Here is a 44,773-nt window from a genome sequence, read left to right on the forward strand (position 1 = left end):
GCTGCCGTATGCCGGAGGCCGAGCCGCTGCTCCAGGCGGAGGCCGGCCTGGCTGTCGTACGCCGGATACCGGCCCGGTTGCCGCAGGGCGGAGGCTGGCCTGGCTGCCGTACGGCGGAGGTCGGCCCGGCTGCCGTACGGCCGGGGCTGGCCCGGCTGCCGTATGCCGGAGGCCGAGCCGCTGCTCCAGGCGGAGGCCGGCCTGGCTGTCGTACGCCGGATACCGGCCCGGTTGCCGCAGGGCGGAGGCCGGCCCGGCTGCTCCAAGGCGGAGGCCCGGCCCGGCTGAGGCACGGCGGAGGCCGACCGGGCTGGAGGCTGGCCCGACTGCCGTAGGGCGGGGGGCTGGCCCGGCTGCCGTATGCCGGAGGCCGAGCCGGTGCTCCAGGCGGAGGCCGGCCTGGCTGTCGTACGCCGGATACCGGCCCGGTTGCCGCAGGGCGGAGGCCGGCCCGGCTGCCGTACGGCGGAGGTCGGCCCGGCTGCCGTACGGCGGGTGCCGGGCCGGCTGTCATATGCCGGGGGCTGACCAGACTGCCGTATGCCGGACACCGGCCCGGTTGCCGCAGGGCGGAGGCCGGCCCGGCTGCCGTACGCCGGACACCGGCCCGGCTGCCGTACGGCGGGGGCTGACCAGACTGTCGTATGCCGGAGGCCGAGCCGGTGCTCCGGGCGGAGGCTGGCCCGGCTGCCGCAGGGCGGAGGCCGGCCTGGCTGCCGTACGTCGGAGGCCGAGCCGGTGCTTCACGGCGACGGGCGGCGCCATGCCGTCCGCCGCGCCCGGCCCGCCGGTCGTCACGCCATGCCGGAGGCCGGCCCCGCGAGCGTGCGGGGCCGGCCTTGTCCGTGCCGGATCCGTCGGTCAGGCCGACCCCCGTTCGAAGGGCCGTCCCAGCGCGGCCGGTTCCCGGTGCTGCGTGGTGAACAGCAGCATGGCCAGCAGCGCCAGCAGGTACGGAGCCGCGACGAGCAGCTGGGCGTTGAGGGTGATCCCGAGCGGCGGCAGCGCCATGCGCAGCGCGTCGGACAGGCCGAACACCAGGCAGCCGAGCAGGGTCCGGCCCAGCCGCCACGCCCCGAAGATGACCGCGGCGATGACGATGTAGCCGCGCCCGGCGGTCATGTTCTGGTTGAACGAGCCGACCTCGCCGACCGCCAGGTACGCGCCGCCGAGACCGGCCATCGCGCCGCACCACAGCAGTGCCTGGCGGCGCCGCAGGTTGACCTTGATGCCGGTGACGTCGGCGGCCTGCGGGTTCTCTCCCACCGCCCGCAGTTCCAGGCCCCAGCGCCCGCGCTCCACCAGCCACCAGGTCAGCGCGATCAGCGGGATCAGGAGGTAGGCGGGCCAGCGCACGGCGAACAGCGGCTTGCCGATGACCGGGATGTCCTCAAGGAGCGGGATGGACAGCACCCCGACCTGGTGCGAGGAGAACTGCTGCGTCGTGATCAGGTAGCTCGTCAGACCGAGCACCAGCGCGTTCAGCACGAGGCCGACGACGAAGGTGTTGATCTGCGCCCGGTGCGAGAGGTTGCCGTGCACGAAGCCGATGACGAGACCGGTCAGGACGCCGACGAGCAGGCCGGTGGTGGCGCTGCCGGTCGCGCTCGCGGCGGCGACGGAGGTGAACGCGGAGCCGAGCATCATGGCCTCGACGGAGATGTTCATCGTGCCGGCCCGCTCGGCCACGTACTCGCCGCAGGCGGCGAGGGCGAGCGGCACGGTCAGCCGGACGCCGCTCGCGAGAATGGTGGAGGTGCTGTCCAGAGCGCTCACGCGACCACCTTCACTTTGGCCGGGACGACGGACACGGCGGGCTCGGCCGACGGCCTGGCTCCGCGGCGCCCGCCGAAGAGGTCTACGAGGAGCGGCGGCACGACGAACGCGAGGACCAGCAGCGCCTTGACGACATCGACGAGGTAGTACGGCACGCCGGTCGCCGAGAGGAAGTCGCCGCCGGAACGCAGCACGGCGAACACGAACGACACCGGGACCGCGACCAGGGGACGGTTGCGGGCGACGAGCGCGACGAGCAGGCCGTCCCAGCCGACGTTGTCGGCGAGTCCGCCCTGCAGCCGGTTGGTGCTGACCGGGCTGGCCAGCAGCAGTCCGCCCGCGAGACCGGCGAAGGCGCCGGACAGGGTGAGGGTGAGACCGCTGAGCGCGGCCACCCGGACCCCGGCGTGCTGGGCGGTGCGCCGGTTCAGCCCGACCATGCGTACCCGGAAGCCCCACCGGCTGCGGGTCAGCACGAGGGCCACGCCGGCCGCGGCGGCGAGCGCGATGAACAGGCCCGCGTTGAGCTGAAGCGACGGGTACTGCCCGAAGTCCGCGAGCCGGGCGCCCGCGGGCAGCGGGTTGGACTGGGCGTCGGCGATGCCGGATGAGCCCTGCGCGCTCTCCTGGAGGAACCACGGGGTGCTGACCGCGAACGTGACCAGCTGGAGGGCGAGGAACGTCATCAGCATGGTGCTCACCGTGACGTTGACGCCGCGGTAGCGGTACATCAGGGCGCTGAGCGCGGCCCAGGCGCCGCCGCCGACGGCCGCGGCGGCCATCACCACGACGACCAGCATCGGTCCGGGCATGGCCAGCCGCAGCCCGACCCAGGCTCCGGCCAGGCCGCCGATCAGCACCTGGCCCTCCTGGCCGATGTTGAACGTGCCGGCCGCCGCGCAGACGCACGCGCCGACCGCGACCAGCAGCAGCGGCGCCGCGTTGAGCAGCGTCGTCGTCCAGCCGGTGGCGTTGGCCAGGCTGCCGGTCCAGATCGCGGCCACCGAGGCGCCCGGCGAGGCGCCGGTCAGCATCAGCAGCACGGCGGACGCGCCCAGGGCGACGGCGACGAGGGCGACGGTGACGCCCGCCGTCAGCCAGCCGTCGCGCCCGGGACGGAGCCGGGCGAGGAGGCGCCGGGCGACCTCGTCGGGGGCAGGCAGGGAGGCGGTGTTCATGCGGCCTCACCGCCGACCAGCATGCCGAGCCGCTCGGGGGTCGCCTCGGAGACGGGAAGCGCGCCGGTGATCCGCCCGGAGGAGATCACCGCGATCCAGCTGGCCAGGGCCATGACTTCCTCCAGTTCGGTGGAGATGAGCAGCACTCCTACGCCGTCGGCGGCCGCCGCGCGCAGCCGGGCGTACATGTCCTCGATGGCGCCGACGTCCAGCCCGTGGGTGGGCTGCGCGGCCACCAGGACGCGGGTGTGGCCCGACAACTCCCGGGCGAGCACGACCCGTTGCTGGTTGCCGCCGGAGAGGCTGCGCACCGGTGCGTCCAGCGACGGCGTGACGATGTTGAACTCGTCGGCGAGGCGGCGGGCCTCGGCCAGCATCGCCCGCCGCCGCACCAGGAACCGGCCGCTGACCTTGTCGAGCGACTTCATGGTCAGGTTCTCGGCGACGCTCATGTCGAGGACGACGCCGCTCTGGTGCCGGTCCTCCGGGACGATGCCGAGGCCGGCCTTCGACAGCGCGCCGGGCCGGGTCACGTCGATCTCCTGCCCGGCGACCTCGACGGTGCCGGCGGTCGGCACGACGAGCCCGGAGAGGACATCGCCGAGCATCGCCTGGCCGTTGCCCTCGACGCCGTAGAGGGCGACGATCTCGCCCGCGCCGACGGTCAGCTCGACGCCGTCGAGCACCCTGACCCCGCCGTGCTCCACGGTGAGTCCGGCAAGGCGCAGCACGTGCCCGCCGCTGTCGTGGCCGCCGTCCCGCCCGGTGCGCGTGCTGCGCACCGGCAGCAGGCCGAGGGCGGCGCCCTCCTCGCCCAGCGACACCTCTCGGCCCACCATCTGCTGGGCGAGCAGCTGCGGGGTGGTCTCGGCGGTGACCGCCCGGAAGGCGACCCGGCCCTTGCGCAGGACCGTCACGCGGTCGGTGGCCCGGGCGATCTCGGCGAGCTTGTGACTGATGAGGATGACGGCGCGCCCCTCCTCCTGCACCACCCGGCCGAGTACGGCGAACAGTTCCTCCGACTCGGCCTGGGTGAGCACCGAGGTGGGCTCGTCGAGGATCAGGATCTGTGGGTCGCGCCGCAGGCACTTCACCACCTCGACCCGCTGCCGCTCGCCGGCCGACAGGGTCCCGACGCGGGCCTCGGGGTCGATCGGCAGCCCGTACCGCGCGGAGACCTCGGCGATCTCGGCGCAGACGGCCTGCTTGTCCACCTTGCCGCTGTCGCCGAGCGCCACGTTCTCCCACACGGCCAGCGCGTCGATGAGGCTGAAGTGCTGGTGCACCATGCCGATGCCCAGCTCGGCCGCTTCCTGCGGGCTGTCGAGCGCGACCTCCTCACCGCGCACCAGGACTCGGCCGGCGTCCCGCCGGACCAGCCCGAGCAGGACCTTCATGAGGCTGGACTTGCCCGCCCCGTTCTCGCCCAGGAGTCCGTGGATCTCGCCGGCGTCGACTCTGAGGTCCACCGCGTCGCAGGCCGTGACCGAGCCGTAGGACTTCGTGATGCCGTGCAGCTCAAGAAGGGGAACCGCTGAGGCCGTCGGTGTCATCGCTGCATCTTCCTCGTCGGGGTCGGCAGATCAGCCAAGGCGCTTGACCTCGGCGGCCGGGTCGATCTCCTTGCTGCCGATCTTCTTGATGAAGTCCGCCAGCTGCTGGGCCTCGTCGCCCTTGGGGTCGCAGATCTTGACGGTCGGGTAGGGGTCGACGCCCAGCTGCCACACGCGTGTGGTGCCCATCTTCAGGTTGTTCTTGGCGAACTCCTCCAGCGCGGCCCGGAAGTAGTCACCGGGGCTGAAGATGACGGAGATGTCGAACTTCGGGGCGGTCGAGTCGCAGCGGTCGGTGCCCGGAGTGAGGGTCAGCACCTTGTTGGAGTTCGCCAGCTGGGCCGAGGCGTCGGTCGCGCCGCCGAGGTAGGGGTAGACGACCTTGGCGCCCTGGCTGATCTGCGCCTGCGTGGCCTCCTTGGCCTTGGCCGAGTCGTTGAAGTCGCCGGTGTACGTGGTGGTCAGCTTCGCCTTCGGGACGACCTCGCGGATGCCGGCCAGGAAGGCCTTGGCGGCGGCGACGCTGAAGTCGGCCTTGGCGCCGGTGATGAACCCGGCCTTGGTGTCGCCGGCCGTCTTCATCTTCAGGCCCGCGGCGTAGCCGGCGACCAGCATGGACTGGTTGGGGTCGTCGGCGGACAGCATGATCTTGGGGGTCTGGTCGATGTTCGCCGACGAGGGCACGTACCAGGCGGTCTTGGCGCAGACCGGCTGCTCGGAGGCGGGGATGGCGGTCTTCAGCTCGCTCGCGCCGAGCGCGACCAGGTCGACGTTCTGCTGGCACAGCGCGCGGGCCGCGTTGAGCGCGTCGTTCACGGGGACGCTGCCGCGCTTGATGACCTTCCAGCCCTTCTCCTTGGCGAACGCGTCCGCTCCGTCTACGAAGCTCTGGTAGTAGCCGTGGTCGTTGATGTCGCCGGGGCTGAGGACGCCGATGACGACCTTGCCGTCGCCGTTGAGGTCGGGCTGCTTGAGACCCTTGCCGCTGCTGTCGCTCGCCGAGGTGTCCGTCTTGGCGGCGGTCGCGTCGTTGCTCGCGCAGCCGGCGAGCGCGAGGGCTCCCGCGAGGGCGAGGCCGACCGCGGCTCGGGGACGGCGGAGGGTGCTTCTCGTGGTCATGTGCGTCGTTCCATTCGCTCAGGGGTGTCGCTCGGGGGTGTGGCTGAGTGGAGTCGCTGAGTGGAGTCGCTCGGGGGTTTCGAAAGGGGGCGAGGGGAGGCGCTCGGGGTGTCGGTCGGTGGTGCCGCCCCGGCGGGGTGGTGGTGACGCCGGGTGGGCGGTCGTGACGCCGGGTGGGGTGATGGGACGGCGGGTCCGCCCGGGGGCGGAGACGGCCGGGTCGTCAGCGGTGGTGCCGACGGCCGCGGCGAGCACGACGGGTACGCCCGGTATGCCGGCGGAGTAATCGCCGGCCGGCGCTGTCCGCCCGGCCGGCGCCGCGGGGGTGTGCGGCGCCGCGGGGATGTGCGGCGGCCTCCGCACCGGTGCGCCCGGAGGCCGGGGCCGGCGCGGGCCCGGCCCTGTCGATGACGTTCAACGGTTGGTCTCCCTCCCTGGGTGGCCGCCGGTTCTCCGGGCCGGGCCGGGCTTACCGGGTGGCCACCGGCTGGGGCCAGGCCGGGCGGGGGGTGAGGCCGGCCCGCCGCAGGAGGGCGGCGGAGCGTTCGGCGGCGGCCTCGGCGACGGCCGCCAGGTCGACGCCGGTCGGCCGCCGGTCGCGGACGACGACACGGCCGTCGACCAGCACGTCCCGGACGGTGCGGGAGACATGACCCCAGACGAGCTGGCGGGCCAGGTCGCCCCTGGGCATCCAGGCGGGATCGGCGGTGTCCAGTACGACGATGTCGGCGGCCTTGCCCACCTCGAGGGAGCCGATCCGGTCGCCGAGCCCGATCGCCTCGGCGCCGTCCACGGTCGCGAGGGCGAAGGCCTGCTCGGCGCGGACCGGGTCGGGCAGGTCACGGTCGCGTTCCAGGGCGGCGAACAGGTAGGCGGCCAGCAGGACGTCCGGGGCGTCGCCCGCGTTGTGCGCGTCGCAGCCCAGCGCCACCCGGCCGCCGCGCCGCACCAGTTCGGCGTGGCGCGACGCGCGCGTGTACCCCTGGGCGAGCCGCAGATAGGCGCCCGGGCAGGCGGCGACCGCGGTACCGGTCTCCAGGATCGCGTCGACCTCCGCGTCGTCGAGCCACACGGCGTGGCCCAGCAGCAGGCGCGGGCCGAGCACCCCCAGTTCACGGAAGTGGACCACCGGGCGGCGCGCGCAGCGCAGCGCGTACGCGTCGACGTCGGCGGGGCCCGGCGAGATGTGCCAGGTCAGTCCGGTGTCGAGCCGTTCGGCCAGGGCCGTCGCCCCGGTGAGGAGTTCGTCGCTGACGAGGTCGTGGCCGACGAGCGTCACCCAGCCGGTGACCGGACCGGTGGCCGGCAGGGAGCGGACGATGTCCTCCTGCCGGGCGAGTACCTCGTCGGCGGGCGCGCCGAGCGGCACCCCCTCGGCGTCCCAGCCCCAGCCGCCGACCCGCGCGCGGACGCCCGCGGCGCCGAGGCCCGCGGCGGCGCGTTCCGGGAAGGCCACCGTGCCCGGTTCCAGCACCGTGGTGATGCCCCGGGACAGGCACTCCACGGCGGTGATCGTCGCGGCCAGCTCGTCGTCGTCGCCGTCGGCGGCGGCGTGCAGCGGGACGATCCAGTCGAAGATCGACTCCTGCGAGCCGATGTCGTCCGGGATCATGCTGCGCACGAGCGGGTCGACGGTGGTGTGCTGGTGGGCGTCGACCAGGCCCGGGATCACCACGCAGCCCGACGCGTCGATCTCCCGCGCCCCCGGGAAGCGGGCGCGCAGTTCCCCGGCGGTGCCGAGCGCGGCGATGCTGTCGCCGGACACGGCGACCGTCGTACGGGTGAGGACGCGCCGGGCGGGATCCATCGTGACGACGTCGCCGCCCGTGATCAGCAGATCGGTCACGGCTCGATCACCACCTTGCCGACGGTGTCGCGGGCGGCGAGCACGTCCCAGGCCTCGGCCAGGTCCCCGAGCGGGAACCGGGCGGCGGTGGGCAGGTGCAGGCCGTCGGCGAAGCAGGCCGAGGTGGCGGCGACGAAGTCGGCCGAGGTGTAGCCGCCGGCCCCCAGCAGTTTCAGGCCGCGGTGGAAGACCTCCCGGAGCGAGAAGGACACCTCGTCACCGCTGGTGTTGCCCATCATCAGCAGACGTCCGCGGACGCCGAGGCAGTCGAGTGAGGTGCGCCAGGTGTCGGTGCCGACGTGGTCCAGGACCAGGTCCGCGCCGGCGCCGTCGGTGAACGCCGACACCGTCTTCACCGCGTCGGGGTCGTCGTTGGGCAGCACCAGGTCGGCGCCGGCCGCGCGGGCGGCGGCCCGCTTGGCGTCGCTGCCGGCGAAGGCGACGACACTGGCGCCGGCCCGCCTGGCGAGCCCGATGGCCGCCAGGCTGACGGCGCTGGCGCCCGCGTGGACGACGAGGGTCTCACCGGCGGCGAGCCGGCCGAGGGTGTGGACCGCGTGCCACGCCGTCGCGTAGGCGGTGGGCAGGGTGACGGCCGCGGCGAGCGGCACCGAGTCGGGGACCTGGACGATCGATTCCGCGGACGCTCGTACGTACTCGGCCAGCGCGCCCGGGGCGTTGCCGCCGAGGACGCGCGGCCGGACGCAGTACGCCCGGTCGCCCACCGCGCAGCGCGGGCAGCTGCCGCAGCCCTGGGTGGGATCGGCGATGACCCGGTCACCGGGGACGACGGTGGCGACCTCGGTCCCGGTCGCCACCACTGTTCCGGCGAGGTCCATGCCGGGTACGTGGGGGAGGCGGAAGTCGGGGAGCAGGCCCGGCCCCCTGAGCTGAAGGAGGTCCAGGCGGTTCAGCCCGCAGTACTCGACCTCGACGACGACGTCGCGAGGGCCGCACACCGGTTCCGGGACTTCCCGCGGGGACACGGCCTCGGGCCCTCCGAAATCGGTCTGCACCATGGCTCGCACCGGCTGCCCTCCTCCCTCTTCCGTCTCGCATTGCGAGTCGGTGGAACGTATTGCGAGGTACTCTGCCCCCGCCGAACGGCCGTGTCAACGCTCCTGTGGAACATCTTCGTTTCGTAGGTTTTTCGTGTGAGCGCTCGGCTCCGCACCGCTCACGGCGCAGGCCGGAGCGGGTGGGAAACGGACGCGCGGCCCGGTGACACGGACGCGCCCGCCCCGCCGGCGACGCGCCGCACAGCGCGCCGCGCCTGCCTGTCGGCACGGCGCACGGCGGCCGCCCGTCGGCACGCCCCGCGCGCAGGTCATGCGGGGGTCCGGTGGCCGGCCGGGCGACGGCGCGTCACGTGCGGGGTCGGCGGCCCGGCTCGGGTGGTCACGCGTGTGCAGGTCATGGGCGGGGTCGGTGGCGGGCGGCAGCGCGTCGTGTCCGGGGTCGGCGGCCGGGTCGCGGCGCGTCACGCGCGGGGCCAGTGGCCCGGGGACGGCACTCGCGCGGGGGTCGGCGGCGGTCGGCGGCGTGTCATGTGCGGGGTCGGCGGCCGGGTGCGGATGGTCATGCGCGTGCAGGTAGTGCGCGCGCGTCGGCGGCGGGCGGCGCGTCGCCGGGCAGGGCCGGTGGGTCGGGCGGCGGCGCGTGTTCGGCGGCTGGGCGTAGTGGGGCACGCGCGCGCGTCGCGCGCGGGGGCAGCGGACGGGCGGCGGCACGGCGCCCGTGGGGTCGGTGGCCGGGCGGCGGCGTGGTGCCCGTGGGGTCGGTGGCCGGGCGGCGGCGTGGTGCCCGTGGGGTCGGTGGCCTGGGGGTGGCGTGGTGCCCGTGGGGTCGGTGGCCGGGCGGCGGCACGTCTCGCACGGGGTCAGCGGCCGGCCGGCACCGCATCGTCGTCGTCGGCGCCGCACAGGCGCCGGTCGTCGGCGGCGAGGAGGTCCAGGGCCGCGAGCGCCAGATGGAGTTCCGCGGCGGCGGCGGGCAGCAGGGGATCGGTGCCGAGGAGGTTCTTGATCTGCCGCACCCGGTAGCCCACCGAGTTGCGGTGCAGGTGGAGCTGTTCGGAGACGCTCTGCCGACTGCCACGCTCGGCCAGCCAGGCCCGCAGGGTGGCCATCAGCTCGGGGCGCCGCAGAACCGGCCCCAGGTGCGCCTCGGCGTACGCCTCGAGCCGGGCGCGGGGGAGCGGCAGCAGCATCTGGACGACCCCGCAGCCGTCGTAGGTGAGCAGCGGGACGTGCCGGGTCCGGGCCAGGCCGAGCAGTCGTTCGGCCTCGGTGAAGGACCGGGCCAGGTCCTCGGGCGAGTCGGGGTGGGAGCCGCTCGCCGCGACGACGTGGTCCGCCGACTCGTCGCCGGTCATCAGGCGCAGCCGGTTGCGCAGCCGGGCGAGCACGGCCTCACCCGGCACCACGGTCCACGCCGTACGCGCCTCCTGCTGCACCGGGTGCTCCAGCCAGGCCAGCGCGGTCGACCAGGCACGCAGCCGGGAGCCGCTGTAGTGCAGTACGGCACCGGCCGGCGGCCGCTGCGGATCGATCCCCAGCGACGCGGCCGCCGCGCGCTGCGACGGACTCACCGTGCCGGACCGCAGCGCCGCGACGACGTCGGCCGGCGTGTGCCGAGGGGGAGCCTCGGCGGACTCCTCGCCCGCGCGCACGGCGTCGATGAGCAGCGCGGTGACCGCGGCACCCGCCAGCGCCCGTACCCGCGGATCACCGGGACCCAGGGTCAGCAGCACCCCGGCCACGGTCGCCCCGGCCCGTACCGGCAGCGCCGTCGCCCGCAGCCCGTCGAGTGTGTCGACCACCGGCCCGGCGGTGCCGGCGAGCACGCCGTGCGCCACCGCGGCCGGCACGCCCGCGCCGCCGTCGGTGGCCGCCAGCGGCACGCCCCGCGCGGACAGCAGGCGCGCGGGCCGCCCGGTCGCTGCGCACAGCGCGCGGAGCACGTCCGAGCGCGCGGCGCCGGCGAGCACCGCCTCGGTCAGTTCCCGCTCCAGGGCGGCGGGTTCGGCGTCCGGTCCCGGCCCTCCCCGGGCCGCTCCGGACCACGCTCCAACGGTTCCAACGGTGGTGATACCCATGGGCTCTCGCTCTCAGCGGTCCAGCAGCCGGACGGCCACACCCTTCTCCTGCGTGTACTCGCGCAGCGCCGCGTACCCGCCGCCCCGGCTGAAGCCGCTGTCCTTCTGCATGTTGAACGGGAAGCCGATCACTCCCGCGTCGTGGAACTGGTTGACCGCGACCTGCCCGGAGCGGACGTCCTTCGCCAGCCGCAGCGCCCGGGAGATGTCGTTGCTCCAGATGCAGGCCAGCAGGCCGAAGTCGGTGGCGTTCATCAGCTCGGTCGCCTCGGCGGCGTCGCGGAAGGACTGGACGGCGAGCACCGGCCCGAAGACCTCCTCGCGGGCGACGCGCATGCCCGCGTCCACCCGGTCGTACACCGTCGGCCGGACGAACCAGCCGTCACCCGTGGGCGCGCCGCCGGTGACCAGCCGCGCCCCCTCCCGGGGGGCGTCCGCGAGGAAGCCGCTGACCCGGTCGAACTGCGCGGCGCTGACCAGCGGACCCATGTCCAGGTCGGCCTCCCAGGGCCCGGTCTTGACCGCGGCCATGGCGGCGGCGACCCGTTCCACGACCTCGTCGTGCACCGAGGCCTCCACGAGCAGCCGGGAGCCGGCGTAGCAGTTCTGGCCGGCGTTCTCGGTGATCGAGGCGACGATCGCCGGGATCGCCGTGTCGAGGTCGGCGTCGGCGAAGAGCACGTTCGGCGACTTGCCGCCGAGTTCCAGCTTCACCGGGACGAGGTTCTGCGCCGCGGCCGCCATGATCGCCCGCCCGGTCGCGGTGGAGCCGACGAAGCTGATGTGGCCGACGTCCGGGTGCGAGGTGAGCGCCACGCCCGCCTCGGGGCCGAGCCCCGTGACGACGTTGATCACGCCCGGCGGGAAACCGGCGCGCCGGGCGAGTTCGACGAGGGCGAACGGGGCCAGCGGCGCGATCTCGGACGGCTTGAGGACGACCGTGTTGCCCGCGGCGAGCGCCGGTGCCACGTTCGCCGCGGTGAGCACGGCGGGCACGTTCCACGGGATGACGACGGCGCACACGCCGTACGGCTCGGGAACCGTGTAGCCCAGGTAGTCGGGGCTGCGGGTCGGCAGCGTCACTCCGGTGAGCTTGTCGGCCGCGCCGGCGAAGTAGTCGATGATGCCGTGGGCGATGTAGATGTTCGTCCGGCCCCCGGACAGGGGCTTGCCCACGTCCCGCGCCTCCACGGCCGCGAGCGCCTCGACCTCGGCGATGATCAGGTCGGCCCAGCGCCGGAGCAGTGCCCCGCGTTCGCTCGGGTTGGTCGCCGCCCAGGCGGGGAAGGCGCGGCGCGCCGCGGCGACCGCGTCGTCGACGTCGGCACCGCCCGCCCGGGCCGTCCTGGTGATCACCTGCTGAGTGGCCGGATCGAGGACGTCCAGCGTGCCGCCGTCGCGGGCCGCGACCCACTCGCCGTCGATGAAGTGCTGGGAAGAAGGGAAGTCAACAGCCGCCATAGGGGGAACCTTGACCGGTCATATCGCGCATGTCAATATGCGATCTCGCATTGCGAGTCATCGCGAGAAGCCATTGCGAGTCGTCGCGAGAAGTCCTTGCGAGTCGTCGCGAGGAGTCGTCGCGAGGAGTCATTGCGAGTCGCCGCGAGTCGTCGCGAGTCGTCGTGAGCCAGTCGGACCCAGCGCGGGTCAGCCGGACGCAGCGCTGGACAGTGCGAGTCACCGAGGAGGCCTTGTGCGCGCCACCGCCGCTCTGCTGGAACAACCCGGACAGCCGTTCGTCCTGACCGAGGTGGACCTGGAAGAGCCCCGCCCCGACGAGGTGCTCGTCCGCGTCGCCGCCGTCGGCATCTGCGGTACCGACCTCGAGTTCGCCACCTTCTTCCCCACACCCGCGCTGCTCGGGCACGAGGGGTCGGGCGTCGTCGAGAAGGTCGGGGCACACGTCACCTCGGTGCGCCCCGGCGACCACGTCACCATGTCCTTCACGTCGTGCGGCACGTGCGCGCTGTGCCGCACCGGCTCGCCCGCCTACTGCCGAGCCTTCGACGCGGTGAACTTCTCCGGCCGCCGGCCCGACGGCTCCACCGCGGTGACCCACGAGGGGCGCGAGGTCAACGCCCACTTCCTCGGCCAGTCGTCGTTCGCCAGTCATGTCGTCGCACCGGAGCGGGCGGTCGTCAGGATCGACCCGTCGCTGGACCTGCTGCGCGCCGGGCCGTTCGGCTGCGGCTTCCAGACCGGCGCCGGCGGCGTGCTCAACGTGCTGCAGCCGCGCCCCGGCTCGTCGATCGCGGTCTTCGGGGCGGGGGCCGTCGGCGTGGCCGCCGTCATCGCCGCCGCACTGAGCGGCTGCGAGGTCGTCGCCGCCGTGGACGTGAACCCGGCCAAGCTGGAGGCGGCGCGCGGCTTCGGCGCCACGCACACCGTCGACTCCTCGGCGGGGGACGCCGCCGGGCGACTTGCCGCCCTCGTCCCGGAGGGGTTCGACTTCGTGATCGACACCACCGGACGCGAGGACGTCCTGCGCGTCGCCGTGGAGGCCCTCGGGCCGCTCGGCCGCGCCGGTGTCATCGGCGTCGGCCCCAGCGAGTCGATGAGCTTCGACTGGCGCAGCATCCTCAACGGCCGCACGGTGACCGGCATCATCGCGGGCTCCAGCCTGCCGCAGCTCTTCCTGCCGCGGCTGCTCGACCTCAACGCCAAGGGCCGGTTCCCCGTCGAGAAGATGATCACCTATTTCCCCTTCGAGCAGATCAACGAGGCCGTCGCGGCCGTACGGTCCGGCTCGGTCGGCAAGGCCGTGCTGACCTTCTGACCTGCCGGGCGCCGTCGTCCGGCTGCCGAGACGGTGTCCCGCGGGGCGTTGTCACACGGGCGGCGGCACCTTAAGGTGACCGCACCGCCGATGAGGCAGCAGACATCCGGTGGCGCGGCCGGACAACACCGCGCACAGGTCCGAGCACGTGGAGCGTGCCCACCATGTCCGCCGACATCGACTTCGCATCCGAGCAGCGCACGGCTGCCGAGCAGCACACGGATTCCGAGCCGCACACGGCTGGCGAGCCGCACACGGCTGCCGAGCCGCACACGGATTCCGCGCAACCCGGCCATCTCGATCAGCCCAGCGACTTCGACCACCACTCCGACGACGCCAACGCCGACCCGGTCGCGTACTACGCGCGTTTCCGCGAGAGCTGCCCGGTGGGCCGCTCGGCCGCACACGGCGGCTTCCACTACACGACGCGGTACGCCGACGTGGCCCGCATCGCCCGCGACGACGCGACGTTCTCCTCGGCCCGCAGCGACCACGGCGGCCAGGGAGTCGGCATCGTCATCCCCAAGGGCCCGGGACTCGAGCAGTACCCGATCGAACTCGACCCGCCCCGGTCGACCGAGTACCGGAAGCTGATCAACCCGCTGCTGACCCCCGAGGCGGTCGAGCGGCTGGTTCCCATGATCGAGCGTCACGCCGCCCGCGTCGTGGACGAGTTCATCGAGCACGGCTCCTGCGACCTCGTCCGCGACCTCACCAACCCGCTGCCGGCCGCGGTAACCCTGGACTGGCTCGGCTTCCCCGAGGACGACTGGGCGAAGCTGGCCGGTCCGGTGCACGACATCTTCGCCGCGCCCGCCGACAGTGAGCGCGCCGCACGCGGGGCCGCCGGGCTGGCCTACATGGACCGGCGCATCCGCGAACTGATCGCCGAACGCCGCACGGCGCCCCGGGCCGACGCGGTCAGCGCGCTGGTGGCCGGCCGGACCGCCGACGGCGGCGAGTTCGGCGAGGACGAACTGGTGTCCGTGATCGGCCTGCTCATCGCGGGCGGTGTCGACACCACCACATCCCTGACCGGATCGACCCTCGTGCACCTGGCCCGCCACCCCGAGCAGCGCCGGCGGCTGACCGAATCCCCCGATCTGCTCGACACGGCGACCGAGGAATTCCTCCGCGCGTTCGCCCCGTCGCAGTCGATGGCGCGCACGGTCACCCGGGACACCGAGGTCGGCGGCTGCCCGATGCACGCGGGCGACCGGGTGCTGATCCCGTGGGTCGCCGCGAACCACGACCCCGCCGTCTTCCCCGACCCCGAGCAGGTACGGCTGGACCGCGACGCCAGCCGGCACCTCAGCTTCGGCATCGGATCGCACCGTTGCGCGGGCGCCCACCTCGCCCGTGCCATGTTCCGCGCGATGATGACGCAGGTCCTGACCCGGCTGCCCGACTACCGGGTGATCGAGGAAGGCCTGGTGCCCTACCCGACGCGCGGCAACCAGTCCGGCTGGGACGCGATCCCGGTGGTCTTCACCCCCGGCCCCCGGGCGACCGGTACGACGGGCGCGGCCCGCGCGCTGACCGCGCCCACCCCGCTGCGGGTGACCTCGGTGCGCGCGGCGGCCGAGGGCGTCGTGGCCGTCGGCCTCGGCCTGCCGGACGGGGGCGAACTGCCCGCGTGGCGGCCCGGCGCGCACGTCGAACTGCGGCTGCCCTCGGGCCGGCTGCGCCAGTACTCGCTGTGCGGGGACCCCGCCGACACCACGACGTGGCGGATCGGTGTCCTGCGCGAGCCCCGGGGGAGGGGAGGGTCGGCCGAGCTCCACGAACTCGCCCGCCCGGGAGCCACGTTCACGGTGCGCGGGCCGCGCAACCACTTCCCGCTGGTGGACGCGCCGTCCTATCTGTTCCTCGCCGGCGGCATCGGCGTCACACCGATCCTGGCCATGGTCCGCGAGGCCGCCGGACGCGGCACGCCGTTCTCCGTCGTATACGGGGGACGCACCCGCGCGACGATGGCGTTCGCCGGCGAACTCGCCGCCGTCGCCGGCGACGCGCTGACCCTCCTGCCGCAGGACGAGGCCGGGCTGCCGGACCTCCCCCGGCTGCTGGGCGCACTGGACGCGGACACCGCGGTGTACGCGTGCGGACCCGCCCCCATGCTCGCGGCGGTCGAGCGCGAGTCCGCCCGCCTGGGCCTCACCGACCGGCTGCACCTGGAACGCTTCGCCGCCGGCGACGAACTCGAGACGGCCTTCGACACCACGGCGAACCGGCCGTTCGAGGTGCGCCTCGCACGCACCGGGGGCACCCTCACCGTGCCGGCCGACCGCCGCCTCATCGAGATCCTGCGCGATGCCGTCAGCGGCTTGTCCTACGACTGCGAGAAGGGGTACTGCGGCGCCTGCGAGACCCGTGTCCTCGCCGGAACGCCCGAGCACCGCGACTCCGTGCTCAGCGACGAGGAACGCGACGCCGGGCGCACGATGATGATCTGCGTCGGCCGCTGCCGGGGCGACCGGCTCGTCCTCGACCTCTGAGCCCCGGCCCGCCCGCCCCCCGACCCACCGTCACCCGCCGCAGCGCGGTCCGGCACCAGGCCCTGTCGTCACGACACCCCCCGCCGGACCGCGCTGCGGCCTGCGCGCACGCGCACCCGGCCCCCACCACAGTGGAACCGATCGCGAGACACCATATCGCAATACGTGACGCGGTTACGGTACGGACCCGCACCCGAAACGCCAAGGCAACGGGACGTTCATAGCGTCGGCCCATCCCTTCCACGAAAGGTGGGCCATGACAGCGACCGACTCGCCCCTCCTCGACGTTGCCGCGACCGGCTTCCCGATCCTCCAGCCCGGCCGCGGAGCGATCCCGTCGAGCGCCTACGTCCCGGCCACCCCCGGCAACACCCTCTGGGGCCGCCTCCCGTGCGAGGCGGACGCACCGGTCGCCGCGGTCCACCCGGGCTCCGTCGTCACGGTCGACACGCTCAGCCACGAGGGAGTCCTGGAGGACCAGGGCCGCAACCCGCGTGAGTTCTTCGCCCGTTACGGCGTCGGCGGCGCCCATGTGCTCGACGACGTCCAGCAGATCGCGGACTCCGGCATGCCGCACGACTTCGACGACGACGGCCCGCACCTCGTCACCGGCCCGATCGCCGTGGCCGGCGCCCGCCCCGGCGACCTGCTCGCCGTGACCGTCCTCGGACTGACCCCGCGGGTCCCGTACGGCCTGGTCTCCGCCCGGCACGGCTTCGGCGCGCTCCCCGGCGAGATGCCCGCGCTGCCGGGCCCGGTGATGACCTTCGCCACCGCGCACGCGGACCGCGACGGCGCCTGGGGCCGGATGGCGGTGGACCCGGGGGACCCCTCCCGCGGCTCCCTGCGGTTCCCGCTGCGGCCGTTCCTCGGCGTGATGGGCGTTGCCGTGCCCGGCGACCAGCGTCCCCACTCGGTGCCCCCGGGACGGCACGGCGGCAACATCGACGTCGCCCTCCTCGGCGAGGGCGCCACCCTCTTCCTCCCCGTCCAGGTCGACGACGCGCTGGTCTACTTCGGAGACCCCCACTTCGCCCAGGGCGACGGCGAGATCGCCCTCACCGCGTTCGAGGCTTCGTTGCGGGCCACCGTGAGGCTGGAGGTGATACCCGGCGGCGCCGCCCAGCGCCCCGGCAACGGCCGCACGGCCCCGTTCGCCGAGACCGACGACCACCTCGTGCCGATCGGCCTGCACGAGGACCTCGACGAGGCGATGCGCGACTGCGTCCGCTGCGCGCTGGACCTGCTCATGACCGACTACGGCATCGACCGCCACCTGGCGATGGCCTACCTCAGCGCCGCGGGCGACTTCGCCGTCTCCCAGGTCGTCGACGGCGTGAAGGGCATCCACGGAAAGATCCGCAAGTCCGACTTCCGCGAGGTCACCCGACCCCGCTGACCACCGCACCGCTGCACGCCACCCGAGCCGGACGGCACGCCGAGCCCCGCCCCGGCGCCCCCGCGACCGCCCGGCCCCGGCCACCCCACTGCGACCCCGGGCCCGTCCCCCGGATTCGCTGCCCGGGCCCGTCGTCCGAGCGTGTCACCCCGGCCCCTCACTTGGGCCGTCGTCCGAGCGCGTCACTCGGCCCGTCGTCCCTCGGCCCGTCGTCCCTCGGCCTGTCGTCCCTCGGCCTGTCGTCCGGGCCTGTCATCTGGTCTGTCGCTCAGGTCCGTCACTCGGTCTGTCGTCCGGTCCGTCATCCGGCCCGTCGTCCGAGTCCGTCAACCGGGCTGTCGTCTGAGGGCGTTACTCGGTCTGTCGTCCGGTTCTGTCATCTGGTCTGTCGCCCAGGTCCGTCACTCGGTCCGTCACTCGGTCCGTCATCCGGTCCGTCACTCGGTCCGTCATCCGGTCCGTCATCCGGTCCGTCGTCCGAGTCCGTCACCCGGCCCGTCGTCCGAGTCCGTCAACCGGGCTGTGGTCCGAGGGCGTTACTCGGTCCGTCCGGGCCTGTCATCCGGGCGGTCATCCGGGCCGTCGTCCGAGCCCGTCAGCCAGGCTCGTCACTCGGGCCGTCGTCCGAGCGCGTCGCCCGGGCCGTCGTCGGGCCCGCCACCCGAGCCCGTCAGCCAGGCTCGTCACTCGGGCCGTCGTCCGAGCGCGTCGCCCGGGCCGTCGTCGGGCCCGCCACCCGAGCCCCTCGCCCGGGCCGTCGTCGGGCCCGCCACCCGAGCCCTCGCCCGGGCCGGCGTCGCGCCCGCCACCCGGGCCCGCCACCCGGGCCCGCCACCCGGGCCCGTCGCCCGGGCGTCGCCCGTGTCGGCCAGGCGCCCGCGTCGGCCCGAAGCCGTGTCTTACCGGCGCAGTGACTTGCCGAAGCCCGCGGCCAGTGGCATCCGCAGTCCCAGCGGCGGCGGTGCCGCGAACGCGTCCACCACCGGCCGGGAGAACGCCCGCCCGAACAGTGCCCCCATCACGAAGTCCTCGGCCAGCGCGTGCACTTCACTGCGGTACTGGTGCAACCCGTGGCCGTCGGAGTGCACTTCGAACCGGCACACGTCCCGGTTCGCCTTCTTCGCGCGGGCCGCCAGCCGGAACGACAGCTCCGGATCGGTCCGCTCGTCGTTCGTGCCGTGCACGATCAGTACGCGCCGCCCCGCGAGCTGCTTCACCGGCTCCGGCGACGCCGCCACGTCCTCCTCCGGCAGCCAGGGGGCGATCGCCAGGACCGAGCTGACGGCCTCGTGCCCGGCCGCCCGCAGCGCGGCCCGGCCGCCCATGCCGACGCCGACGAGGCAGACGGGGACGTCGCCGTAGCGCCGGACGATCTCGTCGGCGGCCCAGGACGCGTCCTGGGCCAGATGGGCCTCGCTGCCGTTCCAGCCGCGGTAGCGGTAGTGCACGACATGTGTGGCCAGGCCCTCGTCCCGGCCGGCCCGCGCCAGCCTGCGGCCGAGCGCCCGCATGGAGGCGGTCGCCCACATGGGAGACGGCCTGCGCTCGGATGCCTCATCGCCGCTGGGGAGCAGCAGTACCGCCCCGCTCACGGCCGTCGGCTCCGGGCCGAGCGCTCTCCCCAGCCGGGCCCGCCGCACCGGCGTCGCTTGGTGTGCCATGACAGAACAGTGTCAGAAGGCCTGGTGTACGCCACCCTTCGGTGCGGTCACCGTTACGTATCGGCGCAGATGTACACCCTGTGATCTACGCGCGTAGGAGTTAGAGTGCGTCAATGACGAGCCAGACTGTCCAGAGTGGGAACACCCCGAGCTCCGACCAGATCCGCCGGGCACCCAAGGTTCTGCTGCACGACCACCTCGACGGCGGCCTCCGCCCCGGCACCGTCGCGGACCTCGCCCGCGAGCACGGGTACACCCAGCTCCCCGAGACCGAACCCGACAAGCTCGGCGTCTGGTTCCGCGAGGCCGCCGACTCCGGTTCGCTGGAGCGGTACCTGGAGACCTTCTCCCACACCGTCGGGGTGATGCAGACGCGGGACGCGCTGGTGCGGGTGGCCCGCGAGTGCGCCGAGGACCTCGCCGAGGACGGTGTCGTCTACGCCGAGGTGCGCTACGCCCCCGAGCAGCACCTCGAGGGCGGGCTCAGCCTCGAAGAGGTCGTCGAGGCCGTCAACGAGGGCTTCCGTGAGGGGGAACGGCTCGCCCGCGAGAACGGCCACCGCATCCGCGTCGGCGCCCTGCTCACCGCGATGCGGCACGCCGCCCGCGCCCTGGAGATCGCCGAACTGGCCAACCGCTACCGCGACCTGGGCGTCGTCGGCTTCGACATCGCGGGCGCCGAGGCCGGCTACCCGCCCACCCGGCACCTCGACGCCTTCGAGTACCTCAAGCGCGAGAACAACCACTTCACCATCCACGCCGGCGAGGCGTTCGGGCTGCCGTCCATCTGGCAGGCCCTGCAGTGGTGTGGCGCGGACCGGCTCGGGCACGGCGTGCGCATCATCGACGACATCGAGGTCCGTGCCGACGGCTCGGTCGGGCTCGGCCGACTGGCCTCCTACGTGCGCGACAAGCGCATCCCGCTCGAACTGTGCCCCAGTTCCAACCTGCAGACCGGGGCGGCGTCCTCCTACGCCGAGCACCCGATCGGGCTGCTGCGGCGGCTGCACTTCCGGGCCACGGTGAACACCGACAACCGGCTGATGTCCGGAACCAGCATGAGCCGTGAATTCGAGCACCTCGTCGAGGCGTTCGGCTACACGCTCGACGACATGCAGTGGTTCACCGTCAATGCGATGAAATCAGCATTCATTCCTTTCGATGAACGACTGGCGATGATCAATGACGTCATCAAGCCGGGATACGCGGCGCTGAAATCCGAATGGCTGTTCCGGGAAACCGCCTCCACCAGCGGTTCCGTCGCGCAACAGGGCTGAACAGGGGAGCCTCGGCGGCACGGAATGCGGACGGGTATTCACAGACCGTCCGCATTTCGGTGTTTGCGGCGAGCGGTCGGTCGTGTTTACGGTCGTGGACCGCTCGCATCCCCGTCATCCCATTCAAGGACGCATTCACCATGAAGCAGTCTGCCGCCAAGACCCTCGGCGTCGCCGCCCTCGGTGCCGCCTTCGCCGCCGTCGGTGCGGGTGCCGCGAACGCCGCCCCGGCCCTCCCGGACTCCGGTCAGGCCCTGGGCGGCGTCACCAAGACGCTCCCCGTGGAGAACGTGGGCAAGGCGGTGCCGACGGCCGGCCAGGCGCTGGCCCAGGCGCAGCCCGCGGCCCGCGACGGGCTGGCCGCCGCCCGGCCGGCCGTCGGCAACCTGCTCGCCCAGGGTCCCGCCGCGCCGGTCTCCGGGCTCCTCGGCGGCCTGCCGCTGCAGGGGCTGCCCGTCAACGGTCTGCCGGTCAACGGTCTGCCGGTCGGCTGACCGTCCGCCGCCGAGAACGCTCCGGTGGGGCGCACCCCTTGTCCACGGAGTGCGCCCCACCGGCGTTCGCGCGTGCGCGGCTCCGGCTCACCAGGCGGTGCGGGTCTTGTCCTCCGAGGGCAGCAGGATCCACAGCGCTATGTAGAGCAGGAACTGCGGGCCCGGCAGCAGGCAGGACAGCAGGAAGATCACCCGCATCGTCGTCGAGGAGGTGCCGAAGCGCCGCGCCAGGGCAGCACACACTCCGCCGATCATCCGGTCGTTCGTGGGGCGGGCAAGGGCGGTCATCGTAAACGCTCCCCTTTGTCTGGGTCGGTGTGGGCCGGTTCGCTGCCCATCTGCCCTCAACGCTACGGTTCGCAACCGGACAAAGCGTCACTCTAAGGGGCCATTCCGACCCTGGGAATCGTCGGGGTCCGACCCTGAGCCGGCTCCTCCTGCCGGACGGTCGTGCGGTCCCGGCGGTCGGACCTGCGGCGCAGCCGGGCCCGTCCCGCGGGGACGACCGCCAGGTGCGCCACCGCCACGCCCAGGGTGTTCAGCAGCAGCGAGTCCACGTCCGGGACGCGGCCGGGCACGCCGGTCTGCAGCAGCGTGATGCCGAGGGAGACCAGGGCGCCGGCGGCGACCGTGCGCAGCAGGGAGCCGAGCGTGGAGGCGTTCAGTCTGCCGTGGGCCGCCGGGAGCAGGACGCCGAGCGGGGCGAGCAGACCGAGGCCCGCGCCGATGCGCCGGGCGGCCTCCATCCCGCCGAGCGCCAGGTCGGCACGGATGCCGGCGAACGGACGGAGGTTCGCGGGCATCACCCACGGGACGTCCAGCGGACGCAGCGTGAGCCAGGCGACGAACGCGAGGTGTGCGACGAGGAGGACACCCCCTGTCACACGCATGCGGATCGCGGCGCTGCCGCCGATGGAGCCTTGACGCTGCACGCCCCCCAAGACGCGGCCCCCGGCAGGATCGGTTCCGCGTTACCCCCAGGTACCTGTACGAGGCGTGCGCCACACCCCGACGACGCCCCTCGTCACCGCGCACGTCCCGCGCCGGTCCGCCGAGCCGGCCGAGTCCTCCGTCCGCGACGGGCGGACCGTCCGCCGTGCGGCGGGTCAGCTGTCCGTCCGCCGTGCGGCAGGCGAGCGGCCGGTCCGCCGAGCGCCGGGTCAGTGGCCGGTCCGGCCGTGCGGGCTGGGTCAGCCGTCGGCCGGCTGGGCGGGAGCCTGTCGCTCCGCTCGTGCGGCAGGTCAGCGGTCGGTCCGGCCGTGCGGGCCGGGTCAGCCGTCGGCCGGCTGGGCGGGAGCCTGTCGCTCCGCTCGTGCGGCAGGTCAGCGGTCGGTCCGGCCGTGCGGGCTGGGTCAGCCGTCGGCCCTCTGGGCGGACTGGCGGACCGGCGGACCGGGTCGGCCAGTGGCACCGGCGGGCCGGGTCGGCCAGTGGCACCGGCGGACCGGGTCGGCCAGTGGCACCGGCGGGCCAGTCGTACCGGGCCCTCCGGGCGGACCGGGCCCTCCGTGCGGACCGGGCGGACCGGGCGTCCGCCGGGCGGACCGGGCGGACCGCGCGTCCGCCGTGCGGCGGGTCAGCCCTCCGTCACCGCGCTGGAGGGTGGCTGCTCCGTGCCCGGGCGGGAGCGGACCTCGTCGGTGCACTCGTAGCGGCGCGGCGGGGCGGAGCCCGGACCGCCGAGGACCACCGAGCCGTCACTCTCGGCGGCCGCCGAGTCGGAGAACGTGCACACGACCTGGGCGAGCGCGGCCGAGGTCAGGCCGCCGGGCGCGACGCTCAGGCGCAGCGTGTCCTCCGGGTCGCCGGTCCGCGGTCCGCCCGCGGTCATGCCGCCGCGCACGTCCGTGACGTACCCGGCCGCCTGCTCGGCGGACGACGGCGTCGCGGCGAGCTCGTCGAGCAGCCCCTGCGCCACCAGCACCCGTCGCCGGGAGTCCGCCGCGCCGTCCGGGACGCGCACCGACCTGTCGACGGCGACCAGCGACGAGCCGCACAGCAGGAACACCCGCACGTCCAGCCCGCCCGACGGCTGCGCGGAGACGTCCGGCCCGGCCGACGAGCACTGCACCCGGGAGGGCGCCGCCCCGAAGTCCGTCGGCACCTCGGTGGCCCGTATGCCGCAGCCGGACAGCAGCACGGCGAGGACGGGAAGCGCCAGCAGGCGCCGTACGGTCATCAGGCTCCCCCCTTCGTGCCCGCGCCCTCGGCGGTCTCCTGCGTCAGCGAGGAGGCGTCCCGCGGCAGCCGCAGCGTGAACACCGCGCCGCCGTCGGGAGAGTTGGCGGCGGTGATCTCGCCGCCGTGGATGTGGGCGTTCTCCAGGGCGATGGACAGGCCCAGGCCGCTGCCCTCGGACCGCGGCCGGGAGGCGCTCGCCTTGTAGAAGCGGTCGAAGACGTGCGGCAGGACGTCCTCGGGGATGCCGGGGCCGTGGTCCCGCACCTCGATGACGATCTCGTCGGCCGCCTCGCGGACGGACACCCGCACCGGGGAGCCGCCGTGCTTGAGGGCGTTGCCGATGAGGTTGGCGAGGATCACGTCGAGGCGGCGGGGGTCGAGCCGGGCGTGCAGGCCGCGCGCGGCGTCCAGGTCCACGGCGTCCAGCCAGGCCCGCGCGTCTATGCAGGCGGTGATCTGGTCGGCGAGGTCGACGTCGTCGAGGACCAGCCGGGCGGTGCCCGCGTCGAACCGGGTGACCTCCATGAGGTTCTCGACCAGGTCGTTCAGCCGCCGGGTCTCGCTGACGACCAGGCGCACGGCGGGCTCGACCATCGGGTCGATGCCGCCGCCCTCCGACTCCAGTTCCTCCTCCAGCACCTCCGTCACGGCGGTGATGGCGGTCAGGGGCGTCCGCAGCTCGTGGCTCATGTCCGCGACGAAGCGGCGGGACGCCTCGTCGCGCGCGGCCATGTCGGCGACCCGTTTCTCCAGCGCCTCGGCCGCGTTGTTGAACGTCCGCGACAGGTCGGCGAGTTCGTCGGTGCCGGACACGCGCAGCCGGGTGTCCAGCCGGCCCTCGCCGAGGCGCCGGGCGGCCACGCCGAGCCGGTGCACCGGCTTCAGCACGGTCGTCGCGGCGGCCTGCGCGAGCAGCGCGGAGCCGATCAGGGCGAGCCCGGTGGCGATGCCGAGCGACCAGGCCAGCGAGTTGAGGTCCTTCGCCTCCGGCTCCAGCGACTTGAGCATGTAACCGGTCGTGCCGCCGCCGATCACCTTCGCGCCGGCCACCAGGTACGGCGTGCCGTGCTCGACGACGCGCTGCCAGTACAGGTGGTAGGCGTGCTTGTCGCCGGAGCCGACCGTGTGCCGTTTGTCCACCGCCGCGCGCAGCGACTCGGGGACGTCCCGCAGGGAGAAGCCGTTCAGGGCGCCCGAGGTGCCGTAGACGGTCCTGCCGTCGGTGTCCTCCGCCACCAGCAGCACGCTGAAGCGCTGACTGCTGCCCGCCATCTGGCCGGCGGTGCGCTGCAGTTGGTCCTGTGAGGGCTGCACGGGCAGCGCGCCCGCGCGGTTCTGCATCTCCTGCTGGAAGTCGCGCAGCACCGCGTCCTGGGCGCGGGTGAGGACGGCCTCCCGGTTGAGCCAGTACGCGATCCCGGACGCCGACACGGCGGCGGTCAGCGCCACCAGCCCGAACACGACCACCAGCCGCAGCCGCAGGCTGGTGAAGCGCAGCCGCGACCAGACTCCCTTGCGCGCCGCGGACCAGCCGCGGAACCCCCCGTGCGGTCGCGTCACTGAGGCGCGTCCAGCCGGTAGCCGACACCACGGACGGTACGGATCAGCGTCGGCGACGACGGAACGTCCTCCACCTTGGCGCGCAGCCGCTGGACGCAGGCGTCCACGAGCCGCGAGTCGCCGAGGTAGTCGTGCTCCCACACCAGCCGCAGCAGCTGCTGCCGCGACAGCGCCTGCCCGGGCCGCCGGCTCAGTTCCAGCAGCAGCCGGAGTTCGGTCGGGGTGAGCTGCAGGTCCTCGCCGTTCTTCGTCACCGTCATCGCCGCGCGGTCGATGACGAGGCTGCCGAAGCTCGCCGCGTCGTTCGCCTCCCGCTCGCCGCGCCGCAGCACGGCCCGGATCCGGGCGTCGAGCACCCGCCCCTGCACGGGCTTGACGACGTAGTCGTCGGCGCCGGACTCCAGCCCGACCACCACGTCGATGTCGTCGTTGCGCGCGGTCAGCAGGATGATCGGCAACTGGTCGGTGCGCCGGATGCGCCGGCACACCTCGAAGCCGTCGATGCCGGGCAGCATCACGTCCAGCACGATGAGGTCCGGCCGCTGCTCGCGCAGCAGTTTCAGGCCGTCCTCACCGGTGGCAGCAGTGGCGACCCGGTGTCCCTGGCGCGTCAGTGAGAGCTCCAGGGCCGTCCGGATGGCGTCGTCGTCCTCGATCAGCAACAGGGAAGGCACGAGGCTCATTCTGGCCCATGCACGGGCGGTGTTTCGACACCTGGTACAGGTACGTCCCTTTACCGCTTTTCTCTGTGACCGTCCTGTGTCCCCGCCGATGCCGGGCCCTGTGACAGGTCTGTGACAGTCGGCGGACACGGCGATGAAGGTGCGGCGGCAAGCTTTTGGGCACAGGCAGGAACCACCGCCTGAGCAAGACGAAACACCGGAAGTCCACGACGGGGGGCGCGAGATGAACACGCTGCACAGCACCAGCACCAGCGCAGTGGTCACGCGCCTGCACGACGTGACCCGGGGTTCCGAGAAGTCCGGTGCCGCCGTGAGCGGGCGGGGGTGCGCTCGCGGCGGCACTGGGCGTCAGCACACCGGCCATGCGCAGCAAGGGCTTCAGCCCTACATGGCGGTGTGTGACGCGCACACGGGGGAGAAGCACGGGGGGACCGCGTACGGGGAGGACCCGGGGGAGCGTCGTTCGCTGTCGGAGGCGGAGTTCACCGCCTACGTCCAGGAGCGCCGCGCCTCCCTGTACGCAACCGCCTACCACCTGACCGGCGACCGCTTCGAGGCCGAGGACCTGCTGCAGAGCGCGCTGTTCTCGACGTACAGGGCGTGGGACCGGATCAGCGACAAGGCGGCGGTCGGCGGATACCTCCGCCGCACGATGACGAACCTGCACATCAGCGCGTGGCGCCGCCGCAAGCTGAACGAGTACCCGACCGAGGAACTGCCGGAGACGCCCGGCGACACGGACGCGATGCGTGGCACCGAGCTGCGCGCGGTCCTGTGGCAGGCGCTGGCCCGGCTGCCCGAACTCCAGCGGACGATGCTGGTCCTGCGCTACTACGAGGGCCGCACCGACCCGGAGATCGCGGAGATCCTCGACATCAGTGTCGGCACGGTCAAGTCCAGCATCTGGCGTTCACTGCGCCGGCTGCGGGAGGACGAGGCCCTCAGCCTCGGCCGTGACGAGGAGGACGCCTTCGGCGAGCTCGTCGCCTGAGGGCAGGGGGGGAACGGGGAAACGGGGGACAACGGGGAATCGGGGGGACGGGGGACGCACCGGCCCGTGGCCACGGGGGACACGGGCCACGGGGGATGCGTCCCACGGGGGAGCAACACCCCTTGACCCACGGGGGACACGGGGGTCAAGGGGGTCACGGGGGAGCAAGACGAGGGGGTCCACGGGGGACACGGGGGAGCACAACGGGGACACCCCACGGGGGACAACGGGGGACAACGGGGGAAGCGGGGCTGGAGGGCCGGGGGGTCCGTCCAGTCCCGCTCTCGTGTGCGCTCAGCCGACCTGCGCGTCGGGAGCGGGCGTCGCCGGCCGCCGGTCCGCGACGGCGGCCGCGGCGAGGCGGCCCAGGGCCTCGTCCTTGTCACAGGGGTGTGCGCCCAACGCGGTCTGGCGGGCGATGATCGAGCGCTCCCGCCGCATCAGCCGCCAGCCGCGGCGCAGCAGGAACGGCACCGACTTGCGGCCCTCCTTCAGGTCCCGCAGGAAGCGCCGGCGGAACGTGCGCACCGGGCCACGGCTCAGGCACAGCGCGTCGGCCAGCAGTCCCGCCTCCCGGCAGCGGGCGATGATCTCGGCCGCGAAGATGCCCTCCGCTATGAACAGCGGGGTCCGCCCGATGCCGACGGTGTCCTCGCCGGTGCGGGCGCTGAGGGCGATGTCGTAGACAGGGACGTTCGTCCGGCCCGTGCCGCACAGTTCGGCGATCGCGGCGACGGCCGTGTCGGCGTCCCAGGAGTCCGGGTGGTCCCAGTCGATGTCGGAGCTCCCCGTCACCAGCGGCAGCGTCGGGTCGTCGCCCTCCTTGTAGAAGTCGTCCAGGCGCAGCACGGGCAGACCGGAGCGGGCTGCGACGAGGGACTTGCCCGAACCCGAAGGACCGCAGAGCAGCACGACACGGGCGGAGGAGGGGAGTTGGATGCTCACGGGACACCAGTTTGACGTATTCCGTACGCCTTGCCGACCCCGCGGGTCGTCTTTGGAGTGCGCGTCACACCTCAACTACCCTACGTGTCTGTCCGATCACGTTCCGATCGCACCCGATCGCGTCGAGCTTCAGAAGGTGGCCCCAGACATGGCACGACACGCGTCCCCCTCCCGCCCGGTCGTCCGGCGCGCCCTGCTCGCCCTCGCGACCACGGGGGTGGCACTCGGCGCGGGCGCGGCGACGGCGTCGGCGGATGACCGGCCGGTGCTGGACGTGCCGCACACGCGGCCCGCCGCGCTCGGTGAGACCGACCCGCAGGCCGGGGCCCAGGCGCTGACCGGCACGGTCGGCCACGTCACCGGCCCGGTCGCCGGTCTGAAGCCCAACCCCCTCGCCGGCACCGGCGTAGACCCGCTCGACAACGGCGTCGCCACCCGGCTCGACGACTTCCGCCCGCTGTCCTCCCAGGCGCTGACCCGCCCGGTCGCCGAGGCGGAATCCATCGGCTCGATCCCGGTACTGGGCCGGGCGACCACCCTGCTGGGCGGCTGACCTGCGACGCACGCACGGAAGCCGTGCCCCTTGAGGCGGGGGCGCGGCTCCCGTGTTCCGGTCAGGGTGTGCGGCCGGGATGCGTGACCAGGATGTGGATGACGTCCTCGTCGATGACGTAGAGAACCCGGTAGTTTCCGACGTGCAGCCGGCGCAGGTCGGGGGATCCGTAAGGAGTGGAACCAGGGGGCCGCGGCTGATCGGCCAGGGCGTCCACGGCCTCGTAGACGGCGGACAATCCGGCCGGATCCTCCTTGAGGAACCTCACGGCCGCACTCGTGGCGCGCGGTTCCCAGATGATCTCGTAGGCCACTTATCGCAGCCCCAGCATCCGGCCGACTTCCTCGTGCGGGACGCCCGGCTCGAGCGTCCCCTCCGCCTTGCGCCGCTGGTAGTCCGCGAAGACGAGGGCGTCTTCCAGATCCTCTATCACCTGGGGTGAAACGAGTAGGGCTGCCACATGCCCGTGGTCGGTGAGAGCGATGGTCTCGCGACCGTGGGCGGCGCGACGGACGAGGTCGCCGAGCTGGGAGCGGGCTGCGCTGATAGCAATCTCGACCATGTTCCAGATCATTCCATGGTGCATCTTGTGGTCAATTCATGCCTGCGGCGGCACGGGCAGGGCGGGGAGCCGCGTCGCCCTGGGGGCGCTCTCGGGCGGCCGGGCGGCGCGGCTCGTTCGCGGGCGGCTCAGTACGACGAGCCAGACGCGCCCAGGGAACCCGTCGGGTGCCAGACCGTCTTGGTCTCCAGGAACGCCGTCATGCGCTCGGTGCCCGGAGTCGCCGTCCAGTCGTCCACAGGCTGTGGACGGAGGACGCGCTTGAGGTTGTCCGCCGCCGCGGTCTCCAGCTCCTTCGCCAGGGCCTCGTCCGCGCCCGCGAGGTCGATCGCGTTGACGTCCATGTGGGCCGCGAGCGGCGCCGCGATCTCGGACGTGCGGCCGGAGAGGACGTTGACGACGCCGCCGGGCAGGTCGGAGGTGGCCAGCACCTCACCCAGGGAGAGCGCCGGGAGCGGCGCCCGCTCGGAGGCGATCACGACCGCCGTGTTGCCGGTCGCGATCACCGGGGCGACCACCGACACCAGGCCCAGGAACGACGACTCCTGCGGCGCCAGGACGGCGACCACGCCGGTCGGCTCGGGGGAGGAGAGGTTGAAGAACGGGCCCGCGACCGGGTTGGCCGCGCCGGTCACCTGCGCGATCTTGTCGGTCCACCCGGCGTACCAGACCCAGCGGTCGACCGCCGCGTCCACCTGGGCGGCCGCCTTGGACTTCGACAGGCCCTCGGCGTCGGCGACCTCGCGCACGAACTGGTCCCGGCGCCCCTCCAGCATCTCCGCGATCCGGTAGAGCACCTGGCCGCGGTTGTACGCCGTCGCGCCGGACCAGGCGCCGAACGCCTTGCGCGCGGCGACCACCGCGTCCCGGGCGTCCTTGCGGGAGGACTGCGGCGCGTTGGCCAGCCAGTTGCCCTTTGCGTCGGTCACCTCGTACACCCGGCCGCTCTCGGAACGCGGGAACTTGCCGCCCACGTACAGCTTGTAGGTCTTGAAGACGGACAGCCGCCCGGCCGTCTCGGACTTGTCAGACATCGAGGTACGCCTCCAGGCCGTGACGGCCGCCCTCGCGGCCGAAGCCCGACTCCTTGTAGCCGCCGAACGGCGCGGCCGGGTCGAACTTGTTGAACGTGTTGGACCAGATCACGCCCGCGCGCAGCTTCCGCGCCACCGCGAGCACCCGCGAGCCCTTCTCCGACCAGATGCCCGCCGACAGGCCGTACTGGGTGTTGTTGGCCTTGGCGACGGCCTCGTCGGGCGTGCGGAAGGTCAGCACCGAGAGCACCGGGCCGAAGATCTCCTCGCGGGCGACGGTGTGCGCCTGGGTGACGTCGGTGAACAGCGTCGGGGCGAACCAGTAACCGGACGACGGCAGTTCGCAGGCGGGCGACCAGCGCTCGGCGCCCTCCGCCTCGCCGCGCTCGACGAGCGAGGTGATCCGCGCGAGCTGCTCGGCCGAGTTGATCGCGCCGATGTCCGTGTTCTTGTCGAGCGGGTCGCCCAGGCGCAGCGTCGACAGGCGGCGCTTGAGGGAGTCCAGCAGCTCGTCCCGGATCGACTCCTGGACCAGCAGCCGCGAGCCCGCGCAGCACACCTGGCCCTGGTTGAAGAAGATGCCGGTGACGATGCCCTCGACGGCCTGGTCCACCGGGGCGTCGTCGAAGACGATGTTGGCGCCCTTGCCGCCCAGTTCCAGGGTGAGCTTCTTGCGGGTGCCGGCGACGGCCCGCGCGATCTCCTTGCCGACGGGCGTGGAGCCGGTGAAGGCGACCTTGTCCACGTCCGGGTGGGCGACCAGCGCGGCGCCCGTGTCGCCGTATCCGGGAAGGATGTTGACGACGCCCTTCGGCAGGCCCGCCTGGCGGCAGACGTCCGCGAAGAAGAGGGCGCTCAGCGGCGTGGTCTCCGCCGGCTTCAGCACCACCGTGTTGCCGGTCGCCAGCGCCGGGGCGACCTTCCACGCCAGCATCAGCAGCGGGAAGTTCCAGGGGATGACCTGGCCGGCCACGCCCAGCGGCCGCGGGGACGGACCAAAACCGGCGTGCTCCAGCTTGTCGGCCCAGCCCGCGTGGTAGAAGAAGTGCGCCGCGACCAGGGGCAGGTCGGCGTCGCGGGTCTCCCGGATCGGCTTGCCGTTGTCCAGCGTCTCCAGCACCGCCAGCTCGCGGCTGCGCTCCTGGATGATCCGGGCGATGCGGAACAGGTACTTGGCGCGCTCGGAGCCGGGCAGCGCCGACCACTTCTCGAACGCCCTGCGGGCGGCCTTCACCGCGCGGTCGACGTCCGCCTCACCGGCCTGCGCGACCTCCGACAGCACCTCCTCCGTGCTGGGCGAGACGGTCTTGAAGACCCTTCCGTCGGCCGCCTCGGCGAACTCGCCGTCGACGAACAGGCCGTAGGAAGGGGCGATGTCCACGATCGCCCGGGACTCGGGAGCCGGTGCGTATTCGAATGCCGACGTCTGCAATTCCATGTCCATGGTGTCTCAGTCCACCGTCACGTAGTCGGGACCGGAGTAGCGTCCGGTGGCCAGCTTCTGACGCTGCATCAGCAGATCGTTCAGCAGCGAGGAGGCGCCGAAGCGGAACCAGTGGTTGTCCAGCCAGTCCCCGCCGACGGTCTCGTTGACCAGCACCAGGAACTTGATCGCGTCCTTGCTGGTACGGATGCCGCCGGCCGGCTTCACCCCGACCTGGACGCCGGTCTGCGCGCGGAAGTCGCGGACCGCCTCCAGCATCAGGAGCGTGTTCGCGGGCGTGGCGTTCACCGCCACCTTGCCGGTGGACGTCTTGATGAAGTCCGCGCCCGCCAGCATGCCGAGCCAGGAGGCGCGGCGGATGTTGTCGTACGTCGACAGCTCGCCGGTCTCGAAGATGACCTTCAGCCGGGCGTTCGTGCCGCAGGCCTCCTTCACGGCGACGATCTCGTCGTACACCTTCAGGTAACGCCCGGCGAGGAACGCCCCCCGGTCGATGACCATGTCGATCTCGTCGGCGCCCGCTGCCACGGCCTCGCGCACGTCCGCCAGCTTCACGGACAGCGCGGCGCGGCCCGCCGGGAAGGCGGTGGCGACCGACGCGACCTTCACCGGGGAGCCGGCGACGGCCTCCTTGGCGACGGCCACCATGTCGGGATAGACGCACACCGCCGCCGTCGCGGGCGTGGCGGGGTCCGTCGGGTCGGGATGGACCGCCTTGGCGCCGAGCGCCCGGACCTTGCCCGGGGTGTCCGCGCCTTCCAGGGTCGTCAGGTCGACCATCGAGATGGCGAGGTCGATGGCGTAGGCCTTCGCGGTCGTCTTGATGGAACGGGTGCCGAGCGAGGCGGCGCGCGCCTCGAGGCCGACCGCGTCGACGCCGGGCAGCCCGTGCAGGAAGCGGCGCAGCGCGCCGTCGGACGCGGTGACGTCCGCGAGGGCGTGGGCATGGGCGCCGGGGACGCCGGGGGTGCCTCCCACGCGTTCGGCGGTTGCGGAGGGTGCGTTGATGGGCATGGTCACCAGACGAGCATATCTACGCGCGTAGCGGCTGTACACCCCGGGAGAACCGGGGACTGGGGGGCGGCTGGCGTCGGGCGGGTGCGGGTGTTGGGTGGCGTCGGGTGGGTGTGGGTGTGGGTGTGGGTGGCGTCAGGCGGGTGTGGGTGTGGGTGGCGGGCCGGTGGCGTGGACTGCGGCCCGGCGGGCGTGGGTGGCGTCAGGCGGGTGTGGGTGTGGGTGGCGGGCCGGTGGCGTGGACTGCGGCCCGGCGGGCGTGGGTGGCGGGCCCGGCGGGTGCGGGTTGTGGGCCGGCGGCAGCGGACGGGCGGGTTCGGGTGGTGGACCGGTGGCGCGGACCGCGGCCCGGCGGGTGTGGGTGGTGCCACCGCCGCAGCGGGTGGTGGTCCGGTGGTAGCGGCGGATGGCGGCCCGGTGGCAGCGGACGGGCGGGTGCCGGTGGCGGGCCCGGCGGGCTTGGGTGGTGGCCGGGTGCTGGGGCGGGAGCCCGGTGGCAGCGGGCGGTGGCCGGGTGGCCGGTGGGTCCGCACGGGCGTGCGGCACAATCGGCACCATGACGACCCCCGAGCCCCAGTCACCCGCACCGCAGCCCCCGGCAGCCCAGCCCAGGGACCGCGTCTACCGGTCGCCCGCGGGCATCGCGGGCGGTGTCCTGCTGCTCGCCATCGTCGTCTGGCTCGGCACCGACGCGATCGTCGCCGGACACGGGCGCACCCCGTGGCTGGCGCTGGCATCGCTGCTCCTGATCGTGCCGCCGGTCGTCGCCTTCGGCCTGCGCCCCGCCGTCCACGCCGACGAGAACCGGCTGCGCATCCGCAACCCCTTGCGCGTCGTCGTGCTGCCGTGGGGGCAGGTCGCCTCGCTGCGCTCCGGCTACTCCAACGAGGTGGTCACCGAGTCCGGCGCCAAGTACCAGCTGTGGGCCATCCCCGTCTCCCTGCGGGCGCGCAAGAAGGCGGCCCGCCGGGAGGACCGCGCGTCGGCGGAGCGGGCCGGTGGGAAGACGGGCCGCGGCGGCCGCGCCGGCCGCGGCGGGGCGTTCGGAGCCGGGCAGGCGTTCGGCGGGTCCGGGCGCGCGGCGGTTCCGGACGCGCCCGTGCGCGCCGAGACCGACAAGGTCATGGACGACCTGCGCGAGCTGCTGGAGACCAGGGGACAGGCGGAGACGGCCCAGGGCGAGGTGACCGTGCGCTGGGCGTACGAGATCGCGGCTCCGACGCTGGCCGGCGCGGTGCTGCTGGCGGTGCTGCTCGCGACGGGCTGACGAGATCGCCGCGATGCGGAACGACCCCGCCCGCCGACCGCTCGCCCCGCCCGCCGACCGCTCGCCGCGGCCGGCGGCTGGGAGCGCGCCCGCCGCCCGTGGGCGCCGGCCCTGCTGTGGGCGCTCGCCTGGACGGCCGCGCTCCTGCTGCTGCCGTAGGACCGACGCTCCCGCTGCTGCCGTGGACGCCGTTCCCGCTGCTGCCGTGGGACCTGCTGCCCGTAGGAGCGCTCAGGGTGCGCCCGGCCACAGCAGGGCCATGTGGGCGCCCCAGTACGCGGAGCCCAGTACGGCCGCCGTCAGGAACAGCGCGCGGTACCTGCGGGAGGCGCGGGTCAGGTGCAGGGCGAGCGGCATCAGCAGCGGGAAGCCCGGCATCAGGAAGCGGGCGCGCGGGAAGTAGACGCCGCCGCTGCCCAGCACGATCACCAGCAACACGCCCGTGAACACCAGCAGGGGCAGCGGCTGGCGGTCCCCCACCGACAGGGCGAACAGCACCGCCGACGCGATCAGCGTGCCGGTCACCATCACCAGGAACAGGTGCGGCCGAGGGTCCGAGGCCAGCATCTCCCGGATCCGGCGCACCGTCTCCCGGCCGCCGTCCAGCTCGTTGCGCCACAGCCGTTGCACGGCGAAGTAGCCGTCCCAGCGGCCCACCCGCAGGCCCACCCAGCCGACGTACCCGCACCAGCCCAGCGGCGCCAGGGCGGCGGCCGCGAGCAGGCGGGCGTCGAACGGGCGGCGGCGCACGGCGAGCAGCGCCCACCCGGCCACCGCGGCCGCCACCGCGACACCGGTCGGCCGGGTCAGGCCCGCCAGGCTCGCCAGGCAGGCCGCGGTGAGCGGACGGCCGGTGAGCACCGCGTACAGCGCCCACGCGGCGAACGCCGTGAACAGGGACTCGGTGTAGCCCATCCACTGCACCAGGCCGACCGGGAGGGCCGCCCACAGGACGGTGAGCAGTACGCCGGTCCGGTGGCCGTACAGCCGGTCGCCGACCGCGAACACGCCCCAGGCGGCGGCCAGTGACGCGAGGACGGCGATGCCCAGGCCGGTGGAGGCGCGGCTGCCGGGGGTGACCACCGCGACCGCCTTCACCAGGTACGGGTACAGCGGGAAGAAGGCCAGGTTGTTGGCGTTGTACGCGGTGCCGAGTTCATGGGCGTAGCCGTGGTCGGTGATGCCGAGGTACCAGTCGGCGTCCCAGTGCAGCGCCAGCACCGGCCAGACGCCGTGGTGCCGGCGGTGGGCCCACACCGCCAGCACGGCCAGGCCCGTCAACCGCACGGCGAGGTATGCGAGCAGGGCCGGGGCCGCCTGCCACAGCGCGGCGCGCGGCCGGGACGGCGGCGGCGCCTTTGGGGGCGGGGAGCCCGGGGATGCGGTCGCTCGGGGTGTCGGCCGGAATGCGGTCGTGGACACGGCGGCGGCTCCAGGCTGGCTCGGCGGTGCGTTTCCGCTCCACCGTTGCCCGGCGGCCGGTCCGGAGCGTGGAGCCCGGGTCAACAGACCGCGGAAAACCACCCGACGGGGTGCCCCCCGGACGGCGCATGGGGGCACCCCGTCGGGTGCGGGCCGAAGTCCGCCCGGTCGGGTGCGGCCCGGAGTCCCGGAGACCCGGAGTCCCGGAGTCCCGGAGACCCGGAGTCCCGGAGTCCCGGAGTCCCGGAGACCCGGAGACCCGGAGACCCGGAGACCCGGAGTCCCGGAGTCCCGGAGTCCCGGAGACCCGGAGTCCGGCATGGGGCGGACGCCGGGGTCGGACCCCGGCCCGTACCGGAGCCAGGTACGGGCCGGAGCGCGCATACAGGCCGGAGTCCGGATGCGGGCCGGCGTCCGGATACAGGCCGGCGTCCGGATACAGGCCGGAATCCGGATACGGGTCAGATGCCGGCCGCCGCCGACACGTCCCGCCGGATGTCCGCCAGCAGGCCGGCCGCCCTGGCGCGGGCCGCGGGCAGGCCGGCGTGCGCGGAGACCGGGACGACGACCTCCAGGTAGCACTTCAGCTTCGGCTCGGTGCCGCTCGGGCGGACGACGACGCGGGCCCCGTCGAGGGTGTAGCGCAGCCCGTCCGTCGGCGGCAGCCGGTCCGTGCCCCGCGTGAGGTCCTCGGCCTTCGTGACGGTCAGGCCCGCCAGCTCGGCCGGGGGCCGCTCGCGCAGGCGCCGCATCGCGTCGGCGATGAGCGACAGGTCCTCGACGCGCACCGAGAGCTGGTCGGTGGCGTGCAGCCCGTGCTCCACGGCGAGGTCGTCGAGCAGGTCGGGCAGCGTGCGGCCCTGCTCCTTGAGGACGGAGGCCAGCTCCGTGATCAGCAGGGCGGCGGTGATGCCGTCCTTGTCGCGCACGCCGTCGGGGTCGACGCAGTAGCCGAGCGCCTCCTCGTAGCCGTAGCGCAGGCCCTCCACGCGGGAGATCCACTTGAAGCCGGTGAGGGTCTCCTCGTACGGCAGACCGGCCCGCCCGGCGATCCGGCCGAGGATGGAGGAGGAGACGATGGACTCGGCGAGCGTGCCCCGGGCCCCGCTGCGCACCAGGTGGGCGGCGAGGAGCGCACCCACCTCGTCGCCGCGCAGCATCCGCCACTCGCCGCCGTCCTTGACGGCCACGGCGAGGCGGTCGGCGTCGGGGTCGTTGGCGATGATCAGATCGGGGTCCGTCTCGCGGGCCCGCGCGAAGGCCAGGTCCATGGCGCCGGGCTCTTCCGGGTTGGGGAAGGCGACGGTCGGGAAGTCCGGGTCGGGCTCGGCCTGCTCGGCGACGAGGACGGGCTCCGGGAACCCGGCACGGGCGAACGCGGCCAGCAGGACGTCCTTGCCCACGCCGTGCATCGCCGTGTAGACGGTGCGGGCGGTGCGCGGGGAGCCGTCGGCGAGGACGGCGTCCGTGCGGGCGAGGTAGGCGTCCAGGACGGAGTCGTCCAGGGTCTGCCAGCCGGAGTCCGGGCGCGGCACGTCGTGCAGGGAGGCGATCGCGGCGATCTCGGCGGCGATCTCCGCGTCGGCCGGCGGGACGATCTGCGAGCCGTCGCCGAGGTAGACCTTGTAGCCGTTGTCCCGGGGCGGGTTGTGGCTGGCGGTGACCTCCACGCCGGCGACCGCGCCGAGGTGCCGGATGGCGAAGGCGAGCACCGGGGTCGGCAGCGGCCGGGGGAGCACTGCGGCGCGCAGCCCCGCTCCGGTCACGACGGCGGCCGTGTCGCGGGCGAAGTCGGCGGACTTGTGCCGGGCGTCGTAGCCGATGACGACCAGGCCGCCGGTGTCGCCCTTCTTCTTCAGGTACGCCGCGAGGCCGGCGGCCGCGCGGATGACGACCGCGCGGTTCATGCGCTGGGGACCGGCGCCGAGTTCGCCGCGCAGGCCCGCGGTGCCGAACTGGAGGGTGCCGCTGAAGCGGGCCGACAGTTCCGTCACGTCACCGGCCTCGATGAGCTTGCCCAGCTCCTCGCGGGTGTCCGGGTCGGGGTCCTCGGCGAGCCAGGTCCGGGCCCGGGCGAAGAGTTCGTCGTGCACGTCGGGTCAACCTCCGGTTGCTTGTCGATGCCGGTCACGGCCGGTCACGCATGTCCACTTCAGGTCCACTTGAGGTCCACTTCGGGTCCACTCCAGCGAGTGCCCGGGAGCCCTCAGAGCCGGCCGAGCACCTGGGCCAGCAGCGCGCCCATCCGCGCCGCGCTGTCCCGCCCGGCCTGCAGGACCTCCTCGTGGTTCAGCGGCTCCCCCGTCATGCCCGCCGCGAGGTTGGTCACCAGGGAGATGCCCAGCACCTCGGCCCCCGCCTCGCGCGCCGCGATCGCCTCCAGCACCGTCGACATCCCCACCAGGTCCGCACCGATGACCCGGGCCATCCGGATCTCGGCCGGGGTCTCGTAGTGCGGGCCGGGGAACTGGGCGTAGACGCCCTCCTCCAGGCTCGGGTCGATCTCCTTGCACAGCGCGCGCAGCCGCGGCGAGTACAGGTCCGTCAGGTCGACGAAGTTCGCGCCGACGATGGGGGAGGTGGCGGTGAGGTTGATGTGGTCGCTGATCAGGACCGGCTGGCCGGGGCGCATGCCCTCGCGCAGACCTCCGCAGCCGTTGGTGAGGACGACGGTCTTGCAGCCCGCCGCCACGGCCGTGCGCACCCCGTGCGCGACCGCGGCGACACCGCGGCCCTCGTAATAGTGCGTCCGCCCGAGGAAGACCAGGGCGTGCTTGTCGCCGGTCCGGTACGAGCGGACCGTGCCGCCGTGTCCCTCCACCGCCGGCGCCGGGAAGCCGGGCAGGTCGGTCACCGGGAACTCGGCGTCGGGGGCGCCGAGGGCGTCCACGGCCGGCGCCCAGCCGGAGCCCATCACGAGGGCGACGTCGTGGGTCTCGGCGCCGGTGAGTTCGCGCAGCCGCGCGGCGGCGGCGTCGGCGGCCGCGTGAGGGTCGCCCTGGATGTCGTCCGGAAGAAGAGATGCGTTCACGCCGATGAGGGTAACCGCTCAGGGCCTACGCGCGTAGATGGTTGGCGCGACGCGTTGGCGATCGTTGTCTTGTCGTTTTCAACGAACGGCGTGACACAACGGGATGTTTGCGTCCGCTGCGGACGGAACGTTCGCCCTCCCCCGCCCGGCCGTGCTCAGCGGCGAGCTCGGCAGGGGGCTCGGCAGCGGCTCAGCAGGGGCGCTTGCGCAGCTCCATCACATAGTCGTACGGAGCGCCGGCCGACTCCGCGGCGTCGGCGATCTCGCCGAGGTAGCGGGCCGAGGGCAGGCCGCCCTCGTAACCGTTGAGGACGTACACCCAGGCCGCCTCCTCGCCGTCGAGCGTGTGCACCCGCACCCGCATCCGGCGGTAGATGCCGAGCCCGACGCCCTCCCAGCGGTCCATGGACTCCTCGTCGAGCGGCGCGACGTCGTACAGCGCGACGAAGACCTGGGAGCCCGGCGCCTCGGCGATCGTCGCCAGCGCTCCCTCCCAGCCCATGTGCTCGCCCCCGAAGGTCAGCCGCCACCCGTTCAGCCAGCCGGTGGCGCGCAGCGGCGAGTGCGGGGCACGGCGGGTCATCAGCCGCGCGTCGAGGTTGCCGGCGTACGCGGCGTAGAGCGACATGCGTGAAGGGTACGGCAGCGGCCCGTCCGCCCCCGGCGTCCCCGGGACGACACGACGTCCCCGAGGCAACAGGAGCCCCCGGCGCGGGACGTGCCACCTGCGCGGCACGGCTTCCCGCCGCCCCGGGCGGGAGCATCTCCCGCCGTGCGGGACAATGGAGTACGTGACTCGGATCGTGATCATCGGTGGCGGACCCGGCGGATACGAAGCGGCGCTGGTGGCCGCGCAGCTCGGCGCGGAGGTGACCGTCGTCGACTGCGACGGCCTGGGCGGCGCGTCGGTGCTGACCGACTGCGTGCCCTCGAAGACCCTCATCGCCACGGCCGAGGTGATGACCACCTTCGACTCCTCCTACGAGGAGCTCGGCATCATCGTCGCCGACGACACCCCGCCCCTGGAGCAGGCGGCCCGGGTCGTCGGGGTCGACCTCGGCAAGGTCAACCGGCGTGTCAAGCGGCTCGCCCTCGCGCAGTCGCACGACATCACCGCCTCCGTCACCCGGGCCGGCGCCCGGGTGCTGCGCGGCCGGGGCCGGCTGGAGGGCATGCAGGCCCTCGACGGCTCCCGCAAGGTCGTCGTCACCGCGGCCGACGGCACGGAGGAGACCCTCACCGCCGACGCCGTGCTCATCGCCACCGGCGGTCACCCGCGCGAGCTGCCCGACGCCCGGCCCGACGGCGAGCGCATCCTCAACTGGACCCAGGTGTACGACCTGACCGAGCTGCCCGAGGAACTCATCGTGGTCGGCTCCGGTGTCACCGGCGCCGAGTTCGCCGGCGCCTACCAGGCCCTCGGCTCCAAGGTCACCCTGGTCTCCTCCCGCGACCGGGTGCTGCCCGGCGAGGACCCGGACGCCGCCGCCGTCCTGGAGGACGTCTTCCGTCGCCGCGGCATGAACGTCATGGCCCGCTCGCGCGCCGCCGCCGCCAAGCGGGTCGGCGACCGGGTCGAGGTCACCCTCGCCGACGGGCGGGTCATCACCGGCTCGCACTGCCTCATGGCCGTCGGCGCCGTGCCCAACAGCGCGGGCCTCGGGCTGGAGGAGGCGGGCGTCCGGCTGCGCGAGTCCGGGCACATCTGGACCGACAAGGTCTCGCGCACGTCCGCGCCGGGCGTGTACGCCGCCGGTGACGTGACCGGCGTCTTCGCGCTCGCCTCGGTCGCGGCCATGCAGGGCCGCATCGCCATGTACCACTTCCTCGGCGACTCGGTGGCCCCGCTCAACCTCAAGACGGTCTCCTCGAACGTCTTCACCGACCCCGAGATCGCCACCGTCGGCTACAGCCAGGCCGACGTGGACGCGGGGAAGATCGACGCGCGGGCGGTCAAGCTCCCGCTGCTGCGCAACCCCCGGGCGAAGATGCAGGGCATCCGGGACGGCTTCGTCAAGATCTTCTGCCGGCCCGGCACCGGGATCGTCGTGGGCGGTGTGGTCGTGGCCCCGCGCGCTTCGGAACTGATCCATCCGATCTCGATCGCCGTGGACAACAATCTGACGGTCGAACAGATCGCGAACGCCTTCACCGTGTACCCCTCCCTTTCGGGCTCGATCGCGGAGGTCGCGCGGCAACTGCACACCCGCAAGACGAGCGGCGAGATCTGACACCGTCGAGCGCCGGGGTAGGTGGCCCGCCGGCTCCCGGCACCGGGCGTGTGCGGCGGTTCAGTCCTCTTCCCGGACGTACTTGTCGATGGTCTTGGAGAGGCGGCCCGCCGTCTTGGCCGCCTCCCGCCACTTGTCGTCCGTGAGGGAGTCGTAGGCCGGGTCCTTCAGCTCGCGGTACCGTTCGAGCGCGTCCCACGCGGACTGCAGGGACTGGAAGAGAACCTGTTCCGGTTCCTCCGCCTCGGTGACCGGTGTCGTCACGTCCTCGCTCAGTACCTGCTCACGCAGCCAGTCGTTGTTGTACGACGGCGTATTGCGCTGTGTGCTCTCGGGCAGTTCCCTGCCGTCGGGACCCAGCCGGGGGAAGGGACGGCCCTCGCGGGATGCCCGCACGGTGGCCATGAGCTGCCGGATCCCCCACTCGTTCTTCATCATCTTGCCGATCACCACGGCAGGCTGACCCCGGAAGCGGGCGGAACCGCGGTCGACGCCGAGACCGCCCAGTGCCAGGAGCGGAACCACGCCACGCGCCGCCACTTCCTGGCAGTGGGGACCGGGCCGGCCGTCGCGTACCTCGTTCAGCGCCTTGCTCTCCAACTCGTCGAGCGCGGCGTCGTCCGGACGCGAGCCGACGGTCCAGGGAACAGAGCCCACGTCCGTCCACAAGGCGTTCACAGCGGCGTTGCGTGCGCGGGCAAGGTACTGATGGTCGTGACCGGAGAACGAGCGCAGGGCCAGTTCGATGGTGGGACGGGAGCGGTTCTTGGCGGAGAACGCCTTCGTGTTGAGGGCCTCGTTCAGCACTTTGCGCAGTCTGGTGTCAGAGGTCGTCATGAGTCGGATGAGCCAGGCGCAGCGTTCGTCACGGTGCCGGCTGAATCCCAGCTTTCGCGCGACCTCCGCCACGTCCTCCCGGCCCAGTGCGTACACGAGTTCGGCGGAGCTGATCAGGCCGTAGTCCGCCAGCGTGTTCACGGACCGCTCCGCGAGCAGGGTGCCCTGGGCCTCCTCGGAGAAGGACTTGGGCTCGATGTTCTGCGCGCCGAGAGCCAGATTCAGCGTGCTCGCATAGGTCGGCTCCGCAGAGGAGGGGCGCCCGGCCATGTGCTCGTCCCAGCCCCAGCCGACGATCAGGTCGGCCTCGGCGGTCAGAGCGTTCATCACGCCTTCCGCGGCCAGCAGCCCCGCCTGGTCCGCTTCCGCGGTAGACGAGAGTGCCTCGACGTCGTGCGTCAACTCCTTGAGGCGGCGGGTGAGCCACTTGCGCTGCGACTCGGGGGTGGCGGCGACGATCTCGGACTCGGCGAGTCCGAGGATCTTGTGTGCCGACGCGGTACGTGACGTCCCGTCCACGACTCCTACGGCGGGGCGCGGCGGGGCGTCGGTGAAGCGGTACTCGACATGCCCCGCGAGCAGGGGCATCAGAATCCCGTTGACCCGGATGTCGGCTTCCCAGGAGTTCTCTTGCCGCACGTAGTCCGCGTTCTCGTCCAGCGCGGTCGCGACGGCCTGCCGGGTGCCACGGTAGATGAGGGAGGGAACGCTCCCCGAGGAGTCCGGCGCCGCGAGCGCCACCTTCGACGTCGTCCCCGGGGTGACCTGGGGGTCGGAAAGGTAGGCCTGGCCGACCACGAAGCGGCCGTTGGTCGCGTCGACCAGCAGCAGAGGCGTCCATACGGTGGCGCGGAGCAGACGGAGTATGCGCCCGCCGCGCACACGTTGCGACCGTATCTGGCTGGCTCTGACACCTCGTGGGTCGACCGTCACGGTAAGCAGCTGAGTGGCCGATTCGACCGTGTGCGTGATGCCGTTGGCATGATCGACGATGCGCTCGGCCGCTGCCCGTACCGCTCTCAAGTCACGGACCTGGAGATCCTTGAGCCGGTCGACCAGGACGCCCACGCGGCTGCGGTATTCGTCTTCGGGGAGTTCATAGGAGGATTCGATGTCACTCATACGTGTCTGACCTTCCGCTTGACCCCCGACAGGCGGGGAGGCAGAGTGGATGTATTGCCGACCCCAGGAGGGGTCGGAAGTGGGGCCAGGCCATCCGCCGGACGACGGACGCCTGGCCTTCGCGCTTCGTCAGCAGAGTTCCTGCGCCGTGGCGGGCGCGTGCGGTGTCCCGCACGATCCGCAGGTGAGCACTGTTCCCTTGGAGCCCCGCAGAGCTGCCGTCCAGTAGTTCGGCGCACCACTGACCGCGGCGCTGTACGCTCCTGCGGCGATGTCCGCAGACCACAGCGCAGGCTCGTCTGCGCCTGGCGCATGGCTCACGCGTAGCGAGGGCGGCAGTATGCCGGATCGGCGCAGTCCCGCCAGCGCGGCCACGTCGGCCTTGTCCCGCTCGGGCCCACGGGACTCGAACAGAGCGTGACGGACGCGACGCCGGCCCAGATCCAGCAGCAGGGTCTCCATTGCCTTGCGGCGGGCGCGCTCCTGCTTCGCGGGACTCATCCCGCACCAGGTGGCGACGACGATGTCAGCGCGCAGCGAAGCCAGACCGGAAGCGGCCAGCGTGCGCCGGGGTGGCGATTCGTCACGCCAGTGCAGTTTCTTGCGCTGCCCCGGCAGACGCAGCCCGCTCATGCGGTCCCGGACTGCGGGCAGTGTGGTCGAGGGCACGATGACCGCAGACAGTAGATAGACGGCGGCAGCGCCAGGGCCGTGGCGCATCGACTCGTCGCACAGGGCGATGGTTCCCGACTCGGTGTGTCCAGGGACGTCGCCCACATGGCTCGCACACATGTCCAGCCTCCTCGGAGCCTTGCGGCTCAACGCAGGAGGCCGACCCTGAAGGTCCGTCTTCCTGCACTCCGTTGCGTGAGGGCCCTCGGCGCTCGCGCGTTCCAGTGGTGGAAGCGAGGGAGTCGCACGCCTGCGACAGGCCCGACGAGAGCAGTTCGGTGGAGAACCGGTGCGCCGAGCGTGCCGGAGAAGGAGTCTGACCAGGTGGATCCTCAAGAATCCACTGGTGGGACACCATCCTGCGGGCGAGGTAGTCGTTCCAGTTGATAATGCTAGCGAACCAGCCTACAGAGATGAGGGTTTGAGCGGCAAGTGTGGTAACGGGCCCCATGGGCGGACGTGTTACCGGAACGGGTCCGTCCGATCTCGATCGCCGTGGACAACAATCTGACGGTCGAACAGATCGCGAACGCCTTCACCGTGTACCCCTCCCTTTCGGGCTCGATCGCGGAGGTCGCGCGGCAGCTGCACACCCGCAAGACGAGCGGCGAGATCTGAGCCGCCGGATCCGGTTTTCCCGCTGCTCACGGGGAGTTGCCGGACATGCGGGCGGCATAGGCGGGGCGGTTATGGCCTTATACCACTTGCTGCCCCGCTGTGCGAACAACTTCTGCTATTCGGCGCAAACTGCTGAAAGCAGAAGGTCGTTGGGGTTACTGTCAGTTTCGTGTTCGCTGCAGAACGTCGCCAATTGATCCTCGAAATGGTGCGTGCGAACGGGGCCGTGTCGCTCCGTGAGCTCGCCCGCGTCGTCCAGACCTCCGAAGTGACCGTACGGCGGGACGTGCGCGCGCTGGAGGCAGAAGGACTCCTCGACCGCCGGCACGGCGGTGCGGTATTGCCGGGCGGGTTCACGCGGGAGTCCGGCTTTCCGCAGAAGTCACATCTCGCGACCGCCGAGAAGACGGCCATCGCCGACCTCGCCGCCAACTTCGTGGAGGAGGGCGAGGCGATCGTCGTCGGGGCGGGCACCACCACACAGGAGCTGGCGCGCCGGCTCGCCCGGGTGCCCGGGCTGACCGTCGTCACCAACTCCCTGCTGGTGGCCCAGGCGCTGGCCCACGCCAACCGGGTGGAGGTCGTGATGACCGGCGGCACCCTGCGCGGCTCCAACTACGCCCTGGTCGGCAGCGGCGCCGAGCAGTCCCTGCAGGGGCTGCGCGTGTCGCGGGCCTTCCTGTCCGGGAGCGGTCTGACCGCCGAGCGCGGGCTGTCCACGTCCAACATGCTGTCGGCGTCGGTCGACCGCGCGCTCGTCCAGGCGGCCGCGGAGGTCTTCGTCCTCGCCGACCACACCAAGCTCGGCACCGACACCATGTTCCAGACCGTGCCGACGGACGTGATCACCCGCCTCGTGACGGACGAGCCGCCGCCGCACGACGACCGCGCGGCCACCGAGTTGCAGGCCCTCGCCGACCAGGGCGTCCAGATCGCCGTGGCCGGGGCCTCGTCGGGCTCGGGGAGTGATGCGGTCCCCCCACGCCGGCCGCGCCGGGACGTGTCGCTCCCCGGCCCGCGCCGCGGCCAGGTACCCGGCAACGGCCTCCGGACGGCCGCCGCCCTCGGTGACACGCCCCCCGGCACGGAACGCGGCCGCGTCGCGGACCTGCGCCGCCGGTAGCCGACCCGCGGAGGCCGCAGCGCCCCTCCGGGCCCGCGAGACCGCCGCACTCACCTCCCCCCTGCGAGCGCCGGGCCGGCCCGTGCCCCACCACGGGCCGCAGTCCACGCGGGGTCGCTCGCGTCGGCTGCGGGTCAGCGCGGGGGCGATCCGTTTACTCCGGGTCAGTGGGTCGGTGCGCGCTGACTCCGGGTCAGTGGGGTCCGGGCGCTCACTTCGGGCCTGCGTGGTTCGCCCGCGCCCAGCGGACCGCAGTCCATGTGGGATGCAACCGCGCTGACTCCTGGGCAGCGCAGGGGCGATCCGCTCACGTCGGGTCAGCGGGGGCCGTGCGCGCCGACTTCTGGGGCGAGTGGGCCACCGTACGCACTCCGGGCCGATGGGTGTCGTTCGTGCCCCATTGCGGGGCCGCAGGCGAGTCCCGGCCGGCGGCCGGTCCGCCGCCGCCTCTGGTCCGCACCTGCGGCTGGTTCACGACCCCGGTCCGCCCAGCCTCCATCGGGCCTCCCGTCGCCGGTCGCGGTGCCCGGGCCGGTCCCGGTGACGTGGCGGACGCCCCCACCAGGGCACGCACCGCGCGGCAGCGATGACCCCATGGACGATGATGCCCTGCCGCCGGGACGTCCCCCGCCCGGTGTTGAGGGGCGGGCGGGGGACAGGCGGCACGCGCCGGTCCGGAGGCCGGTCGTGTCCGGCGTGCGGTGAGACGGCGGAGGCCGCGCGGCCCCCGGTGGGCGGCGAGCGCGAACCGCCCGCCGTGCCCCGTGCCGTGGGCCCCGGAGCCGCCGAGGATGCCGATCGACAGG

At 73.3% G+C, this 44,773-nt stretch carries 37 protein-coding genes and 1 pseudogene; 12 read left to right on the forward strand and 26 right to left on the reverse strand.

Features of this window, described 5'->3' with window-relative positions; translation table 11 throughout:
* Nucleotides 1–288 (forward strand): hypothetical protein (locus AB0G63_RS30335; protein WP_360756658.1); only part of this gene is annotated, 288 nt, incomplete at its 5' end.
* Between the two features lie 573 nt (nucleotides 289–861).
* On the opposite strand, the gene AB0G63_RS30340 is transcribed toward AB0G63_RS30335, so the two are convergent.
* From AB0G63_RS30340 to AB0G63_RS30375, 8 genes are all read right to left on the reverse strand, one after another.
* Complete coding sequence (locus tag AB0G63_RS30340) at nucleotides 862–1,776, reverse strand: ABC transporter permease (protein WP_360756660.1); 915 nt, start codon at nucleotides 1,774–1,776, stop codon at nucleotides 862–864.
* Nucleotides 1,773–2,954: an ABC transporter permease gene (locus AB0G63_RS30345; RefSeq protein WP_360756663.1), complete on the reverse strand. Its 1,182-nt coding sequence runs from the start codon at nucleotides 2,952–2,954 to the stop codon at nucleotides 1,773–1,775. The genes AB0G63_RS30340 and AB0G63_RS30345 overlap by 4 nt, the downstream gene beginning before the upstream one ends.
* Nucleotides 2,951–4,507, reverse strand: a complete 1,557-nt coding sequence (locus AB0G63_RS30350; protein WP_360756666.1) for an ABC transporter ATP-binding protein — start codon at nucleotides 4,505–4,507, stop codon at nucleotides 2,951–2,953. Before AB0G63_RS30350 ends, AB0G63_RS30345 begins: the two co-directional genes overlap by 4 nt.
* 30 nt (nucleotides 4,508–4,537) lie before the next feature.
* Nucleotides 4,538–5,626 carry a BMP family ABC transporter substrate-binding protein gene (locus AB0G63_RS30355; RefSeq protein WP_360756668.1) on the reverse strand — a complete coding sequence of 363 codons (1,089 nt, stop codon included), beginning with the start codon at nucleotides 5,624–5,626 and terminating at the stop codon, nucleotides 4,538–4,540.
* A 469-nt stretch (nucleotides 5,627–6,095) separates the two neighbouring features.
* On the reverse strand, nucleotides 6,096–7,472 hold the full coding sequence (locus AB0G63_RS30360; protein WP_360756671.1) for an amidohydrolase family protein: 1,377 nt from the start codon (nucleotides 7,470–7,472) through the stop codon (nucleotides 6,096–6,098).
* Complete coding sequence (locus AB0G63_RS30365; RefSeq protein WP_360756674.1) at nucleotides 7,469–8,491, reverse strand: zinc-binding dehydrogenase; 1,023 nt, start codon at nucleotides 8,489–8,491, stop codon at nucleotides 7,469–7,471. The genes AB0G63_RS30360 and AB0G63_RS30365 overlap by 4 nt, the downstream gene beginning before the upstream one ends.
* 860 nt (nucleotides 8,492–9,351) lie before the next feature.
* Nucleotides 9,352–10,569 (reverse strand): helix-turn-helix domain-containing protein, encoded by a 1,218-nt coding sequence (locus tag AB0G63_RS30370; protein WP_360756677.1) that lies wholly within the window; start codon nucleotides 10,567–10,569, stop codon nucleotides 9,352–9,354.
* A 12-nt stretch (nucleotides 10,570–10,581) separates the two neighbouring features.
* Nucleotides 10,582–12,030: an aldehyde dehydrogenase family protein gene (locus tag AB0G63_RS30375; protein ID WP_360756679.1), complete on the reverse strand. Its 1,449-nt coding sequence runs from the start codon at nucleotides 12,028–12,030 to the stop codon at nucleotides 10,582–10,584.
* A 235-nt stretch (nucleotides 12,031–12,265) separates the two neighbouring features.
* Here AB0G63_RS30375 and AB0G63_RS30380 point away from each other — a divergent pair, with 235 nt between their 5' ends.
* The 3 genes from AB0G63_RS30380 (at nucleotide 12,266) to AB0G63_RS30390 (ending at nucleotide 17,245) form a co-directional block, all read left to right on the forward strand.
* Nucleotides 12,266–13,348 (forward strand): NAD(P)-dependent alcohol dehydrogenase, encoded by a 1,083-nt coding sequence (locus tag AB0G63_RS30380; RefSeq protein ID WP_360756681.1) that lies wholly within the window; start codon nucleotides 12,266–12,268, stop codon nucleotides 13,346–13,348.
* Between the two features lie 164 nt (nucleotides 13,349–13,512).
* Complete coding sequence (locus tag AB0G63_RS30385) at nucleotides 13,513–15,846, forward strand: cytochrome P450 (RefSeq protein WP_360756683.1); 2,334 nt, start codon at nucleotides 13,513–13,515, stop codon at nucleotides 15,844–15,846.
* Between the two features lie 256 nt (nucleotides 15,847–16,102).
* Nucleotides 16,103–17,245, forward strand: a complete 1,143-nt coding sequence (locus tag AB0G63_RS30390) for an acetamidase/formamidase family protein (RefSeq protein WP_360756686.1) — start codon at nucleotides 16,103–16,105, stop codon at nucleotides 17,243–17,245.
* 899 nt (nucleotides 17,246–18,144) lie between these two features.
* Here the strand turns inward: AB0G63_RS30390 and AB0G63_RS30395 are convergent.
* Nucleotides 18,145–18,906: an alpha/beta hydrolase gene (locus AB0G63_RS30395; RefSeq protein WP_324788968.1), complete on the reverse strand. Its 762-nt coding sequence runs from the start codon at nucleotides 18,904–18,906 to the stop codon at nucleotides 18,145–18,147.
* Between the two features lie 113 nt (nucleotides 18,907–19,019).
* Between AB0G63_RS30395 and AB0G63_RS30400 the strand changes: the two genes are divergently transcribed.
* Together AB0G63_RS30400 and AB0G63_RS30405 are read left to right on the forward strand one after the other, a co-directional pair.
* Nucleotides 19,020–20,183: an adenosine deaminase gene (locus AB0G63_RS30400; protein WP_360756689.1), complete on the forward strand. Its 1,164-nt coding sequence runs from the start codon at nucleotides 19,020–19,022 to the stop codon at nucleotides 20,181–20,183.
* Nucleotides 20,184–20,323: 140 nt separating this feature from the next.
* On the forward strand, nucleotides 20,324–20,677 hold the full coding sequence (locus AB0G63_RS30405; protein WP_360756692.1) for an ATP-binding protein: 354 nt from the start codon (nucleotides 20,324–20,326) through the stop codon (nucleotides 20,675–20,677).
* A gap of 87 nt (nucleotides 20,678–20,764) precedes the next feature.
* Here AB0G63_RS30405 and AB0G63_RS30410 read toward each other — a convergent pair whose 3' ends face one another.
* The 5 genes from AB0G63_RS30410 to afsQ1 form a co-directional block, all read right to left on the reverse strand.
* Nucleotides 20,765–20,965, reverse strand: a complete 201-nt coding sequence (locus AB0G63_RS30410) for a PspC domain-containing protein (RefSeq protein WP_360756695.1) — start codon at nucleotides 20,963–20,965, stop codon at nucleotides 20,765–20,767.
* Between the two features lie 92 nt (nucleotides 20,966–21,057).
* The gene (locus AB0G63_RS30415; protein WP_360756697.1) at nucleotides 21,058–21,609 is read right to left on the reverse strand and encodes a VanZ family protein; all 552 of its coding nucleotides are present in this window, start codon (nucleotides 21,607–21,609) and stop codon (nucleotides 21,058–21,060) included.
* Between the two features lie 644 nt (nucleotides 21,610–22,253).
* Nucleotides 22,254–22,856 (reverse strand): hypothetical protein, encoded by a 603-nt coding sequence (locus tag AB0G63_RS30420; protein ID WP_360756700.1) that lies wholly within the window; start codon nucleotides 22,854–22,856, stop codon nucleotides 22,254–22,256.
* Entirely contained in the window at nucleotides 22,856–24,418 is a 1,563-nt protein-coding gene (locus tag AB0G63_RS30425; RefSeq protein ID WP_360756703.1) for a HAMP domain-containing sensor histidine kinase, read from the reverse strand. The genes AB0G63_RS30420 and AB0G63_RS30425 overlap by 1 nt, the downstream gene beginning before the upstream one ends.
* A complete protein-coding gene (gene afsQ1, locus AB0G63_RS30430; RefSeq protein WP_360756705.1) occupies nucleotides 24,415–25,092 on the reverse strand; it encodes a two-component system response regulator AfsQ1 in 678 nt (225 codons plus the stop codon). The genes AB0G63_RS30425 and afsQ1 overlap by 4 nt, the downstream gene beginning before the upstream one ends.
* A 232-nt stretch (nucleotides 25,093–25,324) precedes the next feature.
* Here afsQ1 and AB0G63_RS30435 point away from each other — a divergent pair, with 232 nt between their 5' ends.
* A complete protein-coding gene (locus tag AB0G63_RS30435; RefSeq protein WP_360756708.1) occupies nucleotides 25,325–26,092 on the forward strand; it encodes a SigE family RNA polymerase sigma factor in 768 nt (255 codons plus the stop codon).
* A 294-nt stretch (nucleotides 26,093–26,386) separates the two neighbouring features.
* Here AB0G63_RS30435 and AB0G63_RS30440 read toward each other — a convergent pair whose 3' ends face one another.
* Nucleotides 26,387–27,037 (reverse strand): uridine kinase, encoded by a 651-nt coding sequence (locus tag AB0G63_RS30440; RefSeq protein WP_360756711.1) that lies wholly within the window; start codon nucleotides 27,035–27,037, stop codon nucleotides 26,387–26,389.
* A 148-nt stretch (nucleotides 27,038–27,185) separates the two neighbouring features.
* On the opposite strand from AB0G63_RS30440, the gene AB0G63_RS30445 reads away from it, so the two are divergent.
* Nucleotides 27,186–27,590 (forward strand): hypothetical protein, encoded by a 405-nt coding sequence (locus AB0G63_RS30445; protein WP_360756714.1) that lies wholly within the window; start codon nucleotides 27,186–27,188, stop codon nucleotides 27,588–27,590.
* Nucleotides 27,591–27,651: 61 nt separating this feature from the next.
* Here the strand turns inward: AB0G63_RS30445 and AB0G63_RS30450 are convergent, their stop codons facing one another.
* The 5 genes from AB0G63_RS30450 to deoC all read right to left on the reverse strand — a co-directional run bounded on the left by AB0G63_RS30450 (nucleotide 27,652) and on the right by deoC (nucleotide 31,686).
* Nucleotides 27,652–27,903: a type II toxin-antitoxin system RelE/ParE family toxin gene (locus AB0G63_RS30450; protein WP_360756717.1), complete on the reverse strand. Its 252-nt coding sequence runs from the start codon at nucleotides 27,901–27,903 to the stop codon at nucleotides 27,652–27,654.
* On the reverse strand, nucleotides 27,904–28,152 hold the full coding sequence (locus AB0G63_RS30455; protein ID WP_360756747.1) for a type II toxin-antitoxin system Phd/YefM family antitoxin: 249 nt from the start codon (nucleotides 28,150–28,152) through the stop codon (nucleotides 27,904–27,906).
* A 128-nt stretch (nucleotides 28,153–28,280) separates the two neighbouring features.
* Nucleotides 28,281–29,186 carry an aldehyde dehydrogenase family protein gene (locus AB0G63_RS30460; RefSeq protein ID WP_360756720.1) on the reverse strand — a complete coding sequence of 302 codons (906 nt, stop codon included), beginning with the start codon at nucleotides 29,184–29,186 and terminating at the stop codon, nucleotides 28,281–28,283.
* On the reverse strand, nucleotides 29,179–30,624 hold the full coding sequence (locus AB0G63_RS30465; RefSeq protein WP_360756722.1) for an aldehyde dehydrogenase family protein: 1,446 nt from the start codon (nucleotides 30,622–30,624) through the stop codon (nucleotides 29,179–29,181). Before AB0G63_RS30465 ends, AB0G63_RS30460 begins: the two co-directional genes overlap by 8 nt.
* Before the next feature lie 12 nt (nucleotides 30,625–30,636).
* On the reverse strand, nucleotides 30,637–31,686 hold the full coding sequence (deoC, locus tag AB0G63_RS30470; RefSeq protein ID WP_360756724.1) for a deoxyribose-phosphate aldolase: 1,050 nt from the start codon (nucleotides 31,684–31,686) through the stop codon (nucleotides 30,637–30,639).
* Between the two features lie 514 nt (nucleotides 31,687–32,200).
* On the opposite strand from deoC, the gene AB0G63_RS30475 reads away from it, so the two are divergent.
* Complete coding sequence (locus tag AB0G63_RS30475; protein WP_360756727.1) at nucleotides 32,201–32,911, forward strand: PH domain-containing protein; 711 nt, start codon at nucleotides 32,201–32,203, stop codon at nucleotides 32,909–32,911.
* A gap of 231 nt (nucleotides 32,912–33,142) precedes the next feature.
* Here the strand turns inward: AB0G63_RS30475 and AB0G63_RS30480 are convergent, their stop codons facing one another.
* The 4 genes from AB0G63_RS30480 to AB0G63_RS30495 form a co-directional block, all read right to left on the reverse strand.
* Nucleotides 33,143–34,237 carry a hypothetical protein gene (locus AB0G63_RS30480; protein WP_360756749.1) on the reverse strand — a complete coding sequence of 365 codons (1,095 nt, stop codon included), beginning with the start codon at nucleotides 34,235–34,237 and terminating at the stop codon, nucleotides 33,143–33,145.
* 557 nt (nucleotides 34,238–34,794) lie between these two features.
* Nucleotides 34,795–36,426 carry a phospho-sugar mutase gene (locus tag AB0G63_RS30485; protein ID WP_360756730.1) on the reverse strand — a complete coding sequence of 544 codons (1,632 nt, stop codon included), beginning with the start codon at nucleotides 36,424–36,426 and terminating at the stop codon, nucleotides 34,795–34,797.
* Between the two features lie 113 nt (nucleotides 36,427–36,539).
* On the reverse strand, nucleotides 36,540–37,364 hold the full coding sequence (locus AB0G63_RS30490) for a purine-nucleoside phosphorylase (protein WP_360756732.1): 825 nt from the start codon (nucleotides 37,362–37,364) through the stop codon (nucleotides 36,540–36,542).
* A gap of 190 nt (nucleotides 37,365–37,554) precedes the next feature.
* Entirely contained in the window at nucleotides 37,555–37,992 is a 438-nt protein-coding gene (locus AB0G63_RS30495; protein ID WP_360756735.1) for a gamma-glutamylcyclotransferase, read from the reverse strand.
* Nucleotides 37,993–38,146: 154 nt separating this feature from the next.
* Here AB0G63_RS30495 and AB0G63_RS30500 point away from each other — a divergent pair, with 154 nt between their 5' ends.
* The gene (locus AB0G63_RS30500) at nucleotides 38,147–39,595 is read left to right on the forward strand and encodes an NAD(P)H-quinone dehydrogenase (protein WP_360756737.1); all 1,449 of its coding nucleotides are present in this window, start codon (nucleotides 38,147–38,149) and stop codon (nucleotides 39,593–39,595) included.
* A 60-nt stretch (nucleotides 39,596–39,655) separates the two neighbouring features.
* On the opposite strand, the gene AB0G63_RS30505 is transcribed toward AB0G63_RS30500, so the two are convergent.
* Together AB0G63_RS30505 and AB0G63_RS30510 are read right to left on the reverse strand one after the other, a co-directional pair.
* Nucleotides 39,656–41,554, reverse strand: a complete 1,899-nt coding sequence (locus AB0G63_RS30505) for a hypothetical protein (RefSeq protein ID WP_360756740.1) — start codon at nucleotides 41,552–41,554, stop codon at nucleotides 39,656–39,658.
* A gap of 129 nt (nucleotides 41,555–41,683) precedes the next feature.
* Nucleotides 41,684–42,346, reverse strand: coding sequence for a hypothetical protein (locus AB0G63_RS30510; RefSeq protein ID WP_360756742.1), 663 nt, complete (start codon nucleotides 42,344–42,346; stop codon nucleotides 41,684–41,686).
* A gap of 348 nt (nucleotides 42,347–42,694) precedes the next feature.
* On the opposite strand from AB0G63_RS30510, the pseudogene AB0G63_RS30515 reads away from it, so the two are divergent.
* Nucleotides 42,695–42,844 (forward strand): annotated as a pseudogene (locus tag AB0G63_RS30515) (NAD(P)H-quinone dehydrogenase); the annotation flags it as partial.
* Nucleotides 42,845–43,013: 169 nt separating this feature from the next.
* Complete coding sequence (locus AB0G63_RS30520) at nucleotides 43,014–43,967, forward strand: DeoR/GlpR family DNA-binding transcription regulator (RefSeq protein WP_360756744.1); 954 nt, start codon at nucleotides 43,014–43,016, stop codon at nucleotides 43,965–43,967.
* Nucleotides 43,968–44,773 lie beyond the last annotated feature (806 nt).

It is taken from the genome of Streptomyces sp. NPDC020996, assembly GCF_040641355.1.
Taxonomy (GTDB): Bacteria; Actinomycetota; Actinomycetes; order Streptomycetales; family Streptomycetaceae; genus Streptomyces.

Coding starts and splice junctions, on each gene's coding strand:
- AB0G63_RS30345 (WP_360756663.1), bottom strand. CDS start 2,954: ATGAACACCGCCTCCCTGCCTGCCCCCGACGAGGTCGCCCGGCGCCTC.
- AB0G63_RS30350 (WP_360756666.1), bottom strand. CDS start 4,507: ATGACACCGACGGCCTCAGCGGTTCCCCTTCTTGAGCTGCACGGCATC.
- AB0G63_RS30355 (WP_360756668.1), bottom strand. CDS start 5,626: ATGACCACGAGAAGCACCCTCCGCCGTCCCCGAGCCGCGGTCGGCCTC.
- AB0G63_RS30365 (WP_360756674.1), bottom strand. CDS start 8,491: ATGGTGCAGACCGATTTCGGAGGGCCCGAGGCCGTGTCCCCGCGGGAA.
- AB0G63_RS30370 (WP_360756677.1), bottom strand. CDS start 10,569: ATGGGTATCACCACCGTTGGAACCGTTGGAGCGTGGTCCGGAGCGGCC.
- AB0G63_RS30375 (WP_360756679.1), bottom strand. CDS start 12,030: ATGGCGGCTGTTGACTTCCCTTCTTCCCAGCACTTCATCGACGGCGAG.
- AB0G63_RS30385 (WP_360756683.1), top strand. CDS start 13,513: ATGTCCGCCGACATCGACTTCGCATCCGAGCAGCGCACGGCTGCCGAG.
- AB0G63_RS30390 (WP_360756686.1), top strand. CDS start 16,103: ATGACAGCGACCGACTCGCCCCTCCTCGACGTTGCCGCGACCGGCTTC.
- AB0G63_RS30395 (WP_324788968.1), bottom strand. CDS start 18,906: ATGGCACACCAAGCGACGCCGGTGCGGCGGGCCCGGCTGGGGAGAGCG.
- AB0G63_RS30400 (WP_360756689.1), top strand. CDS start 19,020: ATGACGAGCCAGACTGTCCAGAGTGGGAACACCCCGAGCTCCGACCAG.
- AB0G63_RS30405 (WP_360756692.1), top strand. CDS start 20,324: ATGAAGCAGTCTGCCGCCAAGACCCTCGGCGTCGCCGCCCTCGGTGCC.
- AB0G63_RS30410 (WP_360756695.1), bottom strand. CDS start 20,965: ATGACCGCCCTTGCCCGCCCCACGAACGACCGGATGATCGGCGGAGTG.
- AB0G63_RS30420 (WP_360756700.1), bottom strand. CDS start 22,856: ATGACCGTACGGCGCCTGCTGGCGCTTCCCGTCCTCGCCGTGCTGCTG.
- AB0G63_RS30435 (WP_360756708.1), top strand. CDS start 25,325: ATGAACACGCTGCACAGCACCAGCACCAGCGCAGTGGTCACGCGCCTG.
- AB0G63_RS30445 (WP_360756714.1), top strand. CDS start 27,186: ATGGCACGACACGCGTCCCCCTCCCGCCCGGTCGTCCGGCGCGCCCTG.
- AB0G63_RS30455 (WP_360756747.1), bottom strand. CDS start 28,152: ATGGTCGAGATTGCTATCAGCGCAGCCCGCTCCCAGCTCGGCGACCTC.
- AB0G63_RS30460 (WP_360756720.1), bottom strand. CDS start 29,186: ATGTCTGACAAGTCCGAGACGGCCGGGCGGCTGTCCGTCTTCAAGACC.
- AB0G63_RS30465 (WP_360756722.1), bottom strand. CDS start 30,624: ATGGAATTGCAGACGTCGGCATTCGAATACGCACCGGCTCCCGAGTCC.
- AB0G63_RS30475 (WP_360756727.1), top strand. CDS start 32,201: ATGACGACCCCCGAGCCCCAGTCACCCGCACCGCAGCCCCCGGCAGCC.
- AB0G63_RS30495 (WP_360756735.1), bottom strand. CDS start 37,992: ATGTCGCTCTACGCCGCGTACGCCGGCAACCTCGACGCGCGGCTGATG.
- AB0G63_RS30500 (WP_360756737.1), top strand. CDS start 38,147: ATGGAGTACGTGACTCGGATCGTGATCATCGGTGGCGGACCCGGCGGA.
- AB0G63_RS30505 (WP_360756740.1), bottom strand. CDS start 41,554: ATGAGTGACATCGAATCCTCCTATGAACTCCCCGAAGACGAATACCGC.
- AB0G63_RS30510 (WP_360756742.1), bottom strand. CDS start 42,346: ATGTGTGCGAGCCATGTGGGCGACGTCCCTGGACACACCGAGTCGGGA.